Genomic DNA, 41,305 nt, shown 5'->3' on the forward strand with positions numbered 1-41,305 from the left:
TAGGCCCCCTCTATTGGTACATAAAACAGTACAATAAAAACGGGGATCAGCAGTAATCGAAAGAAAGTCAGAGAATTCGGTATGTTTATCATTATTTTAAGACCATAAGATGATGCCGCTACATGGTGCATGATGCCGCTTAGTGATGCAATGCATCGTGAATTTTTTCTGCCAGTGCCTGACTGATCCCCGGCACCTTGGCCAGCTCGTCAACGCTGGCACGCTTTACTTCCTGAATACCGCCAAGGTATTTCAACAGCGCCTGTCGCCGCTTGGCCCCTACGCCGGCAATGGTTTCCAGCGTACTGGTGGTACGTGCCTTGCCCCGCTGCGCGCGGTGGCCGGTAATGGCAAAGCGATGCGATTCATCGCGTATATGCTGAATAAGGTGCAAGGCGGGCAAGTCTGCCGGTAAATGACGTTCTTCGTGGCTGCCGCCCATTACCAGGGTTTCCAGGCCCGCCTTGCGTGTGACCCCCTTGGCCACCCCAATCAGCAGCGGCTGGCGTGGGCTGTCGGCCAACTCGCGGGCAATCACTTCCTCGGCGCGCGCCAACTGCCCCAAACCACCATCGATAAACAGGATATCCGGCAGCTTGTCGATATCGGCTTGATGAAAACGCCGACTCAAGGCTTGCTCCATGGCTGCATAGTCGTCACCCGGGGTAATGCCCGTGATATTGAACCGTCGATATTCGCTTTTGTGGGGGCCTTCTTGATTAAACACCACACAAGAGGCCACGGTTTTTTCCCCCATGGTATGGGAGATATCAAAACATTCCATGCGTGTAATCGGCGGGCAGGCCAGCACTTCTTCTAACTGTAGCAAGCGCTGGCGTTGTGTGCTCTTGTGTGCCAGACGGCTGGCCAAGGCCGTTTGTGCATTGGTGGTCGCCAGTTTAATGAAACGAGCCCGTTCGGAACGGGTGCGGCTGCGCAACTTGATACGGCGGCCATAATGCTCACTGAGCGCGTCACTCAATACGCCTTCGTCAGACAAGGTATGATCGAGCAGAATTTCCGCGGGAGCTTCTCGCCCACCAATACCGGCCAGATAAAACTGCAGTACAAAGCTTTGCAGTATCTCTTCGGCGTCGGTATCCGGTGGCATCTTGGGGAAATAACTGCGACTGCCCAGCACCTTGCCCTGGCGAATAAACAGTACCTGCACACAGGCCTGACTGGGCGACAGGGCAAGTCCGATCACATCCAGATCATCCAGCACATTACCGCTGACAAACTGCTGTTCCTGTACCCGGCGCAGGGCCTGTAGCTGATCTCGGTATTTGGCGGCGTCTTCAAAACGCAGCTCGGTGCTGGCCACATCCATACTATTGGCCAGATCTTGCAGTACCTGCTGGTTTTTCCCCTGCAGGAACAGGCGAGCCAGCTGCAACTGATGGTTATACTCTTCATCGCTGACCAGGCCCGTTACACAGGGTCCGGCACAACGTTTGATTTGGTAGAGCAGACAGGGACGAGAGCGATTGGCATACACGCTGTCTTCGCATTGGCGTACCGGAAACAGCTTTTGCATCAGGTGCAGGCTTTCACGCACCGCGGCCCCATTGGGATAAGGCCCGAAGTATTCACCCTTTTTCTTGCGAGCACCGCGATGCAAACCAATGCGCGGATGGCGATGGTCGCTGATGATGATATAGGGATAGGATTTATCGTCCCGTAGCAGCACGTTGTAGCGCGGCAAATGCTGCTTGATCAGGTTGTGTTCCAGGATCAGCGCTTCGGTCTCGGTATGGGTAACCGTGACCTGTACATCATGAATATGCCGCACCAGGGCGCGGGTCTTCTCGCCACTCACCTGAGTACGAAAATAAGAAGACAACCGCTTTTTAAGATTTTTGGCTTTACCGACGTAAATAATTACCCCGGCATCATCAAACATCAGATACACGCCGGGTTGTTCGGTGACTACCTTTAAAAAAGCCTGAGCATCAAAAGACTGAGTCATCTGGCTATATTTTTTCAGAGTCCAGCATGCCATAGCGTATGGCAAGATGAGTCAGCTCTACATCGCCGTTGATATCCAGCTTGCTGAATAATCGATAGCGGTAACTGTTCACGGTTTTGGGGCTCAGGTTCAACTGCTCGGATATATCGGTCACCCGCTGACCCTTGGTGATCATCAGCATGATTTGCAGCTCTCGTTCCGATAACTGCTTGAACGGGTTTTCATCATTGGAAAACTGACTCAGCGCCATGCGCTGGGCAATTTCGGGTGAAATATAACGCTGGCCACTGTGCACCAGGCGTATGGCATTGATCATTTCTTCCGGCCCTGCTCCCTTGGTCAGGTAACCACAGGCACCAGCCTGCATTACCTTGGTAGGAAACGGGTTTTCGGTATGAATGGTCAGAACGATGATTTTTATATCCGGATTAAAACGCAAGATTTTGCGCGTAGCTTCCAAGCCACCAATACCCGGCATATTCATGTCCATTAACACCACGTCGGGATGCTGCTCGCGACACCATTGTACGGCGTCTTCTCCGCTTTTGGCCTCGCCCAGCACCTTCATTCCCTTGACGTCTTCTAGTATGCGTCGGATCCCTGTGCGCACTAACTCATGGTCATCAACCAGGAATACGTTAATCAAAAGATGCTCTCCGACTTCGTTAACCTGCTTTTCATATGGTACTTACCTTGCAGTGTCATCATAACCAAGATGCCAACGAAAAGGAAACGCCCTTCAAGAGCAAGGTTAAATCTTTATTCTCAATCAATTGGATATTGGCAATAAACGCGATTCATTGCGAATAAAAAAGGCGCCGCAGCGCCTTGATTATTTGAACAATATCAAAAGTTTTCATCGGTTGATGTTAATGTTTGATATTTGATGCTGGCCGATGCCTTAAGCGCCTTTAGCAGGCTTTCATAGTCACGCTGACCTTGCATGGCCGTTTGATTTTGCTGAATGTTGCTCAGCAGGTCCGAAGCTTCTTGCGGTGTGGTCACCGCGTTCAGCTTCAATACCGCCTGGCTGCCATCAACCAGCGCCAAAGAGTGCAGGCTGGGGGCCTGCTCTTGTGGCGCGGCCATGGCAAACAAGGCCATGACAATCGCAGGATCCTGCTCGCTGTCACGAGTGATGCCCTTGAGTTCGGTCATGGTCAGGTTGTGCTCTGCCAGCCAGTCTGCCTGTTCGCCAACGGCCCATGCTTGCTGCAACTCGGCGGCAGCCTGAGCTGCTAATTCACGTATTTTTGCCGCTTTAGCCAACTCGCGAGCCTGTTCGCTCACTTCATCAAACTCACGCACGGCAGCGGCTCTGTAGTCGGTAACATGCAGTACAAGCGCCTTGTTATCGCCCAGTTCAATCACTTGTGAATTCATGGCTTGATTACGCAGGTCTTCTGAAAAAGCGACTGTTAGTACGCGAGCATCATTAATGGCGGCCGGTGCGTCTTCTGTCGAGAAGTAATCGGTAGACACTATGGTCAAGCCCAGTTCGTCCGCGGCAACGTCCAGCGAGTCCGGAAACTCGAACGTCAGCTCGGCCAACCGCTGCTCTTGCTCATAAAAAGCATTGCCAGCCTGTTCTTGCGCTAAATGAGCGGCAATGGCTTCACGTACTTCGGCCAGCGGCTTGGTTTTGGCGTCACGCTTGTCCAGCAAGGTGATCAGGTGAAAGCCGAACTCGCTCTCTACCACGTCAGACACGTCACCGGTTTTGTTCAGCGCAAATGCTGCTTTATCGAAAGCCGGATCCAGAGTGCCCTGCTCCATCCACTCCAGTTCACCACCATTGGCACCGGAGAACACATCGTCCGACTCGGCCTGGGCCAGTTCGGCAAATGACTCACCCGCACTCAAACGTTCGCGAATGGCTTGCAGCTTCTCTTCTGCTCCTTCGCTCTTGTTCAGCATGATGTGCGCTACCCTGCGTTGTTCCGGCTGACTGTAGGCACTTAAATTGGCCTGATATTCAGCATCAATGGCGGCTTCATCCACCTTGACTGCCGCCTGGGTGCTGGCATCCAGCAGCAGGTAATTCACTTTTACCTGCTCTGGGCGATTAAATTGTTCGGTATGCTGCTGATAATAGGCCTTGATCTCATCATCACTGAGGCTGACGTTGGCGTTAAACGCAGCCAGTGGCAGACGCACCAGTTCACCGTCACGCTGCTGGCGGCTTAACCTATCCAGCAAACCGGCTTCGGCTTCCAGAGTAAAGCTCGAGCCAATGACCGCATTCAATAACAACTGGCGACTCAGATCCTGGCGTACATTGTCTCGCAGCTGTTCGGCACTGATGCCACTGCGCGCCAGTAACTGCTGATAACGCTCATTATTGAACTGATTGTCTTGCTGAAACTCCGGCAAGGCGCGAATGGCGTTGCGCACTTGCTGATCACTGGCATAAAGGTCCAACTCTGCCACTTTCTGGTCAATCAGGCGTTGTTCTATCAGTTGCTCCAGTACAGAACGGCGTAACTGTTCTACGTACAAGGGGTCACCCAGCAGTTCACTGAATTGCGGGCCCAATTGGCTTTCCAGCCGGCTGCGTTCATTGCGATAGGCATTTTCCAGCATCTGGGCTGTGATTTCATCGCCATTCACTTCGGCGGCAATCTCGGCCTTGGGCTGAGATACATAGCTGCCAACCCCTGCGAGGGCAAAAGATAAAATAATCAATATCAGAATGACTTTAGAAACGGTGCCCTGGGCGCCTGCTCTTAGTTTGTCAAAAAACATAAGCTGTCTTTACTCCCACTAGAGGGGTGTGTGTCGTAATCGAAAAAAAAGCGCACCGAGTTGATGCGCCTTTCAAGTCATGGCTTAACGGACCAAAAGCCCGGCACCAGATATATTAGTTTACCGCGTCTTTCAGCGTTTTACCGGCTTTGAAGCCCGGTGTTTTGGCAGCAGCAATCTCGATGGCAGCACCGGTTTGCGGGTTACGGCCGGTACGAGCGGCGCGCTCGCGCACAGAAAAAGTACCAAAGCCGACCAAAGATACTTGCTCGCCTTCTTTCAGCGTCTCGGTAATAGATTCAACAAAGGCATCCAAGGCACGGCCAGCAGCTGCTTTGGTGATGTCGGCGCCGTCGGCGATCTTGTCGATCAGTTGAGATTTATTCACAGTCATTCCCCTTGTCGTTGATACGTTGCTTTTGTGAAGCAACCCTTCGATATTGTTATTGATTAATGGATGGCAAGGCCCCAAAACAAGGCTGATGCCTATTGGCTAACGTCCGATGCCATCCATGTCGCAAGCGTAGCCAAATAATTTTACCCAAGGCTACTGCGACTCAGGGCTGCTGACAAGTCAGAACCGTGAGTTCAGGCGAAAAAGCTTACGCTGACGCCGCAGAAAAGCCCTCGGGTGGCTGTTCCAGTGCCAATTCCAGTACTTCTTCTATCCAACGCACCGGATAAATCTCCAGCTCTTGTGTAATATTGGCCGGTATTTCTTCCAGGTCACGTTCGTTTTCTTTCGGGATCAACACGCGCTTGATACCACCACGACGCGCCGCCAGCAGTTTTTCTTTCAGGCCGCCAATGGGCAATACTTCGCCGCGCAGGGTGATCTCGCCGGTCATGGCTACATCGGCTCGCACCGGATTACCCGTCAGGCTGGACACCAGCGCCGTGCACATGGCCACACCCGCACTTGGGCCGTCTTTCGGGGTAGCGCCTTCCGGCACGTGCACATGAATATCACGTTTTTCGTGAAAGTCGCTGTTAATCCGCCACTTGTCGGCACGAGAACGTACCACTGTCATGGCGGCCTGCACCGACTCTTTCATGACGTCACCCAAAGAACCTGTATACGCCAGTTTACCTTTGCCGGGCACGTTAGCCACCTCTATGGTGAGCAGCTCGCCCCCCACTTCGGTCCACGCCAGGCCGGTTACCTGACCTATCTGGTTGTGCTCTTCGGCCTTGCCGTAGTCAAAGCGTTGCACGCCCAGATATTTTTTCAGGTTCTCTTGAGTGATAACGACCTGTTTGATGTCTTTATTGAGCAATATTTCCTTCACTGCCTTGCGGCACAGCTTGGAGATATCGCGCTCCAGGCTACGCACACCCGCTTCCCGAGTGTAGTAGCGGATGATGCCGATAATGGCGGAATCTTCCACCACTATTTCGCTTTCCTTCAACCCGTTGCGGCTGATTTGCTTGGACAGCAGGTGGTTTTTGGCTATGTTCAGTTTTTCGTCTTCGGTGTAGCCCGACAGCCGGATCACTTCCATCCGATCCAGTAGCGGACCCGGAATATGCATGGAGTTGGAGGTGGCTACGAACATCACGTCCGACAGGTCATAATCCACTTCCAGATAGTGATCGTTAAAGCTGTGGTTCTGCTCCGGATCCAGCACTTCGAGCAGCGCCGATGCCGGGTCGCCACGCATGTCGGACGCCATCTTGTCGATTTCATCGAGCAGGAACAGCGGATTGCGAACGCCCACCTTGGCCATTTTCTGGATTAATTTACCCGGCATGGAACCAATATAGGTACGGCGATGACCGCGAATTTCCGCTTCATCCCGTACGCCGCCCAGTGCCATGCGTACATATTTGCGCCCGGTGGCCTTGGCTATAGACTGTCCCAGCGAGGTTTTACCTACACCGGGAGGCCCCACCAGACACAAGATAGGCCCTTTAAGCTTGCTGGTCCGGCTTTGTACTGCCAGATACTCGATGATGCGTTCTTTGACCTTTTCCAGACCATAGTGATCGGCATCCAGGGTTTCTTCTGCCTTGGCCAGGTCTTTTTTCACCTTGGATTTTTTCTTCCAGGGCACCGCAATCATCCAGTCGATGTAGCCACGTACCACTGTGGCTTCCGCCGACATGGGCGACATCATCTTCAGTTTGGCCAGCTCGGCGTCGGTTTTCTGCCGTGCTTCTTCGGTCATGCCCGCGTCTTCAATTTTCTGCTGTAACGCTTCAAATTCATCGGGCACATCATCCATCTCGCCCAGCTCTTTCTGGATGGCCTTCATTTGCTCGTTGAGATAGTACTCGCGCTGGCTTTTTTCCATCTGCTTTTTAACGCGGGCACGAATACGACGCTCCACCTGCAGCACGTCGATTTCCGATTCCATCATGGCCATCAGATATTCGAGGCGTTCGCCAACCTGTGCCACTTCCAGCACCTTCTGCTTGTCTTCCAGCTTCAGGGGCATGTGAGCAGCCATGGTGTCGGCCAGGCGTGCAGCATCTTCAATCGCCGACAACGAGGTCAGTACTTCGGGCGGGATCTTCTTGTTGAGCTTGATGTAGTTTTCAAACTGGGTGATGGCCGAGCGAACCAGTACTTCCTGTTCGCGTTCGTCCAGCGCCTCGGTTTCAAGGTACTGGGCCTCGGCAATGAAATAGCCGTCTTCTTCGCGCAGGTTTTCCATGCGCGCCCGCTGGCCACCCTCAACCAGCACCTTGACGGTGCCGTCGGGCAGTTTCAGCAGCTGCAGTATGTTGGCAACGGTACCTACCTGATAGAGATCGTCAGCCACCGGATCGTCGGTGCCTGCTTCTTTCTGTGCAATCAGCAGTACTTTCTTGTCCTGGTCCATGGCTGCTTCTAAACAGCGGATGGACTTTTCCCGTCCCACAAACAGTGGAATCACCATATGAGGGTATACCACCACGTCACGGAGAGGCAGAACGGGGGTATCGATGCGTTCGGAACGCTCTAGGGTCATAGTGTCCTCTCGGCTTGAATGCAATGAAATAGCGCTTGAGCAGTATATGGGGGTGAGATCAGAAGATTCAATCGTTGAACACATAAAAACAGAAAAAGGGGCATAAAGCCCCTTTTAACCGGTCAAAAATGACGCATTTTCGTGACCGGACCCGCCAATTGGCATTTTCAGGTCCGAGACAATCAGGCGCCAGGTACGCTATCAGTCACCCGAAGCGGCCTGGTTTTCCCCTTTCTGATAAATCAGCAACGGGGTCGACTCACCTTTAATCACGGTTTCATCTACCACTACCTTGGCCACATCCGCTTGCGTCGGCAAATCGTACATGGTGTCCAGCAGTACCGCTTCTACAATCGAGCGCAAGCCACGAGCACCGGTTTTACGTTCCATGGCCTTGTGGGCAATGGCGCGCAGGGCGTCGTCACGAAACTCCAGTTCAACGTCTTCCAACGCGAACAGGGCTCCATACTGCTTGGTGAGCGCGTTTTTCGGCTCGGACAGTATTTGCACCAGGGCGGCTTCATCCAGCTCGGTCAAGGTGGCAACCACGGGCAGACGACCGATAAACTCGGGGATCAGACCATATTTCACCAAATCTTCCGGCTCAACCTGAGTAAAAATCTGACTCAGTGAGCTGCTGTTGTCTTTCGACTTCACATCGGCACCAAAGCCGATGCCGGTGCCCTTGTCCATGCGCTGCTCGATAACCTTGTCGAGTCCGGCAAAGGCACCACCACAGATAAAGAGTATTTTGGAGGTGTCGACCTGCAAAAACTCCTGCTGTGGATGCTTGCGACCACCTTGAGGCGGTACCGACGCAACCGTGCCCTCAATCAGCTTCAGCAGAGCCTGCTGAACCCCTTCACCCGATACGTCACGGGTAATGGACGGATTGTCGGACTTGCGGGAAATCTTGTCGATTTCATCGATATAGACGATGCCGCGCTGGGCTTTTTCTACATCGTAATCGCATTTTTGCAGCAGCTTCTGGATGATGTTTTCAACATCTTCACCCACATAACCGGCTTCGGTCAGGGTGGTGGCATCCGCCATGGTGAAAGGCACATCCAGCAAACGGGCCAGGGTTTCAGCCAGCAGGGTTTTACCGCAACCGGTAGGACCAATCAGCAGTATGTTGGACTTGCCCAGTTCAACGCCGTCTGTGGTACCTGCATTGCGCAACCGCTTGTAGTGGTTATACACGGCAACGGCCAGCACTTTTTTCGCATGATCCTGGCCAATGACATAGTCATCCAGGTTGGCGCGAATTTCATGTGGCGTCGGCAGTGCGTCGCCCTCTTGCTTGGGCGAAATATCCTTGATTTCTTCCCGAATGATATCTTCGCACAGCTCGACACATTCGTCACAAATGTAGACGGAAGGGCCGGCAATGAGCTTGCGCACTTCGTGTTGGCTTTTACCACAAAAAGAACAGTACAACAGCTTGCCGCCGTCCCCTTCGCCCTTGCGTTTTTCTGTCATTCAGTCACCTCATATGCGTACAGGCTGAGGAGTGCCCGACTCACCCTATCTAAAGAGTGTACAGCACCCCGCCCCGCTTTGCTCAATCGCGCTTGAACAGCACCTCGTCAACCAGGCCGTATTCTTTGGCCTGATCGGCAGACATGAAGTTGTCACGGTCGGTATCGCGTTCAATAATCGACAGATCCTGACCGGTATGTTTGGCCAGCAGACGATTGAGCTTTTCTTTAATGTAGAGAATCTCTTTGGCGTGGATTTGAATATCCGACGCCTGCCCCTGGAAACCACCCAGTGGCTGATGGATCATCACCCGGCTGTTCGGCAGCACGAAGCGCTTGCCTTCGGCACCGCCCGCCAGCAAAAAGGCGCCCATGGAAGCGGCTTGCCCCATGCACACGGTACTGACGTTGGGCTTGATAAACTGCATGGTGTCGTAAATCGACATGCCGGCAGTCACAGAGCCACCCGGTGAGTTGATATACAAATAGATGTCTTTTTCCGGGTTTTCCGACTCCAGAAACAGCAACTGAGCACAGATCAGGTTGGCCATGTGGTCTTCAACCTGGCCGGTCAGAAAAATCACCCGCTCTTTCAGCAAGCGAGAATAGATATCATAAGAACGCTCACCCTTGGCAGTTTGCTCTACCACCATGGGAATGAGAGCAGCCAGGGGCCCGTTCGTCATCGAATCATGCATATTTGACATAAGATATTGTCCCTAAAACAAAATGGCCCGAGTGCACTTACACTAGGGCCATTATACGCAAGAGCTTAACGCCTAAGTCAACTGGTTATTAAGCGCCAGCGCCTGGCTTGTTCATTAGTTCGTCAAAGCTAACTTGCTTGTCGGTTACTTTGGCCTGGCTCAGTACGAATTCAATCGCCTGATCTTCGATGGCCAAATTACGCACGTTTTCCAGCATTTCTGGATTTTCGTTGTAATAAGCAACCACTTCAGCCGGATCTTCATAGGCAGAAGACATGTTGGCGATGATCTCCTGAACCTTGGCATCGTCGGCCTTGATTTCGTTCTGCTTGATCACTTCACCCAGCAGCAGACCTACGCGTACACGGCGCTCGGCCTGTTCCTGGAACAGCTCGGCAGGCAGTTGTGGTGCGTTTTTCGGATCCATGCCACCAAAACGCTGCAGCGCTTGCTTGCGCAGTGTTTCAATTTCATTGTCGATCAGTGATTTTGGCACATCAACCGGATTTTGCTCCAGCAGACCGTCAATCACCTGCTCTTTAACAGAGGCTTTCAGAGCCTGGGCCAGTTCACGGTCCATGTTCTTGCGCACTTCTGCTTTCAGGCCGTCAACGGCGCCATCGGCAATGCCGAAACGCTTGACGAATTCTTCGGTCAGCTCAGGCAACTGCTGGGCTTCTACCTTGGTCACGGCAATGGCGAACTGGGCCGGCTTGCCTTTCAGGTTTTCGGCGTGATATTCCTCGGGGAAAGTCACTTCCAGAGTAAAGTCGTCACCCACTTTCTTGCCCATCAGGCCTTCTTCGAAGCCCGGGATCATGCGGCCGGAACCCAATACCAGAACGAAGTCTTCGGCGGCGCCGCCTTCAAACTCTTCACCGTCTACCGAGCCCACGAAGTTCATGGTTACACGGTCGTCAGTGGTGGCTTCACGCTCAACGGCAGTCCAGTCGGCGTGCTGCTTGCGCAGGGTTTCGATCATCTTGTCCAGATCGGCGTCTTGTACTTCAGCCTGTGGCTTCTCTACAGTAACGGCGTCCAGACCTTTTACTTCCACTTCTGGATACACTTCGAACGTGGCGGTAAAGGTAAAGTCCTGGCCGGCTTTCAGTGCAGACGGTGCCATGGTTGGCATGCCAGCCGGGTTCAGCTTTTCGCTGATCACGGCTTCAAAGAAGTTACGCTGCATCAAATCGCCAGCAACATCTTCTGCTACCGAGGCACCAAACATTTTCTTGATAACGGTCAGCGGCGCTTTGCCTGGACGGAAACCGTCGATACGACGGGTTTTAGCCAGTTGACGCAGGCGGCTGTTTACTTCGCCTTCTACCTTGTCGGCAGGTACGGTAATGGTCAGGCGGCGCTCCAGGCCTTGAGTCGTTTCTACTGAAACTTGCATTCTTCTACCTCAATTTTCTTCAGCACCTTGGTGCTGACCTGTGATTGATTTAAAACAGCCTGGGCTGCTTCCTTGAATCTTGATGAAGACAGTGTGTTTTCGCAACAACGCCGTCTTCTTGGCAAATTAGACGCGGCATTATAACTAGGCATGCTTGCAGCGTCGAGCATCACTGTGGCTCAGGTTAAGCTATATGAGGCTGAATTTGTGTTTTTCAACAAAAAACCGGCATAAAGTTACTTTTTATTACTGCGAAAAGTAAAAAGGACATGCCGAAGCATGCCCTTGTTTCACATGACGCCAAATGCCGAGTTTAGAAAGAAACGCGACGGTACTGGCGGTATTCAGGCTGCCAGAAGTTGGCTTCAATAGCTTCATCCAGCGCCGCATCGGAAATTTGCAGTGCATGACCCTGCAACTGGGCGGTTTTGGCGACCATCTTGGCAATCTGACGGCTCACTTCCTGAATGTCTTTCAATGCTGGCAACAAGGCACCCTCGCCGTTAATCGCCATGGGAGAGGTGGCAGCCAGCGCGCGACTGGCCGACATCAGCATGGCGTCGGTTACTCGCTTGGCACCACAGGCCAACACACCCAGACCAATGCCGGGGAAGATGTAGGAGTTGTTGCATTGCGCGATTTCAAACAGCTTGCCTTTGTACTCTACCGGAGCAAACGGACTGCCGGTGGCAACCAGTGCCTGGCCATCGGTCCAGTTGATAATGTCTTCTGGCGTGGCTTCTACCCGCGAGGTGGGGTTGGACAGCGGGAACACAATAGGACGCTCGCAATGGGCGTGCATGGTCTGAATCACTTCTTTGGTGAACAGGCCCGGCTGGCCGGATACCCCGATCAGGATGTCGGGCTTGCCGTTCTGCATGACTTCCAGCAGCGAAATATTCTCGCCGGCGGTCTCCCAGTCGCTGATGTGCTCCAGTGACTGAGCCAGTGGACGCTGAAAATCAACCAGGTTGGGCATGTTGTCGGTGATCAAACCGAAACGGTCAACCATGAACACCCGCTGGCGGGCTTTTTCATCGCTCAGACCTTCGGCTTTCATTTGCGCCACAATTTGCTCGGCAATACCACAACCGGCCGAGCCTGAGCCCAGGAAGGCCACTTTTTTCTCGGACAGCTTGCTGCCACTGCCCTGACAGGCCGCAATCAAGGATCCCAGCGTCACGGCGGCGGTGCCTTGAATGTCATCGTTAAAGCAGCACAATTCGTCTTTATAACGGTTGAGTACCGGCATGGCGTTTTTCTGTGCAAAATCTTCAAACTGCAACAGCACATTGGGCCAGCGACGCTTCACTGCCTGAATAAAGGCATCCACGAATTCTTCGTATTCTTCACCGGTGACCCGCGGGTTGCGCCAGCCCATGTACATGGGATCTTTCAACAACTGAGGGTTATTGGTACCCGCATCCAGCACCACTGGCAGGGTATAGGCCGGTGAAATACCACCACAGGCGGTATACAAAGACAGCTTGCCGATAGGAATGCCCATGCCGCCGATGCCCTGGTCGCCCAGGCCCAGAATTCGTTCGCCGTCGGTCACCACAATCACCTTGACGTTACGCTTGGTGGCGTTTTGCAGAATATCGTCGATACGATCACGGTCCGGGTATGAAATAAACAGGCCCCGGGCGCGACGATAGATGTTGGAGAACTCTTCACACGCCTGACCTACGGTCGGGGTGTAAATAATGGGCATCATGGTGCTCAGGTGATTGTGTACCAAACGATAGAACAAGGTTTCGTTGGTATCCTGAATGTTGCGCAGGTAAATGTGCTTGTCGAGATCGTTTTGAAAAGAAGTATATTGCTTATATGCCCGCGATGCCTGCTCTTCAATCGTTTCGATATTGTGTGGCAACAAACCGTCCAGGTTAAAGGCAATACGTTCATCCTTGGAAAAAGCGCCGCCTTTATTCAGTAACGGCGTTTCTAGCAGTGCTGGTCCGGCAAAAGGTACATAGAGGGCACGTTTTTCATGATGCGCTTTGGGCATAAGACATCTCGCTTAAGTTATTATCCCGCAGGGGAGTTATGATTTGAATAAGTAGGGGCTCGCGGCCAGTATAAGCCAAGCCCTCTTATCAAACCACCATCGTCTGAGCCCTTATTCGCCAGTTGTACTAAACATGTGCGACCACACAGTTACGCCCCTGACTTTTAGCCTCATACAGAGCCTCATCTACCCACAGCAACAGCTCGGTCATATCGCTGTTATGGTGCCCTTCTACCACACCGCCACTCAGGGTGACCGTGACTTCACTTTCATCCAGCGGGTTTTCCACCGGCTGGGATTCTACCGCCAGGCGCAAGGTTTCGGCCTTGCGTACCCCCTGCTCCAGCCGAGTATTGGGCAGCAACACAATAAACTCTTCGCCGCCGTAACGCGCCACCATGGCATCCGGGCCAAAAATGTCCATCAGGGTCATCGCCACCCGCACCAGCACCTCATCCCCCATCAGATGGCCGTGTTCGTCATTGATGCGTTTGAATTTGTCCAAGTCGAACAATATCAGGGTGTAAGGCTGATCGGCCTTACTGTCGTGGCGCACCGCGGCAAATTGCTGCATGAATAAACGACGGTTCATCAGACGGGTAAGCGCATCCCGGGTCGACTCCCGATACAAATCCATCAGCATGCGCAACTGCCCTGTCTGTACCCAGATCATGGCCAGACTGAAGCAAAGCAACAACCATACCCTATCGATCAGCTTGCCGTTATTGAGGGTGTGCGAGTCCAGCCAATAATCGGTGGCCAGCACCGCGACCATGATAGTCACGGCTATCCGCACTCCGGAACGGATGGGCAATGGCAACACCGCTAACAGTGCCAGCAAAAAATAGGGGAACGCCACATAACCTGCCGGCATGGTGGCCACATCGCGAAAGCTCCACAGGCTGACCAGATTGAAGAGCAGCAAAATAATCACCAGCGCAAACAGCGACAGCACCATCCAGCGGCGATTGAGTTTGCACAGGTAACTGAGCGGTAACAGCGGCGTTAACATGACCCCCGTCATGAGTCGAACTTTCCACAACAGCTTGAAATGGGCCGTATCCAGCACCCACCAGTCCACGGCGATCCAACCGGCAATACCAATAATGAGCAGCGTCACCAGCCAACGAAAGCGAACGGCCACAAAACCAATGCGGATGAGCTTAAAATCCCGAGAGTGACCTTTATCACTCCAGTATTCTTTGAGTTCCAACCCATTCCCCTTTTCAAATAGTTAAACGGCCAACTCGTATCAAGGCTATTTGTGATTAAAGACAAAACCATTAAATAACGCACCCAATCTGTGCAAGGGCAGGTAACACTCGACCCAGCAGCTGCGACAGACTGCGACAGAAATGACAAAAAACGCCAACAGTAACCAAAGTGCCGTGTGGGCGCCAGTGTATAATGCGGCTAACTACAAATCATTGGCGAGATCGCGGTGTGATTGTTTGGCGGTAGCCGGTTGCAGGCGCTTGGCTTAAGTGACAAAATTCTGCTTTATTATGCATTCTGCGTTACAGGAACCCGCCTTGACCATCACACTCTATGGCATCAAAAATTGCGATACCGTCAAAAAAGCCCGCAACTGGCTGGAGCAACACGACATCCACTATCAGTTCGTCGATCACCGTGTAGACGGACTCGATGACGAAAATCTGCAGCTATGGCTCGACAAACTGGGTTGGGAATCTCTGGTCAACAAACGCAGTACCACTTATCGCGCCCTCTCCGATACCGACAAAGCCAACCTGGGAGCCGGCACAGCTGCCGCCTTGCTCAAGGCCAACCCGACGCTTATCAAGCGGCCGCTGCTGGTACTGAGCGACGAGTTACATCTGGGCTTCAAGCCCGAGCTGTATGCACACCTATTTAATAAGTAATCCATCAATAATCAAGGATCGAGAATGACTGACTCTGCCGTGCTGGCCCTGACCCGGGAACTGATCAATCGCCCCTCCGTCACCCCCGAAGACGAAGGCTGCCAGGAGCTGATGGGCAAGCGCCTTGAAGCCCTGGGATTTACCCTGGAAACCATGGTGTTTGAAGACACCACCAACCTGTGGGCACGCCGGGGTAGTGAAGGTCCGCTGTTCTGTTTTGCCGGCCACACCGATGTGGTCCCTCCGGGCCCGCTGGACCAATGGCATACTCCGCCTTTTGAAGCCACCGCCATCAACGGTTATTTGCATGGCCGAGGTGCCGCCGACATGAAAGGTTCGCTGGCGGCCATGGTAGTAGCAACCGAACGATTTATTGCCCAGCATCCGGATCACAAAGGCTCTCTCGCCTTTTTGATCACCAGTGATGAAGAAGGCCCCTTCATCAACGGTACTACCCGCGTCATCGATACCCTGGAAGCCCGTAACGAAAAAATCACCTGGTGCCTGGTGGGCGAACCTTCTTCTACCAGCGAAACCGGTGATGTGGTCAAGAATGGCCGCAGAGGCTCGTTGACCGGCGATTTGATCGTAAAAGGCATTCAGGGCCATGTAGCCTATCCGCACCTGGCGGACAACCCAGTACACAAGGCGGCGCCAGCCCTGACCGAGCTGGCCAATACGGTCTGGGACAAGGGTAACGAGTTTTTTCCTCCTACCAGCTTTCAAATTGCCAACCTTCACGCCGGCACAGGGGCGTCCAATGTGATCCCCGGTGAATTCAAGGTGCAGTTTAACTTTCGCTTCAGCACCGAGCTGGATGAAGACAAGATAAAAAGCCGCGTACACAGCATTCTGGACGCCCACGGTCTGGATTATCACATCGACTGGCTGCTTAACGGTCAGCCTTTTCTTACCGATAAAGGCGAGCTGGTGCAGGCTACCGTTGACGCCATTACCGCAGTGAGACATAAAGCCCCGGAGCTGTTGACCACGGGCGGCACCTCGGATGGGCGTTTTATTGCGCAAACCGGTGCCCAGGTAATTGAGTTGGGCCCGGTGAATGCCACCATTCACAAATTGAACGAGTGCGTGAAAATTGCCGATCTCGAGCTGCTTACCGATATGTATGAAGGCATTCTGGAACGGTTACTGGCATGAATCCGCTTTGCCTGCTGGGCTTGAATGACAGCCATCTGGTGGCGCTGAATGAACCGGGGCACCGCTTGCAAGCCGAGGCCAGAGAAGCCTTTATGGCGATGCAGGCCGCGGCCGCCGAGGCGGGTTTCAACCTGATGCCGGCGTCCAGCTTTCGCAGTTTTGAGCGCCAGCTGGCAATCTGGAATGGCAAGTTCGAAGGCAAACGCCCGCTGCTGGATGCCCACAGCCAGCCGCTGGACGCCCTGGCATTGAGTGAGACCGAGCGCATTAACGCCATTTTGCACTGGAGCGCCCTGCCCGGCACCAGCCGCCATCACTGGGGGACGGACCTGGATATTTACGACCCCGACTTGTTACCCGAGGGAGCCAAATTAAAGCTGGAGCCCTGGGAGTATCAGGCCGGTGGTTATTTTTATCCGCTAAGCCAATGGCTGACAGCCAATATGGCACGATTTGATTTTTTTCTGCCGTTTGCCGAGCAACATAATGGAGTGGCGATTGAACCCTGGCATGTGAGTTATCGCCCCCTGGCCGAAGGCTGCGCCAGTCAGTTGACCCTGCCGCTGATAGCCGACACCTTAAGGTTGCAGCATATTGCCGGAAAAACGCATATCCTTAAGCAACTGGACGATATTTTTGTCCGTTATATAGCTAGCCACTCTAATGAGGATTAAACCATGAGCACCTGGCTCTGGATTGCTTTACCCCTGTTGTTCGTTGTCGGGCTGTTTGTTGGCGCGCTCAAAGACACCAAGCGGGTTGAACGATCAGTAAAGAAAAATCGCGATAAAATGCACTTGAAAGACTGGGATCAAGAAGAGAAAAAAGATAAAGCCAAAGAAGAAAACTGGGGAGTCCCCCCTGCACCTCCCGGCAGTTACCATCCCGATGATGAAGACAACAACAAACGGGGCGGCTAACAAGCCTGTCCCCCGCCGTTATTGATTAACACGCCGAGCATATACTTATGTGCTCGGCGTGTTTTTTTCTGCCGTATCAGGTTCTGATTGCCAGGTTCGCCATTGGCTATAACGCGCCAGATCGGCTCGCGCCAAATCCAGAGCCAGCTTGATCACCAGCGCATCATCCAGATATCCCGCCAGAGGCAAGAAATCGGGCACTACATCCACCGGCGACACAAAATACACCAGGGCCGCCGTTATGGCCGCGATCACCTTCCAGGGCACGGTTCTGTAGTGACCTTTGCGATAGTCATTGAGCAAATTCACCATCAAGCGTAAATCTTGCCACAATTGGGCCAATGACGACGGCGGCTGGCCACTTAATTGATTCAGCTTGCGCTCGCCCGCGCTGGCGGCCTGGCTGAGGCGTGAGGGGTCTACCGATTCCATATCGGTCAAAAAGCGAGCCTTGCTTTGTTGTTGCTGTTTTTCTTCCAGCCCCATCATCACCTCATGGTCGTTATCACATACAAAAGTTCAATCTGCCGCCAGCACCTGCATCAGTGGCGTATATTCCAGGTTATGTGCCTCGGCCACCGCCTGACACACAATCTGCCCTTGATGCACATTCAACCCTTGCGCCAGATGGGCGTCTTGTTGCAACGCCTGCTGCCAGCCCAGATTTGCCAATGCCTTGATAAAAGGCAGCGTGGCGTTGGTGAGAGCAAAAGTAGAAGTATAGGCCACGGCTCCGGGCATGTTGGCCACACAATAATGCACTATGCCGTCAACATCGAACGTTGGGTCCTGGTGGGTCGTAATATGACTGGTTTCAAAACACCCTCCCTGATCAATCGCCACATCGACCAGTACCGCCCCTTTGGGCATCAGCTGTAGCATGTCGCGGGTGACCAGTTTAGGGGCTGCCGCGCCGGGAATTAATACCGCACCAATCACCAGCTCACTGTGTACCAACTCGGCCTCTATATTGGCAGCGGTGGAATACAGGGTTTTCAAGCGAGGACCGTACAGTGCATCCAGTTCGGTAAGTCGCGCCAATGAAGTGTCCATCAGCGTTACATCGGCCCCCAGCCCCATGGCCATGCGCGCGGCGTTGATGCCCACCACGCCGCCCCCCAAAATCAGGACCCGAGCAGGCGATACGCCCGGTACACCGCCCAGCAATACCCCACGCCCGCCCTGGGCTTTTTCCAGACAATGGGCGCCAGCCTGCACCGCCATGCGCCCCGCCACTTCGCTCATGGGGGCCAGCAAAGGCAAGCCACCCTGATCATCGGTTACCGTTTCATAGGCGATGGCGGTACATCCCGAAGCCAGCAGCCCCCGGGTTTGCGCCAGATCCGGTGCCAGATGCAAATAGGTAAACAGCAGCTGATCCTGTCTTAGCTGGCGATACTCTTCGGGTTGGGGCTCTTTTACCTTGATGATCATCTCGGCACGGGCAAAAATCTCGCTGGCATCCTTCACCAGCTCGGCACCGGCGGCGGCGTAATCTTCATCCAGCAGGCCAATGCCGCTGCCGGCACCACATTGCACCAGAACGTGGTGACCGTCGCGTACCAGCTCTTTAACACCGCCCGGTGTCATGCCTACCCGATACTCATGATTTTTTATTTCTCGTGGAACTCCGATATCCATATCTGCCTCTGTATTAGCTTGTTGATGTGATTAATAATGACATTATAGCGCTGCAACGCCACCCAACCGCCTGACACTGTGAACGCCTGTTATGATGCGAGTTACACGTTCAGCAATAAAAACTCTCGCTCCCAGGCGCTGATCACGGTAAAGAACGCCTCGTACTCCTTGCGCTTGACCGAAATAAAGGCACTGACAAATCTCGGCCCCAGCAACTGGCACAGCTCATCGCATCGCTCCAATTCCAGCAAGGCTTCTTCCAGACTGCGCGCCAGCCCAAAGGGCATATTATAGGCACTGCCCTGCACCTGTTCGGTGGCGGCCACCTGATTCATCATGCCCAGATAACCGCAGGCCAGGCTCGCAGCCAGCGCCAGATAAGGATTGGCATCGGCACCGGCAAAGCGGTTCTCGATACGCCGGTCGGCAGGCGCGGAACGAGGCACACGCAGGCCCACGGTGCGGTTGTCTTCTCCCCACTCCATATTACGCGGCGCCACGTCACCAAACGCCAGACGCCGATACGAGTTTACATTGGGAGCAAACAAGGCCACGGCACTGGGAATATAACGCTGCATGCCGCCGATACAGTGCAGAAACAAGTCGCTGTGGCTGCCATCGGCATTGCTGAACAGATTATTTCCGGCCCCGTCAATCAGGCTCTGATGAATATGCATGGCACTGCCCGGCTCATTTTGCATGGGTTTGGCCATAAAGGTGGCATACACATTGTGGCGCATGGCCGCTTCGCGCATGGTGCGTTTGAATAAAAACACCTGATCGGCCAGATCGAGCGCATCGCCGTGCAAAAAATTCACTTCCATCTGAGCCGCGCCCGATTCGTGGATCAGGGTGTCGACTTCCAGTCCCTGAGCTTCACAAAAATCGTACATATCCTCGAAAATAGGATCAAACTCGTTGACCGCATCGATACTGAATGACTGACGTGCGGTTTCTGGCCGTCCGTTGCGCCCAATGGGCGGCTCCAGCGGATAGTCCCAATCTTCATTCTTCTTGACCAGAAAAAACTCCAGCTCCGGGGCCACAACCGGACGCCAGCCCTGCGCTTCATACAGCGCCAACACTCGCCGCAATACGCTGCGCGGGGCCATTTCTACCGCCTGACCACTGGCATCGAAACAGTCGTGGATCACCTGAGCCGTGGGTTCACTGGCCCAGGGCACCAGCCGTGGCGTATTGATGTCGGCTTGCAGCTCCATATCCCGCTCGGTCCAGTCGATGTGTTCATCATCGGGCCAATCACCATTGACGGTTTGCAGAAAGATATTTTCCGGCAGCCGCATGCCACCTTCTTTCAAAAACTTGCTGGCCGGTAATATCTTGCCTCTGGCATTGCCGGTAAAGTCGGGCAACAGGCATTCCACTTCGGTAATGGCGTGCTGTTTCATCCAGCCTTTCAGCCATTCCATATCGCGTTTTTTTGTTTCGTATTTACTCATCGGTGATACCCACAGTAAAAGTGAACAACATGCTTTATCTTAAGCTAACACCATGGCTTGTATAGATATATGCGAATTTAGATCGGCATCTTTAACCTGGATTCGCTATCGGCAACAGGGCAGACCGATATACACTTGAATACTCGGCTGTCACTTGATCTATTGCACGGAGTGGTTATGACACAACATCCTGATTCTTACTATGCCGCCTCTGCAAACCTGGACTTGCACTACCCGGCACTTGAGCAAGACCTGGATGTGGATGTCTGCATTGTCGGTGCCGGCATCACCGGCGCGTCGGCCGCACTCTCGCTGGCAGAAAAAGGCTACAAGGTGGTGGTGCTGGAAGCCAACAAGGTGGGTTGGGGGGCGTCGGGACGCAGCGGCGGGCAAATGATTTTTGGCTATGCCTGCGAGCAGGAAAAACTGACTCGCCTGATGGGCCACAGTGCCAGTCAGTCACTGTGGCAAACCTCGCTGGCTGCCATGAATCTGATGCGATCACGCATCAAGCAGCATCATATCGAGTGCGATCTGGTTGAAGGCCATGTACATGCCGCCATGAAGCCGCGGCACATGAAAGAGCTGGCAGACTGGCAGCGGTCGTTGAAAAACGACTTTGGCTATTCTTCATTACGCATGTGGGATCACACTCAACTGCGCCAGCAACTGGCCAGTGACGCCTATATTGGGGGGCTGTATGATTCGAACAGCGGCCATGTACACCCGCTTAACTACACCCTGGGGCTGGTGCGTGCCGCCGAGTTGGCGGGTGCGACCTTTTACGAACACAGCGCCGTTACCCGTATCGAGCAAGGTGCCACTCCCATCGCCTTTACTGATCGGGCCCGCGTGCGCTGCCGGCATTTATTATTATGCGGTAATGCCTACCTGAGCGGGGTTGCCCCCGATATTGAGCGCAAGCTGATGCCGGTGGGCACCTATATTACCGCCACTGAGCCCCTGGGGGCCGAACGAGCACAGGATCTCATTCGCAATAATATGGCCGTTGCCGACATCAATTTTGTGCTCGACTATTTTCGCCTCAGTAGCGATCATCGACTGCTGTTCGGCGGCAGAGTCAGTTATTCAGGCCGGGAGCCGAGACATCTGGCCTCGCTCATGGGGCAACGGCTGCGCCATATTTTTCCTCAACTGCAGGACGTGGCCCAGCAATACACCTGGGGTGGGTATGTGGGAATTACCATGAATCGCGCCCCGCATTTTGGTCGTTTGAACGGCAACGTCTATTTTGCCCAGGGTTTTTCTGGTCACGGCATTGCGCTGACCGGCATGGCAGGCTTTCTGATGGCCGAAACCATAGCCGGCTCGGCTGAACGCTTCGATCTGTTCTGCAAGATCCCCCACCATGACTTTCCGGGTGGCCGACTGCTACGAACCCCCGCCCTGATGCTGGCCATGACCTGGTACCGACTGCGCGACTGGCTGTAAATCCTACCCAGGCACGCTCCGCCAATGCAGGCTTGTACTTGCCGAACGCGATGAAATATGCTCCATTTAGATAAGAATGGATGGAGGGCGCATTATGGAACAACTGGAGTTTTTTGACGTACCCAGCCCCTGCATCGGTGTGTGTCAGGTCAATAATCGGGGCTACTGCAAAGGCTGTTTTCGTAATCGCGACGAGCGTTTCAACTGGCTGCAGTTCAGCTCGGGACAAAAACGCGAGGTGATCCGGCTGTGCCAGGACCGTAAGCGCCGCGTGCTGGCGGCGGCGCGTAAAAAGCAGCTCGAGCTGGAGTTGGGCGGCCAGGATGTGCCGCCGCAAGACTCATTACTGCTTTAACCGTCTTGATCCGCCAGCAGGCGCTGGCTGATCCAGTCTGCAATCTGCCGGGCCGGCTCCGGCTCCAGGTGTAAATGATGAGTGGCGGGCAGCATATCGAACTCGAGACTCGGCACCATGTGCAGCATAGACTCAATAAGAGATAATTCTTCGCCCCGCTCTGCCATGATGAGTTTTACCGGCATAGTCAAACGACGCACGAAGGCCGCGATTTGTGGCTCGCACAACCGCACGATGGAAGGCTGGGTCAGAGCTATGTCACTGCGCCACACCCAGCCATCGGCTTGTTGTTTCAGACCCCGCTCCAGCAACCAGGTGGCGGCTTGTCGGCTCACCGGCCAGCGGCTGTTGATGCGCGTCTGCAATGCCTCTTCAAAGCTGGCATAAGGACGCAGTGAACGCCGCCCCAGCCGAGCGCCACGACGCAAGGCCCTGGCCATGGACTCGGGTAATTGCTCGGCGGGATAATCCAGCGGGATCATGCCGTCCAGCAAAATCATGCGACTGACCCGCTCGGGAAACGCCCCGGCAAACAAGGTCGCCACGCCCGCGCCCAAGGAGTGACCCAGCAGTACCACCCTTTCCAACCCCAGATGCTCAACCAAGGCCAGCACGTCGGCCACGTTGTCCCAAATATAATAGGGCTGGCCGGCTGGCCGATGATCGGACAAGCCGTGACCGGCCAAATCGAGCGCAATCAGTCGAATCTGCGGCAGATGATGCGCCAACAGCGTAAAACTGGCGGCATTATCCAGCCAGCCATGCAGGGCAATCACGGGCACGCCCTCGGGATTGCCCCACTCCATCACGGCCAACTGACGACCGTGCACGGCAAACTGCCAGTTTTTGCAAGATGGCGATAGCACGGCTTATTGCTCCCAGGACTCGGGATACTTGTATCCCTCGAAGCGCTTGACGGCATAGTCTTTGAACGCGTCCGAGTTATAGGCGGCAATCACATCCTGAACAAAGGGTTGTTGCTGATCTTCACTGCGTATCACCACCCAGTTGATAAAGTCATAACTGCGTTCCAGAAACAGACCATCACCGAAGGCAATGCCACTGGAGGCGGCATAGTTGCCGTTGATCACCGCAAAATCAACATCCTGGCGTGCACGAGGCAGTTGAGCGGCTTCCAGTGCCACCAGCTTGATGCCTTTGCTATTGCTCGCGATATCAAACTCGCTCGCCTTCAGAGGATCGATGTCAGTTTTCAGTTCAATCCAGCCCAAATCGGCCAGCATCAACAGTGCTCGCGCCTGATTGGTGGGGTCGTTGGGAATGGCGACCGTGCTGCCCGCCTTTACCTGCTCCAGTGAGCTCTGCTTGCCGGAATACAGGCCCATGGGGCCGGTCGGCACCTGAGTAATGGGAGTCAGGTCGAGTTTGCGGTCTTTGATAAAGCTGTCCAGATAGGGCTTGTGCTGAAAGCAGTTAACGTCCAGCGAGCCTTCCGCCAGCGCCATATTGGGAATGACGTAGTCGGTGAATTCAACCAGCTTCACCTGATAGCCCTGTTGCTCAAGATAAGGCTTGATCGACTCGCTCACCATGTCGGCAAAATCCCCCACTGTGGTGCCAATCACGATTTCTTTTTTGTCTGCATCTGCGGCAATCACAGATAGCGGCAAGGCAGCAAAGGCCAGCGCCAGCAAGGGCAACTTGAGCAGGGTTCGACGCATAACAACTCCTTGAAATAGACGATAATGACCGATAGCCAAACACGCAGTTTAGACATTTAGATGGCTATACTAGCAAGGAGTCAGTTTGAGACCAAGTAAAGCTTGAAGTGCAAAGCTGGAAGCAGGAAAACGGCCGAGAATCGAAACACCGTCATCCTGACGTTCGTCAGGATGACGGCTTGTTTTTAACGGGATGGGTGCGACTTTTCATCCCAGTTGCTGGCTGCCTGGTTGTCGCTGTCTTTGGCGTCAACCCAGCGGGTGCCCTGTGGGGTTTGTTCTTTCTTCCAGAAGGGGGCTCGGGTTTTAAGGTAATCCATAATGAACTGACAGGCAGAAAAAGCCGCTTCACGGTGCAGGCTGGCCACGCCCACCAACACAATCTGATCGCCGAGCGCCAAAGCACCAACCCGATGAATAACCCGGCATTCCAGCAATGGCCATCGCGCCTGAGCCTGGTCGACAATTTGCTGCAAGGCCCGCTCCGTCATGCCGGGATAATGTTCAAGGGTCATGCCGCTGACGGCGTCGCCCTGATTCATGTCCCGTACCTTGCCAACAAAGGTCACCACGGCACCGGTCTGGTGTGATGCACTGAGGGCGGCATATTCGGTGGCCAAATCAAAGTCCCGGGTTTGCACGCTGATCATGTCAGCCTCCCGTGACCGGCGGAAAGAAAGCCACTTCATCGCCGGCCTTCACGGCCGTATGCAGCGGCACTATATCGTGATTGACCGCAGCCAGCAGAGTCTGGCTGCCCAAGGCGCGTGACCAGGGCTCGCCACGGGCAACCAGGTGCTGGCGCAGCGCATCGACGCTGTCGAAATCGCCACTCAATTCCAGTGAGTCCTGACCCAGCTGCTCGCGTACGCGAGCGAAAAACACCACTTTTATGGTCATGCCGTAAAGTCTCCCGATTTTCCGCCCCGCTTTTCCAGCAGGCGTATGCCGTCGATCAGCATGTCTTTTTGTACCGCCTTGCACATGTCATAAATGGTCAGGGCCGCCACCGACGCCGCCGTCAAGGCTTCCATCTCCACTCCCGTTTGCCCCGACAGTTTGCAGTAGCTTTGAATGTGCACGCCGCCGCGTTCTGTGTCTGGCGTGAGTTGGACTTCAACCCTGGACAGCGCCAATGGATGACACAAGGGGATCAGGTCGGCGGTTTTTTTCGCCGCCATGATGCCGGCAATGCGGGCGGTGGCAAATACATCACCCTTGTGGTGCTGGCCGCTCACAATCAGCGCCAGCGTCTGCTCGGCCATCAGCACCCAGGCTTCGGCCCGGGCTTCTCGCACCGTCACCGCCTTGGTGCTCACATCCACCATATTGGCCTCGCCGGAGGCGTTGATATGGGTTAATTCACTCATGCATTCACCAGATGTTGTACAAAGTTGCAGGGCTTGTGGCGGGCATCGAGTTGCTCGGCCAAAATGCCCGTCCAGCCGGTACGGCAGGCACCGGTTGAACCCGGCATGCAAAAAATGGCGGTGCGGTTGGCCAGCCCGCCAAGTGCACGGCTCTGTACCGTGGACGTGCCCAGCTCTTGATAGGTGATATGGCGAAACAGCTCGCCAAAGCCATCAATGTGGCTGTCAAACAAGGGGCTGATGGCCTCGGGGGTAGTATCGCGACCGGTAAAACCGGTCCCGCCGGTGATCAGTACCACCTGCACTTCTGTGCTGGCTATCCAGCGGGAGACCAGGGCGCGCAGCTGATATTTGTCGTCTTTAACAATCGCTTTTTCTACCAGCTGGTGACCCGCTTCGGTCAGCGCATTGACCAGATATTTTCCCGAGCTGTCGGTGTCTTCATTACGGGTATCAGAAACGGTCAGCACCGCTATGTTCAACGGCACAAACGCGCTCGCTACATGACTCATAACATTCCCTTAATACGTTTATACAAAATAACAGCGAGTAGCCAGCCGCTCTAGCCACCAATGGAGGCCAGATGGGGCGTCATGCCGGTGTGCCCTTCATGGAGAAAGTGGGTGGCCTTTTTATCGGCCAGCGCGTCTCGCAGCCGTTGCTGCAAAGTTCCACACTGATCATCGTCCGTGAGCAAATCACGCAAATCCACTCCATAGTCACCAAACAGACACAAATGCAGCTTGCCTAACGACGACACGCGCAGCCGGTTGCAACTGGCACAAAAGTCTTTGGCATAAGGCATAATCAGGCCTATCTCGCCTCGGTAATCCGCATGCCAGAAAACCTCGGCCGGACCGTCATTATGGGCTCTGAGTTTTTGCTGCCAACCTTGCTGCAACAAGGCAGCCTTGATCACGGCCCCCCGCACATGATGGCGCTGAAACAACTCGTCCATTTCACCGGTTTGCATCAGCTCAATAAAGCGCAATTGAATGGGGTTGTCTTTGATCCAGGCCAGAAAACGGTCGAGATCGCCGTCATTAAGACCACGCATCAGCACCGCATTCACCTTCACCTGCTCGAATCCCGCTACAAAGGCGGCGTCGATACCGGCCATCACTTCGTGAAAACGATTCTGACCGGTTATCTGGTGAAACATGCGTGGATCCAGGCTGTCCACGCTGACGTTGATGGCAGTCAAGCCCGCCTGTCGCCAATCAGCCGCGTGTTTGGCCATGCGATAACCATTGGTGGTCATGGCCACCTTTTCGATACCGGGAGTTCCGGCCAGGGTTTCAATGATTTGAGTAAAGTCTTTACGCAAAGAAGGCTCACCGCCGGTGATACGCACCTTGCTGGTGCCCATGGCGGCAAAGGCCCGGGCCAAACGGCGAATTTCATCCAGGGTAAGAAATGACTTGCGGCCGTCTGGCATATAGCCATCCGGCAGGCAATATTGGCACTTGAAGTTGCAGACGTCGGTGACCGACAACCGCAAATATTGGAACTTGCGCGCAAACGCATCCTGTAATTCAAACATAAACACCTTTCCAAATACGGGAGGCTGCGGCATTTCTCCCACAACCCTGACAGCCTTAGGCTGAACGGTCTGGCCACCTTATTACCATGCTTACGTGCGCGGCAACTTAGGTCTACCCGACTCGGAGTTTTTGACGTTTCCCAGTTTTCTACTACCACCTTAGATAGAAATATAGCTTCAAATCAAGAAAAACATTGTCGTGTCGCCTATTTTGGGAGATAGCCCACCATGAAATATCACATTGCAAAAAATGCCTTTGCAAATAGCGATTAAATTGCATTGCGCAACGGTGGTTTTGAGTGTTTATTGAACGCAACCCTTGTTGAATCAGGGTTTGAAAAGTTGGCACGATTATTTCATATATAGGGCAGTTGTTTTTATCCCGTGCTCTCTTCAGCTTATGCTGAAGTTCGGCCAACCCGTTTGGGTTGGCCATTTTTTTTGCCTGGGATTTATCTATTCAGAGCTTGTCACACCATTCCAGCCTTGTACGCACCTCATCCAGGGTTGCAGTCAGAGCCTGTTGCCAGGCGTGAAACTGGGGCGCGATATTGGCTTCATCTTCCTGATGACAAGACTGCTCCAGCTTTTCACTTAAATACTGACAGCGTAGCGCGCCATAACTACCACAGGCCGAGCGCAGGCTATGACAGCAAGACGCCATTTTTTCCGTATTATTGTCCATAAAGGCGAGCTGCAAGGTATCGCCCAGCTGTTGGCCATCTTCAAGAAACAGGCGCAGCAGGCGCCCCAGTACCTGTTCTCCTAGCTCATCTTTCATACGCTGCAACTGATGCTCATCAAGCAAGGGCAGCTGCGCCTGCAAATTTTGCCAATCAACCATTTGGGGTATCCCAGCTTTGTAATTTGCGATAAATAGTAGAAGGACTCACTTCAAGCAATGCTGCGGCACGGGAAACGTTACCCTGACAATGGCCAATGGCTCTTTCTATTGCCTGACGCTCCAGCACGGCTAACGGCACTATGGGCGCCGGCAAGGCATCGGTCACCAGTTCGCTGGCAGCGTCTGCAGTCAGGGGACGATCCAGCGGCGCCGGCAGCATATCCTGTTCTATCCACTCACCTTGATGTAACACCACGGCGTTGCGGATCACGTTTTGCAACTGACGTACGTTACCCGGCCAGTGATAGGCTTGCAGCCTGTCTTTGGTGGCTTCGGACAACCCCACAAACGACTTGCCTTCTTCTCTTGAAGCCTGGCGAACCAGCGCGGTGGCAATGCTGATCACATCGGCCCCCCGTTCGCGCAGCGGCGGCAGGTGAATAGGAATAACATGCAAGCGGTAATACAGGTCTTCACGAAAACGGCCTTGTTCCACTTCCAGCAAAGGCTCACGGTTGGTGGCACACACAATACGTACATCAACCTTGATTTGCTGCGAACTGCCCACGGGCTGTATCTGCCCACTCTGTAAAAAGCGCAACAACTTGCTTTGCAGCTCCAGGTCCATTTCACAGATTTCATCCATGAACAGGGTGCCGCCGTTGGCGCGGATCACGGCGCCGTCACGGTCTTGCAGTGCGCCGGTAAAGGCTCCCTTGATGTGGCCGAACAGTTCGCTTTCCATCAGTTCTTTGGGAATGGCCGCACAGTTAAGGGCAATAAAAGGACCTTCACTGCGATTGCTTAGCTGATGCAAGGCTTCGGCACACACTTCTTTACCGGTACCGCTTTCGCCGGTCACAAACACGGTCGCACTACTGGGAGCCGCGTTTTCAATCAGCCGATATACCTTTTGCATGGGCAGGCTTGCACCAATAAAACCCTGAAAAGGCTCTTTTTCAATATCGTGACGATAGCGATCGACCAGCTGATTAAGGTGGCGAAACTTCATCGTGTTATGCAAAGTGACCTTGAGTCGTTCTATTTCAACCGGCTTGTTGATGAAGTCGTGAGCCCCCAGGCGCATGGCTTCTACGGCCACATCTACAGATCCATGAGCCGTGATCACGATAGTGGTAATATTGGGCTGTTCGCGATGTAACCATTGCAAAATTTCCATGCCGGGCATATCAGGCAACAACAAATCAAGCAACAGAATATCCGGCGGTTGTCGCCGAATGTGCTCGAGTGCTTCCTGACCATTATTCACCACGGTCAGCGACAGCGGTTCATCCTGTAGATAAGCCTGGTAAAGCGCAGCCAAAGAGGCGGTATCCTCTACCAACAAGACATTCAGTCTCTCATCACCCATTTATATTCTCACCTTTAACCATTAGCTTTATCTTTCTGCACCTTGGGTGCGAAAAAAACTTGCAGTAAATTAACCTGATGTTAACATCGAATCAACACTCAGTATGACTCATTTATTCTTTCTCTGATGCTGTGTAGCTGCTTGTTATATTTAGTTTTTTTATTTTTATTAATGCCTGTTATTAGTGTTGGTAACGACAACCTTTTTTAGCCTGTGTGGCTGCTGCAAAACCAGAGTATGAATGTACTCTGGTCTTTTTTTATCCGTAAATGTCAGCCGTTTTCATTATATTGGCCCGCTGTGATCAAGCAGGATTGTCGATATCAACAAAGCTCACCTCTAATCCCTGCTCTTTTGCCAGCCACTCGCCCAGGGCCTTTACGCCATAACGCTCGGTAGCGTGATGCCCTGCCGCAAAAAAGTGTATGCCGCATTCACGGGCAACGTGCACGGTTTGCTCGGATACCTCACCGCTGATGAAAGCATCCATTCCCCGTTGAGCCGCCAGGTCGATATACCCCTGGCCGCCGCCGGTGCAAAAGCCCACGCTGCGAATCAATTCGGGGCCGGTATCGCCAACATGCAACACAGGGTGGTGCAGGCGTTGTTGCAGCCGTTCGCCAAGCTCGGCACCGCTCAGCGGAGAGTCCAACCCCCCCCACTGCGCCACCGACAATGCGTTGCCTGCTTCCAGAGGAGCCACATCCTGAATGCCCAGCAAGGCGGCCAGCTGGGCATTGTTACCCAGCACAGGGGCAATATCGAGTGGTAAATGGTAGGCGTAAAGGTTGATATCGTGCGCCAGCAGGGCCTTCAGCCGACGGCGTTTCATGCCACGAACCTGCTCGTTTTCCCCTTTCCAAAAATAACCGTGATGAACCAGGATGGCGTCGGCATTCGCCTCAATCGCCTGGTCAATCAAGGCCTGACTGGCTGTTACACCCGTCACGATTTTGCTAATCTCGGGCTTGCCTTCCACTTGCAGGCCATTCGGGCAATAATCTTTAATCGCTTCAACATTGAGCTGCTCATTCAGCAGCCGTTCGAGTTCTAAATTATTCATGCTGACTCCATGGCGTGATTGGGCCCATTCTAAAACAAAAGGTTCCTTGAATGAGTAATGCTTTGCATTCTTTATTATCGCAGCTCACAGATCCGATAGTACGAGACCTGGCCTGGGCCCTGGCCAGTCCCAACCTGCTGCAACATTCACCTCAGGCACCGGACAATCTCTGGTATTCGCAGCTGTTAACCGAATACCAGCCTCGTCTGCTCGAGCTGGACGACAACCCGGCGCTATTGCACCTGCATTGCCAACCCCATCGTCGACTCGGTTTCTATTTTGAGTCACTTTGGCATTTTTTTCTGCTCGATCATGATCGCTATCAATTGCTGGCCCATGACTGGCAACAGGTCATTGATGGTACCACTGTGGGGGCATTTGATTTTATTGTCTGGGATCAACGGTTAAAACGCATCGAACACTGGGAACTGGCCGTAAAATTTTACCTGATCAGCCAACAGGATAACCCCTTTGACAGCGCTTTTGGCATGAATCCTCGCGACAAGTTGCGTCGCAAGCATCAGCATATGCTGAATCATCAACTGATGCTGAGCCAGCAACCCCATGTTCACCAGCATCTAAAACGGCTGGGATTATTGCCACAGCACAAACGTCTGATTTTAAAGGGACGCCTCTATTATCCTGTCCATTGCCAACAATTTTTATCCGAGCATGGCGAAAGAGGAATTTGGGGACTTGAGTCACCCAAGCCCGGTTTTATTCCGCAGCACAAGCTGGGTTGGCTAACCGGCGGACGCCACAGTGAACGATTGGATAGAAAGCAGAATTTCAGCGACGCAAAAGGTAACTGGTATATTCAGGTAGACAAGGAATGGCTTGATGATACGAGTGAGATTGAACAGCAGGAAAGCTAATAAGGAGATGGAGGCGCGTTCCGGAGTCGAACCGGACTAAACGGATTTGCAATCCGCTGCATAACCGCTTTGCTAACGCGCCATCGCAGAGAGTTGAACTGAAATTTGGAGCGGGAAACGAGATTCGAACTCGCGACCCCAACCTTGGCAAGGTTGTGCTCTACCAGCTGAGCTATTCCCGCTAAATTTCTTTACTTCCAAGATATTGATACACCCTTGCAGGTGTTCAATGGATGCGCATTATAAGGGTGGCAGCCTACAATACAAGTCATTTTATTGTTGCCAACTGTGTTTGCTTCAATTTTCAGCGTCTTGATTATTTTTTAACGTTTTTTACCTGTTCGCGGCAACAAGCCATACTCCCCTCTGTTCGTCAGGACACATAAAAGCGTCGAGCCACGCTGCAAGCTGCACAATTAATCACCACCAGCAGCGCGTCATAACAAGAATCGATTGAAACCAATCGATCTATTTTTCACAATTGAGAAACACGCTCAAGTTTATATATTGAATGCCGATATAATCGGTAGAAATTACTGTCATTTCATCGCGGGCATAAAAATAAAATGAATAGAAGAAACCAGCACGTTATCGACGAGGAAGTCACTTACAATAGCCAGGAACAACTGGTTTCAACCACGGATCTGCGTGGCGTCATTACCTATGCCAACGATATCTTCTGTCGTGTTGCGGGTTATCTTCCAGAAGAGCTGGTCGGAAAAAACCACAACATCGTTCGCCATCCCGATATGCCCAAGGCGGCGTTCCGTGATTTATGGGAGCACGCCAAAGCCGGTCGTCCCTGGCGTGGCGCAGTAAAAAATCGCTGCAAGGACGGTCGTTATTACTGGGTTGATGCCTATGTCACCCCTATCTATCAAGACGGCAAGATCACCGGCTTTCAATCGGTACGTACCCAACTGGACGACAAGACCCGCAATATTGCCAGCCAGGCTTATCGACAACTACTGAAGCAGGAACAACAAAAGCACAGCGCTCCGTCCTGGCTGAAGCCCTTGGTGGCAAGTTTGCCACTGGTCGGCTTATGCGCCTTGTTGGCGGGCGCCTTTATCAACGGCGGTGGCAGCACGCTGCTATGGAGCCTGTTACCCCTGCTGTGGCTGGGGGTGTGTTATCGCAAGTCGTTACTCGGTACCCGCCAATATCTGCAGGGGCTCGGCAAGGAATACGACAGCCTTTCTCGCCTGGTTTATTCCGGCGATGCGCCGCATTCCATTGCCGATTACCATCTTAAAATGTGGCAGGCACGCACCCGTACCATATTGGGCCGGGTAGACGATGCCACCGATTCACTCAAGGAACTGGCCGGATCCATGATGCAGGCCATGACGGGCGCGCGCGTCGAGCTGAGTCAGCAAGACAGCGATACCCATCAAATTGCCGCCGCCATTAATGAAATGTCGGCCACCGCCACCGAAATTACCCGTAATACCCAGCAGGCGGCCAGCAATGCCGAAGAAGCACAGCACCAGTGTCATGTCACGCAAGAACAATTGGAACAGACCCGCGTCAAGATTGTGGGCCTGGCCGAAGAGGCCAAGCAGGCAGCAAAAGCGACCCAGGCGTTAACCGAAGAGTCGAATCGCATTGGTACCCTGATGAGCGAAATTCAGGGCATTGCCGATCAAACCAACCTGCTGGCACTCAACGCCGCCATTGAAGCCGCGCGGGCCGGTGAACATGGACGCGGCTTTGCCGTGGTGGCAGAAGAAGTACGCGCCCTGTCTACCCGTACCCATGGTGCCACCGAGCAAATTCAGACCAGCATCGGCCAGATTCAGCAAACCCTGTCCAAGTGGCATGTGATGATGGACACCAACATGGCGCACAGCCAGGATTGCGTGCAGGCCGCCGAAGCCGGCAGCAACAGCCTGGCGCTGGTGGTCACGGAAATCGATCATATTGTGGGTATTACGGTACAAATTTCGTCGTCCGCCGAGCAACAGCAGTTGGTCGCCGAAGAAATCAGCCACAATGTGCATTGTATTTCTGAAACCTCTTCGGCCAACCTGACTAAAATTGCGCAGGTAGAAGATTCGAGTAAACAGCTGCTGGATCGATCTCAGGGACTTAACGATCTCACCCGTACGTTTTCCTGACCGTGGCATCTCACCCAACACAGGCCCAGCAGCAAATATTAACGCTGCTGGCGTTAGTGCCCTGCGGGAAAGTGGTGAGCTATGGACAACTGGCGGATCTGGCTGGCCTGCCCGGCCGGGCCAGACTGGTGGGCAGTACGCTGCGTACCCAGAATACCGAACAACTGCCCTGGCACAGGGTGGTTGCGGCAGATGGCCGACTGGGGCTGCCCAAGGGCAGCCCCGGCTGGCTAGAGCAAAGGCAGCGCTTACTGGCTGAAGGCGTACTGTTCAAGGGTGATCCCCTCACCGGCGACAAAGTGCCCATGGCGAAATACCAATGGCAGCCAGACCTGGCGGCCATGCTGATGCTGTTTGAACGCTAAATCTGCCCGATTAAAACAGGCCTAGCTGCTGACCGGTCAGTGCCTCGAAGCTCATGCCGATAAAAGGCAAAATGGCTTCGGCAACCGGCTTGAGCTGACGATCCACGTAATGCTGATAGTCAATGGCCGAGCTCATATATTCCACCGGCTCGGGCCCGTTGACCGTGATCACATAGCGAATAGTGCCTTTTTGCTGATAACGCAGCGGCAAGCCAAGGCGGGCATTGTGCTCGTCGGCCAACCGCGCCGCCCGTACCTGGGGCGGTTGCGATTTCACATATTGCGCCAGGGGCCGCCGCAACCGCTTGCGATAGACCAGATCAGCATCACGCTCGCCGGCCAGGGTTTGCGCCAGGGTCTTACGTACAAAGTCACTTGGATCTTGCTCGTCAAAGACCAGACGATACAACTCGGTTTGAAATTGTTGCGCCAATAGAGTCCAGTCGGAGCGAACCGTTTCCAGCCCCTTGAACACCAGTCTTTTTTCGCCCTGCTTCAGACTTAATCCGGCATAGCGCTTTTTTGAGCCTTGTTCTTGCCCGCGTATGGTCGGCATTAAAAACCGCGCAAAATAACACTCGAACTGTAACTCCAGGTGGCTCTCCAGTTGCAGGCTGCTCTGCAGGTGCACTCGCCACTGCTGCGTAACACACTCGGCCAAACGCTGCCCTTCTGCACTGGCGGACTGCTCATTATGGTGACCGGACAGCAATACAAAGACCGAGTCGGTATCGCCATAAATCACCTCATGGCCCTGCTCGGTGATCCAGCGAGCGCTTTGCTGCATGATCTCGTGACCACGCAGGGTAATAGACGAAGCCAGCCGCGTATCGTAAAAACGACAACCGCCGGAGCCCAGCACACCGTAAAAGGAGTTCATCAGAATTTTGATGGCCTGGGATCGCGGGGCATCCTGCTCGCGTTTGGCCTGATCTCGCGCTTGCCACAGGTGTTCGATAATGGCGGGTAAAAAGTGCTGGCGACGAGAAAAACGGGCGCCGCGAAATCCGGGAATGGCATCGTCTTCTGTCAGGCCTATGGCCAGGCCGAGGGGGTCGATATTAAAGGTGCGAATAATGGCGGGATACAGGCTCTTGAAGTCGAGCACCAATACATGACGATACAATCCCGGCCGGGAGTCCATGACATAGCCGCCCGGACTGGCCAGGCCACCGGCGGCAGGCAGATTGGGGGCCACATAACCGGCACGATGCAGATGTGGTAGATACACCTGGGTAAAGGCGGCAACCGAGCCGCCTATTCTATCCAACTCCAGCCCGGTGAGTTGACTGCGCAGCCGCAAAAAATCCAGCAATCGAGTGTGGGTAAAAATATCCCATACCAAGCGGCAATCTTCCAGATTGTAGGCGGCCAGTTTAGGCTTGTTACGATGAAAATCGCGGGTAATGGCCGCCAGCCGGTTGGCCACGTCGTCAGTTTGCTTGCCCCGCCCCAGCAACTGCTGCGCCACCGACTCCAGACTGAAGCTGTCAAACTGATAGCAGGCCGTTTTCAGGCCCGCTATCCCATCTATCACCACGCGCCCCGCCAGGGTCAAAAACGCCTGTCCGGTATAGTGAGACTCACGCATAAAGGCCGGCTCGCCACCCCGCCCCAGCCGCAGCTTGATGCCATGCAGGGCCGCACGCTGCAACAACACACGAAAATCAAAGCTGACGATGTTCCAGCCGATGATAATATCGGGATCGTATTGGCCGAGCGCCCACTCCAATGCCTTGAGCAAGGCCACTTCATTGGCCTGCCACAGAATCTCGGTCGCGGCCGGTTCGGGCTGGCCTATCATCAATACTTGCGCCAGGTCGTCGCCATACAGGCCGACGGAATACAGCTCGCCAAGGCCGGAGCATTCAATATCCAGTGACAACACTCGAAATTGCGGGCTGTACTCTGTGGGCTTTAGCCGAGGACGGTTCACCTGACGATATCCCGGGGCTGGTTGCGGCTCTCCCATAAAAGCCACCCCGCCGCGAATAAAACGACTCAGCAAAAACCGCTCATGCAGGCGAATATCATCTTCAAATACCGAAATGCCGTCTCGGCGCAGGGCATCGGCCGCGGCTTTGTGCGCAGCTATGGAAGCAAAATACAGCACCCCCACCGCTTGTTGGCTCAGGGTGTGTAACCCGGGTGTCGCCCACTGATAATTGATATGTTGCTGGCCAAGCACCGCCCGGGCATTGGCATATTGGTCAAGGGGGATCAGCAGCAGCGGGCGCTCGCCGTCCAGCACAAGTCGTACCGGGCCCTGTGCCGTGCACAACCAGTAAATAATTTCGCTGCGCCCCTGTCGGTCGCGGCTGTGGCGGGTTAATAAAAAACCCTGCTCGATATGACTCATGGTCGCATTATACCTGAAGCACGGCCGCAAGCAGGATGTGACTGGCCGAATGTCGGCCATAAAAAAGCCCCGCGATACGGGGCTGCATTAACGATACTTCACTCAATCTGCCAATAAAGATTAGCGAATCAAGTCGGTACGCTGAAAAGCTTCGCTAAAGGTAGTGGCTACCTTGCTCAAGATATCGGCAGACACAGGTGTTTTATTCTTGTCACTCAGGGTAATGCTGCTTTGCTCACCCAAATCGCCAAGCTGAATGCGATACTGCTGCTCGGGAATATCCAGCATCGGCAAGCCAAGATCACCCCATTTTCCTTTGCTCAGGCCATCAAACTCAACGTCGACGTAACCCAATGCCTGCTGACGGTTGGTTAAATCAAAGCCCAGTTTTGGTAACAGGGTCACCAGCCGCTTCCAGCTTCTGTCGTAGCCTTCGGCCACCAGCAAACGGCCCTGAGCCTGATCCAGCGTCAATTTGATGGGGCTGCGATCCAGCAGGTTTTGCTGCTGGGTCAGCTCACGCTGATAAGACAGGGAAAACGCATTGAGCATGGACGCTTCTGCCCGCTGCTTGTCTTGTGCCAGCGCCGTATTCTCGCCACTCACACTCACCTGTACCGCAACCGCGCGGCGAACCTCGTCCGGGAGCAACTGCCAGCTGAATTGCTGGTTGGCATTGCCAATGGCTTTACCGTCACTGCGCCAGCCTTGACCCACCTGGCTATACTCGGCTTTTTGCCCTTCAAAAAAGGCTTTCAACGCTTGGTTCAGCTCTTGTTCCAATGGCTGATCCAACCGCTGCTGATAAAACCACAGGCCACTGCCGTTATCCAGCACTTCGGTGCCACGCACCAGCGGCAATACCTGGGTGGGCGGTCGAATATCCATGTCTTTGCCTACCACACCACTCACGGCAGCGTCGGTTGGCTTGGGGATCACATATTCATTGTTGAAATTGGGTGCTTCCAGCCCGCCCGGGATCAGCAAGGGAGTGGTTCTGAGTGTTGCATTCTGATACTCAAACCCCCGATTGGCCTGGGCGCGCGTTTCGGGATTGCTGCAACCCGCCAATACACTCAGGGCCAGCAGGCCCATTACCATTTTTTTTGTTTTCAACGATTTATCCACGCCCTATTAACTCCGCTTTAATTAACGCTTCCCTTACCTGCTCCTGCTCTGCTGTTGCAAGCGGAAGCAAAGGTAAACGCGGCATTGAGGTATTGATGAGCCCGCGCTCGGCACAGGCCCACTTCACCGGTATGGGATTGGTATCACAAAATAGTTGCTGATGCAGTGGCATCAGGCCTTCATGCATCCGACTGGCCAAAGACCAGTCGCCTGAAGATGCTGCGCGAAACAAGGTCGCCATTTCGGCGGCTGCCACATTGGCCGTGACCGATATCACGCCATGCCCCCCCAGACGCACAAAATCGAGCGCCAGATGATCGTCGCCACTGAACAGCAAAAAATCATCGCCACAACAGCGCTTCAGCTCTCGGACCCGGTTGAGGCAGCCGCTGGCTTCTTTGATGCCAATCACGGGCACAAGTTCCGCCAATTGTCCCGCCGTTTCCGGCAGCAAATCACACCCGGTGCGTCCGGGCACATTATAAAGAATCTGTGGCAAGTCACAGGCCTGGGTAATGGCACTATAGTGCGCCACCAGTCCCGCCTGAGAGGGCTTGTTATAGTAGGGTGTTACCGACAGGCCCGCCGCAACCCCCATGGTTTGCATGGTTTGGCTCAAACGTATCGCCTGGCGGGTATTATTGGAGCCACAGCCGCCAATCACCGGAATGCGGCCATTGGCGTATTCCAGTACCAGACGCACCACTTCCAGGTGCTCTTCGGTACTCAAGGTCGGCGACTCGCCTGTGGTGCCCATGGCCGCAATGGCGCTGGTACCGCTGGCTATATGATATTCCACCAGCCGTTTCAGGCTGTCGTTGTCCACGTCACCTGTCGCCGTCATCGGCGTGATTAATGCCACTATGCTACCGCTGAACATAGGCGATTCCGTTACATCTTGAAAGAGGGTTATGGTAGTGGCGGCTTCCTTCGAATACAAGAGAGGCGCTGGAGGCCATTGCAATTTATGCTAGTATCCTGACTCTACCACCCAGATATGGATAGACTCATCATGACCTATTTACCTGCCGGCAGCCCGGCGCCCGCCTTCACCCTGCTCGATCAAAATGGTGACTCCGTCAGCCTGAGCGATTTTAGCGGCAAAAAAGTGCTGGTGTATTTTTATCCCAAGGCCATGACGCCGGGCTGTAAAGTACAGGCCTGTGGCCTGCGCGACAGCAAAACCGAGCTTGAAGCAAACAATGTAGTGGTCTTGGGCATCAGCCCGGATCCGGTGGCACGACTGAAAAAGTTTGAAGAAAAAGACCAGCTCAACTTCACCCTGTTGTCCGATGAAGACCACGCCGTGGCCGATGCCTTTGGCGTATGGGGCTTGAAGAAATTCATGGGCAAAGAGTACGACGGCATTCACCGCATCAGCTTTTTAATCGACGAGTCCGGCACCGTTTGCAAGGTGTTCGACAAGTTCAAAACCAAAGATCATCACAATGTGGTAATGAATTACCTCGAAAGCTGATCAGCCCGAGTAAATAATGAGAGCTGTGACCCTTGCCAAGGGTGCACAGCCTTTATTATTGAGTTGGTAGTTCACCGCACCAGACAACCGCTCGTTGCTCGTTCGGCTTATGGCTTGTCGCTTACGGCCGCCGTCAGGCGTCCTGCCAGCCAGAATCCGCCCAGCATGGCCAGCACAAACAGCCCGGCCTGCCACTGAAAACTGCCCAGCAAGCCCAACGCAGGGCCAGGACAAATGCCTACCAAGCCCCAGCCCATGCCAAAGATCAAGGCGCCAAACAACAACCGCTTATCAATGACCGGCGCCGGCACCTTGGGCATATCGGCACCCAGTGCGCACTGCTGTCGACCCAGGCGACGCCATAACCAATAACCCGGTGCAAACACCAGCAAGGCCCCGCCCATCACCAGTCCTAAACTCGGGTCCCAGTTGCCGAACACATTCAAAAAGCCCTGCACCTTGGCGGGATTTATCATGCCGGATACCGCCAGTCCCAGGCCAAACAAGGCACCAGACAACAACGAAATAATCATCAACATACCGTTATGCTCCCAGCCCTAATACCGTGACAGTGGCAATGCCGGCAGCCATAAACACCAGGGTTGCCACTATCGAGCGCCAGGAAAAACGGCCAATGCCGCAAATACCGTGGCCACTGGTGCAGCCATTACCCAGCCGGGCACCTAATCCCACCAACAGGCCTGCCAGCACCAGTTTCAACGCAGACACCGATGCTAATTCGGGTACGGCGATGTTCCCGCTGCCAAACAACACTGCCGTCATCAACACCAACCCCAATACAAAAGCCAGTCGCCACCCTTTATCTGCCTGTGTGCCAATGCCAGACACAATGCCACTGATGCCGGCTATTTTTCCTGCGCCCAGCAGCAGCAACAAGGCTCCAGTGCCAATACAGGCTCCGCCTATCAAGGCGGTCCATGGCGTAAAGTTGACTATGGTCATCATGTACCCCTCCGTAAATTAGATAATACTAATAATACAGGCAAACCATACATTAGCAATGTCTTATTAATTGTTTTACAGCCCCCCATCAAGTTAATGGCAATTTTGGTATCGTTATTTACAATACCCCGTACAATGCCCCGCTTAATGTCAGTATGACCTTACTCGGAACCTGTTATTTTATAAGGAATTTCAACCGTATGCAGTTGCCTGCATTGCATCGCCCTCAGCATCATTTGTGTTTTTTCAGGTTGGACTCGCAATTCTGTCTCACCCCTTTAACAGCACAACCCGCAGACGATATGCGCTTGCCGGACGCCAGCCTATCTTTGCTATGCCAACTCAGCGAGGACGATAGACGCAAGCTTGAGCAGCTGTGTTCCACAGGCCTGCCTGACAGCATCACACTGACCATTCATGAACGCCGCTGGCAGTGCCATCTTGCACCGGTTGAAAACAATCACTGGCTGCTGAGTGCCGATCTCTCTCAACATCACCAGCAGGATGCCCTAGGCATCAACGAATGGCAGCTACAACACACCTGGCTGAACCAAAGCACAGGCAAAGCCACATTGTCGGCACAAATGCCGATATTGGTCGACCTGTTAATGAGCCGCCAGGGGGCTGATCGGGTCATTCTGTGGCGCCATTATGCAACCGAAGAAGTATTGCGCCCTTTATACAGTCAGGGATTGCCCTTTGCCCTGCAGCCGGTAAAGGCAGAACGACGCTATTTGCGTACCTTGCTGCAACGCGGCGGCCTGAGCTATGGCCATTGTGCCGAGCAACCGCTGCTGAGTGCATTCAGCTATCTTGCAGGTGACGATATTGTGCACCGCCTGGATGTACCCCTGGTGATGGAGCAAAAAATCGTAGGCGTTATCAGCCTTGAATATGCTCAATCCCGCTCCCCCGTGACGCCTTCGGACATGCAATTTGTAGCCGCCATTGCCGCTCAGCTTGCCGAGTTGATAACCCAGCCGCCCCAGGATAACCCCGTTGCCAACGGCGATATCGACATCGACCAGTTAACCCCTTTGTTGTTACACCACACCGGTCAGGATTTTTTTAACCAGCTAATGGTGCAATTGGCTAGCCTGTTTAAGGCAGACATTGCCTTGGTGGGATTATTAGCACCCTTGCAAGAAAAAGTGCGGCTGGTTTCCTGTGCGATTGGCGGAGAGTTACAGCCCCCCTTTAGCTTTTCATTGGCCGATACCCCCTGTCAGGTCAGCATTAACCAGGCACAAAATATTATTGTGTATCACCAGGATGCAGCTGCCCTATTCCCTGAGTCCGAGCTACTGCAAAAGCACAAGATTCAGGCCTACGTAGGGCTTTCAATCAAAGATAGTGGACACAATACGGTCGGTAATCTGGCGTTGTTGTTTAAACGGCCTTTGCCCGCCTCCAGCCAACTGCAATCATTACTGGAACAACTTGAGCACAGGGTCAGCGCCGAATTATTACGCCGGCGCGACCAGGAAGCCTTAATAGTGTCTGCCGCCGCCTTTGATACCCGAGAAGGCCTGTTTATTACCGACGGCCACATGCACATTCAAAGAGCCAATCAGGCTTTTATAGACATGAGTGGCTACCACAGCAACGAGCTGATTGGCCGCTCCATGCTCAGCTTGAGGGCGGAAGATACCAGTCAGCCCTCCATAGAAGCCATTACCGAGATCATGGAGCAAGAGAAACGCTGGCAGGGAGAGCAGAAACTGCTGCGTGCCGACGGTAAAACGCTGCCCGTGCACCTGCGGATTTCTCAGGTAAAAGACAAATTGGGCATCCTGCATCAGGTATGCTGTGTAGAAGACTTGTCGCAACAACAGGAAACCAAGCAGCGCATAGAGCGCATGGCCTACTTTGATGAACTGACCGGGCTGCATAACCGCCGCTTTATGTAACTGTTCACCCGCAGCGCCTTGACACTCAATAATGGGATGATCGTCTCTTGATCCGCTTTTGCTACTTGCACGATCTCCCAGTTCAGGCACGCTTATCAA

General features: G+C 53.8%; 40 protein-coding genes, 2 tRNA genes and 1 riboswitch (1 of these 43 running past the window's edge). Of the genes, 11 read left to right on the top strand and 31 right to left on the bottom strand.

Annotation, left to right across the window (positions count from 1 at the left end; all coding sequences use genetic code 11):
• The 11 genes from pgsA to IEW52_RS09860 form a co-directional block, all read right to left on the bottom strand.
• Nucleotides 1–92, bottom strand: partial view of a CDP-diacylglycerol--glycerol-3-phosphate 3-phosphatidyltransferase gene (gene pgsA / locus IEW52_RS09810; protein WP_188629892.1) — the 5' end (the start) only. It extends 457 nt beyond the left edge of the window; only the first 92 of its 549 coding nucleotides appear in the window; its start codon is at nt 90–92; its stop codon lies off the left edge, out of view.
• A gap of 47 nt (nt 93–139) precedes the next feature.
• Nucleotides 140–1,969, bottom strand: coding sequence for an excinuclease ABC subunit UvrC (uvrC, locus tag IEW52_RS09815; RefSeq protein ID WP_188629893.1), 1,830 nt, complete (start codon nt 1,967–1,969; stop codon nt 140–142).
• Nucleotides 1,970–1,973: 4 nt separating this feature from the next.
• Nucleotides 1,974–2,615 carry a UvrY/SirA/GacA family response regulator transcription factor gene (uvrY, locus tag IEW52_RS09820; RefSeq protein WP_188629894.1) on the bottom strand — a complete coding sequence of 214 codons (642 nt, stop codon included), beginning with the start codon at nt 2,613–2,615 and terminating at the stop codon, nt 1,974–1,976.
• Between the two features lie 200 nt (nt 2,616–2,815).
• Nucleotides 2,816–4,714 (bottom strand): SurA N-terminal domain-containing protein, encoded by a 1,899-nt coding sequence (locus tag IEW52_RS09825; RefSeq protein WP_188629895.1) that lies wholly within the window; start codon nt 4,712–4,714, stop codon nt 2,816–2,818.
• A 115-nt stretch (nt 4,715–4,829) separates the two neighbouring features.
• The gene (hupB, locus tag IEW52_RS09830) at nt 4,830–5,108 is read right to left on the bottom strand and encodes a nucleoid-associated protein HU-beta (protein ID WP_505756225.1); all 279 of its coding nucleotides are present in this window, start codon (nt 5,106–5,108) and stop codon (nt 4,830–4,832) included.
• 208 nt (nt 5,109–5,316) lie between these two features.
• Nucleotides 5,317–7,668, bottom strand: coding sequence for an endopeptidase La (lon, locus tag IEW52_RS09835; RefSeq protein WP_188629897.1), 2,352 nt, complete (start codon nt 7,666–7,668; stop codon nt 5,317–5,319).
• 201 nt (nt 7,669–7,869) lie between these two features.
• A complete protein-coding gene (gene clpX, locus IEW52_RS09840; RefSeq protein ID WP_188629898.1) occupies nt 7,870–9,150 on the bottom strand; it encodes an ATP-dependent protease ATP-binding subunit ClpX in 1,281 nt (426 codons plus the stop codon).
• A gap of 82 nt (nt 9,151–9,232) precedes the next feature.
• Nucleotides 9,233–9,835, bottom strand: coding sequence for an ATP-dependent Clp endopeptidase proteolytic subunit ClpP (gene clpP, locus IEW52_RS09845; RefSeq protein WP_373286225.1), 603 nt, complete (start codon nt 9,833–9,835; stop codon nt 9,233–9,235).
• Between the two features lie 109 nt (nt 9,836–9,944).
• Nucleotides 9,945–11,255 carry a trigger factor gene (gene tig / locus IEW52_RS09850; protein ID WP_188629900.1) on the bottom strand — a complete coding sequence of 437 codons (1,311 nt, stop codon included), beginning with the start codon at nt 11,253–11,255 and terminating at the stop codon, nt 9,945–9,947.
• Nucleotides 11,256–11,568: 313 nt separating this feature from the next.
• Nucleotides 11,569–13,266: an NAD-dependent malic enzyme gene (locus IEW52_RS09855; RefSeq protein ID WP_188629901.1), complete on the bottom strand. Its 1,698-nt coding sequence runs from the start codon at nt 13,264–13,266 to the stop codon at nt 11,569–11,571.
• A 127-nt stretch (nt 13,267–13,393) separates the two neighbouring features.
• Nucleotides 13,394–14,479: a GGDEF domain-containing protein gene (locus IEW52_RS09860; RefSeq protein WP_188629902.1), complete on the bottom strand. Its 1,086-nt coding sequence runs from the start codon at nt 14,477–14,479 to the stop codon at nt 13,394–13,396.
• 319 nt (nt 14,480–14,798) lie between these two features.
• On the opposite strand from IEW52_RS09860, the gene IEW52_RS09865 reads away from it, so the two are divergent.
• From IEW52_RS09865 to IEW52_RS09880, 4 genes are read left to right on the top strand one after another with little or no spacing between them, the layout of a single operon-like run.
• The gene (locus IEW52_RS09865) at nt 14,799–15,149 is read left to right on the top strand and encodes an ArsC family reductase (protein ID WP_188629903.1); all 351 of its coding nucleotides are present in this window, start codon (nt 14,799–14,801) and stop codon (nt 15,147–15,149) included.
• A 24-nt stretch (nt 15,150–15,173) separates the two neighbouring features.
• A complete protein-coding gene (gene dapE, locus IEW52_RS09870) occupies nt 15,174–16,307 on the top strand; it encodes a succinyl-diaminopimelate desuccinylase (RefSeq protein ID WP_188629904.1) in 1,134 nt (377 codons plus the stop codon).
• The gene (locus IEW52_RS09875; protein WP_188629905.1) at nt 16,304–16,981 is read left to right on the top strand and encodes a M15 family metallopeptidase; all 678 of its coding nucleotides are present in this window, start codon (nt 16,304–16,306) and stop codon (nt 16,979–16,981) included. Before dapE ends, IEW52_RS09875 begins: the two co-directional genes overlap by 4 nt.
• A gap of 3 nt (nt 16,982–16,984) precedes the next feature.
• Entirely contained in the window at nt 16,985–17,227 is a 243-nt protein-coding gene (locus IEW52_RS09880; RefSeq protein WP_188629906.1) for a hypothetical protein, read from the top strand.
• Nucleotides 17,228–17,272: 45 nt separating this feature from the next.
• Here the strand turns inward: IEW52_RS09880 and IEW52_RS09885 are convergent, their stop codons facing one another.
• From IEW52_RS09885 to IEW52_RS09895, 3 genes are all read right to left on the bottom strand, one after another.
• Nucleotides 17,273–17,716, bottom strand: a complete 444-nt coding sequence (locus IEW52_RS09885; protein WP_229667882.1) for a YkvA family protein — start codon at nt 17,714–17,716, stop codon at nt 17,273–17,275.
• Between the two features lie 30 nt (nt 17,717–17,746).
• Nucleotides 17,747–18,868, bottom strand: coding sequence for an alanine dehydrogenase (ald, locus tag IEW52_RS09890; protein WP_188629907.1), 1,122 nt, complete (start codon nt 18,866–18,868; stop codon nt 17,747–17,749).
• A 101-nt stretch (nt 18,869–18,969) separates the two neighbouring features.
• Nucleotides 18,970–20,298: a glutamine synthetase family protein gene (locus IEW52_RS09895; RefSeq protein ID WP_188629933.1), complete on the bottom strand. Its 1,329-nt coding sequence runs from the start codon at nt 20,296–20,298 to the stop codon at nt 18,970–18,972.
• A gap of 207 nt (nt 20,299–20,505) precedes the next feature.
• Here IEW52_RS09895 and IEW52_RS09900 point away from each other — a divergent pair, with 207 nt between their 5' ends.
• Together IEW52_RS09900 and IEW52_RS09905 are read left to right on the top strand one after the other, a co-directional pair.
• On the top strand, nt 20,506–21,780 hold the full coding sequence (locus tag IEW52_RS09900) for an NAD(P)/FAD-dependent oxidoreductase (protein ID WP_188629908.1): 1,275 nt from the start codon (nt 20,506–20,508) through the stop codon (nt 21,778–21,780).
• Nucleotides 21,781–21,874: 94 nt separating this feature from the next.
• Entirely contained in the window at nt 21,875–22,135 is a 261-nt protein-coding gene (locus tag IEW52_RS09905) for a DUF1289 domain-containing protein (RefSeq protein WP_188629909.1), read from the top strand.
• On the opposite strand, the gene IEW52_RS09910 is transcribed toward IEW52_RS09905, so the two are convergent.
• The 10 genes from IEW52_RS09910 to IEW52_RS09955 form a co-directional block, all read right to left on the bottom strand.
• Nucleotides 22,132–23,001: an alpha/beta fold hydrolase gene (locus IEW52_RS09910; protein ID WP_229667883.1), complete on the bottom strand. Its 870-nt coding sequence runs from the start codon at nt 22,999–23,001 to the stop codon at nt 22,132–22,134. The two genes, IEW52_RS09905 and IEW52_RS09910, sit on opposite strands and share 4 nt — an antisense overlap.
• Before the next feature lie 3 nt (nt 23,002–23,004).
• Nucleotides 23,005–23,817, bottom strand: coding sequence for a MetQ/NlpA family ABC transporter substrate-binding protein (locus tag IEW52_RS09915; protein ID WP_188629910.1), 813 nt, complete (start codon nt 23,815–23,817; stop codon nt 23,005–23,007).
• Between the two features lie 185 nt (nt 23,818–24,002).
• On the bottom strand, nt 24,003–24,467 hold the full coding sequence (moaE, locus tag IEW52_RS09920) for a molybdopterin synthase catalytic subunit MoaE (RefSeq protein WP_188629911.1): 465 nt from the start codon (nt 24,465–24,467) through the stop codon (nt 24,003–24,005).
• Nucleotide 24,468: 1 nt separating this feature from the next.
• Nucleotides 24,469–24,717 (bottom strand): molybdopterin synthase sulfur carrier subunit, encoded by a 249-nt coding sequence (moaD, locus tag IEW52_RS09925; RefSeq protein ID WP_188629912.1) that lies wholly within the window; start codon nt 24,715–24,717, stop codon nt 24,469–24,471.
• The gene (moaC, locus tag IEW52_RS09930; RefSeq protein WP_188629913.1) at nt 24,714–25,187 is read right to left on the bottom strand and encodes a cyclic pyranopterin monophosphate synthase MoaC; all 474 of its coding nucleotides are present in this window, start codon (nt 25,185–25,187) and stop codon (nt 24,714–24,716) included. The genes moaD and moaC overlap by 4 nt, the downstream gene beginning before the upstream one ends.
• Nucleotides 25,184–25,699, bottom strand: coding sequence for a molybdenum cofactor biosynthesis protein B (gene moaB / locus IEW52_RS09935; RefSeq protein ID WP_188629914.1), 516 nt, complete (start codon nt 25,697–25,699; stop codon nt 25,184–25,186). Before moaB ends, moaC begins: the two co-directional genes overlap by 4 nt.
• A gap of 50 nt (nt 25,700–25,749) precedes the next feature.
• Nucleotides 25,750–26,730 (bottom strand): GTP 3',8-cyclase MoaA, encoded by a 981-nt coding sequence (gene moaA / locus IEW52_RS09940; RefSeq protein ID WP_188629915.1) that lies wholly within the window; start codon nt 26,728–26,730, stop codon nt 25,750–25,752.
• Nucleotides 26,718–26,869: riboswitch (molybdenum cofactor riboswitch) on the bottom strand. (Overlaps the previous gene by 13 nt.)
• 321 nt (nt 26,870–27,190) lie before the next feature.
• Nucleotides 27,191–27,574, bottom strand: coding sequence for an Hpt domain-containing protein (locus IEW52_RS09945; RefSeq protein WP_188629916.1), 384 nt, complete (start codon nt 27,572–27,574; stop codon nt 27,191–27,193).
• The gene (locus tag IEW52_RS09950; RefSeq protein WP_188629917.1) at nt 27,567–28,946 is read right to left on the bottom strand and encodes a sigma-54-dependent transcriptional regulator; all 1,380 of its coding nucleotides are present in this window, start codon (nt 28,944–28,946) and stop codon (nt 27,567–27,569) included. The genes IEW52_RS09945 and IEW52_RS09950 overlap by 8 nt, the downstream gene beginning before the upstream one ends.
• A 304-nt stretch (nt 28,947–29,250) precedes the next feature.
• Complete coding sequence (locus tag IEW52_RS09955) at nt 29,251–30,009, bottom strand: Nif3-like dinuclear metal center hexameric protein (protein WP_188629918.1); 759 nt, start codon at nt 30,007–30,009, stop codon at nt 29,251–29,253.
• A 50-nt stretch (nt 30,010–30,059) separates the two neighbouring features.
• On the opposite strand from IEW52_RS09955, the gene IEW52_RS09960 reads away from it, so the two are divergent.
• On the top strand, nt 30,060–30,884 hold the full coding sequence (locus IEW52_RS09960; protein ID WP_188629919.1) for a DUF1853 family protein: 825 nt from the start codon (nt 30,060–30,062) through the stop codon (nt 30,882–30,884).
• Nucleotides 30,885–30,892: 8 nt separating this feature from the next.
• Here the strand turns inward: IEW52_RS09960 and IEW52_RS09965 are convergent.
• Both IEW52_RS09965 and IEW52_RS09970 read right to left on the bottom strand, forming a co-directional pair.
• Nucleotides 30,893–30,966: transfer RNA gene (locus tag IEW52_RS09965), tRNA-Cys, on the bottom strand.
• A gap of 24 nt (nt 30,967–30,990) precedes the next feature.
• Nucleotides 30,991–31,066 (bottom strand) — tRNA-Gly (locus IEW52_RS09970).
• A 384-nt stretch (nt 31,067–31,450) separates the two neighbouring features.
• Here IEW52_RS09970 and IEW52_RS09975 point away from each other — a divergent pair.
• Together IEW52_RS09975 and IEW52_RS09980 are read left to right on the top strand one after the other, a co-directional pair.
• Nucleotides 31,451–33,004, top strand: coding sequence for a methyl-accepting chemotaxis protein (locus IEW52_RS09975; protein WP_188629920.1), 1,554 nt, complete (start codon nt 31,451–31,453; stop codon nt 33,002–33,004).
• Between the two features lie 2 nt (nt 33,005–33,006).
• A complete protein-coding gene (locus IEW52_RS09980; RefSeq protein ID WP_188629921.1) occupies nt 33,007–33,369 on the top strand; it encodes an MGMT family protein in 363 nt (120 codons plus the stop codon).
• Nucleotides 33,370–33,379: 10 nt separating this feature from the next.
• Here the strand turns inward: IEW52_RS09980 and IEW52_RS09985 are convergent, their stop codons facing one another.
• From IEW52_RS09985 to dapA, 3 genes are all read right to left on the bottom strand, one after another.
• On the bottom strand, nt 33,380–35,728 hold the full coding sequence (locus IEW52_RS09985; RefSeq protein WP_188629922.1) for a DNA polymerase II: 2,349 nt from the start codon (nt 35,726–35,728) through the stop codon (nt 33,380–33,382).
• Between the two features lie 120 nt (nt 35,729–35,848).
• The gene (bamC, locus tag IEW52_RS09990; protein ID WP_229667884.1) at nt 35,849–36,844 is read right to left on the bottom strand and encodes an NlpB/DapX family lipoprotein; all 996 of its coding nucleotides are present in this window, start codon (nt 36,842–36,844) and stop codon (nt 35,849–35,851) included.
• 4 nt (nt 36,845–36,848) lie between these two features.
• Nucleotides 36,849–37,736, bottom strand: a complete 888-nt coding sequence (gene dapA / locus IEW52_RS09995) for a 4-hydroxy-tetrahydrodipicolinate synthase (RefSeq protein WP_188629923.1) — start codon at nt 37,734–37,736, stop codon at nt 36,849–36,851.
• A gap of 132 nt (nt 37,737–37,868) precedes the next feature.
• On the opposite strand from dapA, the gene bcp reads away from it, so the two are divergent.
• Nucleotides 37,869–38,333 (top strand): thioredoxin-dependent thiol peroxidase, encoded by a 465-nt coding sequence (bcp, locus tag IEW52_RS10000; protein ID WP_188629924.1) that lies wholly within the window; start codon nt 37,869–37,871, stop codon nt 38,331–38,333.
• 107 nt (nt 38,334–38,440) lie between these two features.
• Here the strand turns inward: bcp and IEW52_RS10005 are convergent, their stop codons facing one another.
• Nucleotides 38,441–38,872 carry a DUF6691 family protein gene (locus IEW52_RS10005; RefSeq protein ID WP_188629925.1) on the bottom strand — a complete coding sequence of 144 codons (432 nt, stop codon included), beginning with the start codon at nt 38,870–38,872 and terminating at the stop codon, nt 38,441–38,443.
• A gap of 4 nt (nt 38,873–38,876) precedes the next feature.
• Nucleotides 38,877–39,296, bottom strand: coding sequence for a YeeE/YedE family protein (locus IEW52_RS10010; protein ID WP_188629936.1), 420 nt, complete (start codon nt 39,294–39,296; stop codon nt 38,877–38,879).
• Nucleotides 39,297–39,598: 302 nt separating this feature from the next.
• On the opposite strand from IEW52_RS10010, the gene IEW52_RS10015 reads away from it, so the two are divergent.
• Nucleotides 39,599–41,206: a PAS domain S-box protein gene (locus tag IEW52_RS10015; protein ID WP_188629926.1), complete on the top strand. Its 1,608-nt coding sequence runs from the start codon at nt 39,599–39,601 to the stop codon at nt 41,204–41,206.
• Nucleotides 41,207–41,305 lie beyond the last annotated feature (99 nt).

It is taken from the genome of Oceanisphaera marina, from assembly GCF_014643915.1.
Classification (GTDB): Bacteria; Pseudomonadota; Gammaproteobacteria; order Enterobacterales; family Aeromonadaceae; genus Oceanimonas; species Oceanimonas marina.

Coding starts and splice junctions, on each gene's coding strand:
- uvrC (WP_188629893.1), bottom strand. CDS start 1,969: ATGACTCAGTCTTTTGATGCTCAGGCTTTTTTAAAGGTAGTCACCGAA.
- IEW52_RS09825 (WP_188629895.1), bottom strand. CDS start 4,714: ATGTTTTTTGACAAACTAAGAGCAGGCGCCCAGGGCACCGTTTCTAAA.
- hupB (WP_505756225.1), bottom strand. CDS start 5,108: ATGACTGTGAATAAATCTCAACTGATCGACAAGATCGCCGACGGCGCC.
- lon (WP_188629897.1), bottom strand. CDS start 7,668: ATGACCCTAGAGCGTTCCGAACGCATCGATACCCCCGTTCTGCCTCTC.
- clpX (WP_188629898.1), bottom strand. CDS start 9,150: ATGACAGAAAAACGCAAGGGCGAAGGGGACGGCGGCAAGCTGTTGTAC.
- clpP (WP_373286225.1), bottom strand. CDS start 9,835: ATGACGAACGGGCCCCTGGCTGCTCTCATTCCCATGGTGGTAGAGCAA.
- tig (WP_188629900.1), bottom strand. CDS start 11,255: ATGCAAGTTTCAGTAGAAACGACTCAAGGCCTGGAGCGCCGCCTGACC.
- IEW52_RS09855 (WP_188629901.1), bottom strand. CDS start 13,266: ATGCCCAAAGCGCATCATGAAAAACGTGCCCTCTATGTACCTTTTGCC.
- dapE (WP_188629904.1), top strand. CDS start 15,174: ATGACTGACTCTGCCGTGCTGGCCCTGACCCGGGAACTGATCAATCGC.
- IEW52_RS09875 (WP_188629905.1), top strand. CDS start 16,304: ATGAATCCGCTTTGCCTGCTGGGCTTGAATGACAGCCATCTGGTGGCG.
- IEW52_RS09880 (WP_188629906.1), top strand. CDS start 16,985: ATGAGCACCTGGCTCTGGATTGCTTTACCCCTGTTGTTCGTTGTCGGG.
- IEW52_RS09885 (WP_229667882.1), bottom strand. CDS start 17,716: ATGATGGGGCTGGAAGAAAAACAGCAACAACAAAGCAAGGCTCGCTTT.
- ald (WP_188629907.1), bottom strand. CDS start 18,868: ATGGATATCGGAGTTCCACGAGAAATAAAAAATCATGAGTATCGGGTA.
- IEW52_RS09895 (WP_188629933.1), bottom strand. CDS start 20,298: ATGGAATGGCTGAAAGGCTGGATGAAACAGCACGCCATTACCGAAGTG.
- IEW52_RS09900 (WP_188629908.1), top strand. CDS start 20,506: ATGACACAACATCCTGATTCTTACTATGCCGCCTCTGCAAACCTGGAC.
- IEW52_RS09905 (WP_188629909.1), top strand. CDS start 21,875: ATGGAACAACTGGAGTTTTTTGACGTACCCAGCCCCTGCATCGGTGTG.
- IEW52_RS09915 (WP_188629910.1), bottom strand. CDS start 23,817: ATGCGTCGAACCCTGCTCAAGTTGCCCTTGCTGGCGCTGGCCTTTGCT.
- moaE (WP_188629911.1), bottom strand. CDS start 24,467: ATGATCAGCGTGCAAACCCGGGACTTTGATTTGGCCACCGAATATGCC.
- moaD (WP_188629912.1), bottom strand. CDS start 24,717: ATGACCATAAAAGTGGTGTTTTTCGCTCGCGTACGCGAGCAGCTGGGT.
- moaC (WP_188629913.1), bottom strand. CDS start 25,187: ATGAGTGAATTAACCCATATCAACGCCTCCGGCGAGGCCAATATGGTG.
- moaB (WP_188629914.1), bottom strand. CDS start 25,699: ATGAGTCATGTAGCGAGCGCGTTTGTGCCGTTGAACATAGCGGTGCTG.
- moaA (WP_188629915.1), bottom strand. CDS start 26,730: ATGTTTGAATTACAGGATGCGTTTGCGCGCAAGTTCCAATATTTGCGG.
- IEW52_RS09945 (WP_188629916.1), bottom strand. CDS start 27,574: ATGGTTGATTGGCAAAATTTGCAGGCGCAGCTGCCCTTGCTTGATGAG.
- IEW52_RS09950 (WP_188629917.1), bottom strand. CDS start 28,946: ATGGGTGATGAGAGACTGAATGTCTTGTTGGTAGAGGATACCGCCTCT.
- IEW52_RS09955 (WP_188629918.1), bottom strand. CDS start 30,009: ATGAATAATTTAGAACTCGAACGGCTGCTGAATGAGCAGCTCAATGTT.
- IEW52_RS09960 (WP_188629919.1), top strand. CDS start 30,060: ATGAGTAATGCTTTGCATTCTTTATTATCGCAGCTCACAGATCCGATA.
- IEW52_RS09975 (WP_188629920.1), top strand. CDS start 31,451: ATGAATAGAAGAAACCAGCACGTTATCGACGAGGAAGTCACTTACAAT.
- IEW52_RS09985 (WP_188629922.1), bottom strand. CDS start 35,728: ATGAGTCATATCGAGCAGGGTTTTTTATTAACCCGCCACAGCCGCGAC.
- dapA (WP_188629923.1), bottom strand. CDS start 37,736: ATGTTCAGCGGTAGCATAGTGGCATTAATCACGCCGATGACGGCGACA.
- bcp (WP_188629924.1), top strand. CDS start 37,869: ATGACCTATTTACCTGCCGGCAGCCCGGCGCCCGCCTTCACCCTGCTC.
- IEW52_RS10005 (WP_188629925.1), bottom strand. CDS start 38,872: ATGTTGATGATTATTTCGTTGTTGTCTGGTGCCTTGTTTGGCCTGGGA.
- IEW52_RS10010 (WP_188629936.1), bottom strand. CDS start 39,296: ATGACCATAGTCAACTTTACGCCATGGACCGCCTTGATAGGCGGAGCC.
- IEW52_RS10015 (WP_188629926.1), top strand. CDS start 39,599: ATGCGCTTGCCGGACGCCAGCCTATCTTTGCTATGCCAACTCAGCGAG.